The 47,607-nt window shown below is 63.8% G+C and carries 93 protein-coding genes and 1 tRNA gene (2 of these 94 cut by a window edge); 67 read left to right on the forward strand and 27 right to left on the reverse strand.

What is annotated here, in order from left to right:
• Positions 1-1,019: the final stretch of a hybrid sensor histidine kinase/response regulator gene (locus GN331_RS04710; RefSeq protein ID WP_156640691.1), read on the forward strand. Its footprint begins 1,315 nt before the window's first position; only the last 1,019 of its 2,334 coding nucleotides appear in the window; the start codon falls outside the window, past its left edge; its stop codon occupies positions 1,017-1,019.
• A 58-nt stretch (positions 1,020-1,077) separates the two neighbouring features.
• Here GN331_RS04710 and GN331_RS04715 read toward each other — a convergent pair whose 3' ends face one another.
• On the reverse strand, positions 1,078-1,491 hold the full coding sequence (locus GN331_RS04715; protein WP_156640692.1) for a hypothetical protein: 414 nt from the start codon (positions 1,489-1,491) through the stop codon (positions 1,078-1,080).
• 111 nt (positions 1,492-1,602) lie between these two features.
• On the reverse strand, positions 1,603-1,878 hold the full coding sequence (locus GN331_RS04720; RefSeq protein WP_156640693.1) for a hypothetical protein: 276 nt from the start codon (positions 1,876-1,878) through the stop codon (positions 1,603-1,605).
• Positions 1,879-2,064: 186 nt separating this feature from the next.
• Between GN331_RS04720 and GN331_RS04725 the strand changes: the two genes are divergently transcribed.
• The 3 genes from GN331_RS04725 to GN331_RS04735 all read left to right on the forward strand — a co-directional run bounded on the left by GN331_RS04725 (position 2,065) and on the right by GN331_RS04735 (position 5,768).
• On the forward strand, positions 2,065-4,980 hold the full coding sequence (locus GN331_RS04725) for a putative bifunctional diguanylate cyclase/phosphodiesterase (protein ID WP_156640694.1): 2,916 nt from the start codon (positions 2,065-2,067) through the stop codon (positions 4,978-4,980).
• Between the two features lie 84 nt (positions 4,981-5,064).
• Positions 5,065-5,577 (forward strand): DUF1993 domain-containing protein, encoded by a 513-nt coding sequence (locus tag GN331_RS04730; protein ID WP_156640695.1) that lies wholly within the window; start codon positions 5,065-5,067, stop codon positions 5,575-5,577.
• 2 nt (positions 5,578-5,579) lie between these two features.
• The gene (locus tag GN331_RS04735; RefSeq protein ID WP_156640696.1) at positions 5,580-5,768 is read left to right on the forward strand and encodes a CPXCG motif-containing cysteine-rich protein; all 189 of its coding nucleotides are present in this window, start codon (positions 5,580-5,582) and stop codon (positions 5,766-5,768) included.
• A gap of 7 nt (positions 5,769-5,775) precedes the next feature.
• On the opposite strand, the gene GN331_RS04740 is transcribed toward GN331_RS04735, so the two are convergent.
• Positions 5,776-6,054 (reverse strand): EF-hand domain-containing protein, encoded by a 279-nt coding sequence (locus GN331_RS04740; protein WP_156640697.1) that lies wholly within the window; start codon positions 6,052-6,054, stop codon positions 5,776-5,778.
• A gap of 7 nt (positions 6,055-6,061) precedes the next feature.
• Complete coding sequence (locus GN331_RS04745) at positions 6,062-6,283, reverse strand: hypothetical protein (RefSeq protein WP_156640698.1); 222 nt, start codon at positions 6,281-6,283, stop codon at positions 6,062-6,064.
• Between the two features lie 206 nt (positions 6,284-6,489).
• On the opposite strand from GN331_RS04745, the gene GN331_RS16885 reads away from it, so the two are divergent.
• The 6 genes from GN331_RS16885 to GN331_RS04770 all read left to right on the forward strand — a co-directional run bounded on the left by GN331_RS16885 (position 6,490) and on the right by GN331_RS04770 (position 9,425).
• Positions 6,490-6,624, forward strand: coding sequence for a hypothetical protein (locus GN331_RS16885; protein WP_269448186.1), 135 nt, complete (start codon positions 6,490-6,492; stop codon positions 6,622-6,624).
• A gap of 41 nt (positions 6,625-6,665) precedes the next feature.
• The gene (locus GN331_RS04750; RefSeq protein WP_156640699.1) at positions 6,666-7,094 is read left to right on the forward strand and encodes an EF-hand domain-containing protein; all 429 of its coding nucleotides are present in this window, start codon (positions 6,666-6,668) and stop codon (positions 7,092-7,094) included.
• Positions 7,095-7,227: 133 nt separating this feature from the next.
• Positions 7,228-7,446, forward strand: a complete 219-nt coding sequence (locus GN331_RS04755; RefSeq protein ID WP_156640700.1) for a hypothetical protein — start codon at positions 7,228-7,230, stop codon at positions 7,444-7,446.
• 118 nt (positions 7,447-7,564) lie between these two features.
• Positions 7,565-8,323: an HAD family hydrolase gene (locus tag GN331_RS04760; RefSeq protein WP_156641245.1), complete on the forward strand. Its 759-nt coding sequence runs from the start codon at positions 7,565-7,567 to the stop codon at positions 8,321-8,323.
• A 92-nt stretch (positions 8,324-8,415) separates the two neighbouring features.
• Positions 8,416-8,886 (forward strand): hypothetical protein, encoded by a 471-nt coding sequence (locus GN331_RS04765; protein WP_156640701.1) that lies wholly within the window; start codon positions 8,416-8,418, stop codon positions 8,884-8,886.
• A gap of 101 nt (positions 8,887-8,987) precedes the next feature.
• A complete protein-coding gene (locus GN331_RS04770) occupies positions 8,988-9,425 on the forward strand; it encodes a hypothetical protein (RefSeq protein ID WP_156640702.1) in 438 nt (145 codons plus the stop codon).
• Between the two features lie 9 nt (positions 9,426-9,434).
• Here GN331_RS04770 and GN331_RS16505 read toward each other — a convergent pair whose 3' ends face one another.
• Positions 9,435-9,620, reverse strand: a complete 186-nt coding sequence (locus GN331_RS16505) for a hypothetical protein (RefSeq protein WP_197426997.1) — start codon at positions 9,618-9,620, stop codon at positions 9,435-9,437.
• Positions 9,621-9,701: 81 nt separating this feature from the next.
• On the opposite strand from GN331_RS16505, the gene GN331_RS16510 reads away from it, so the two are divergent.
• The 4 genes from GN331_RS16510 (at position 9,702) to GN331_RS04790 (ending at position 11,576) form a co-directional block, all read left to right on the forward strand.
• The gene (locus GN331_RS16510; RefSeq protein ID WP_197426998.1) at positions 9,702-10,142 is read left to right on the forward strand and encodes a copper resistance protein NlpE N-terminal domain-containing protein; all 441 of its coding nucleotides are present in this window, start codon (positions 9,702-9,704) and stop codon (positions 10,140-10,142) included.
• Between the two features lie 88 nt (positions 10,143-10,230).
• The gene (locus tag GN331_RS04780; RefSeq protein WP_156640704.1) at positions 10,231-10,848 is read left to right on the forward strand and encodes a hypothetical protein; all 618 of its coding nucleotides are present in this window, start codon (positions 10,231-10,233) and stop codon (positions 10,846-10,848) included.
• Positions 10,845-11,249 carry a GFA family protein gene (locus tag GN331_RS04785; RefSeq protein ID WP_156640705.1) on the forward strand — a complete coding sequence of 135 codons (405 nt, stop codon included), beginning with the start codon at positions 10,845-10,847 and terminating at the stop codon, positions 11,247-11,249. The genes GN331_RS04780 and GN331_RS04785 overlap by 4 nt, the downstream gene beginning before the upstream one ends.
• A gap of 84 nt (positions 11,250-11,333) precedes the next feature.
• Positions 11,334-11,576, forward strand: coding sequence for a hypothetical protein (locus GN331_RS04790; RefSeq protein WP_156640706.1), 243 nt, complete (start codon positions 11,334-11,336; stop codon positions 11,574-11,576).
• A 244-nt stretch (positions 11,577-11,820) separates the two neighbouring features.
• On the opposite strand, the gene GN331_RS04795 is transcribed toward GN331_RS04790, so the two are convergent.
• Positions 11,821-12,180: a hypothetical protein gene (locus GN331_RS04795; RefSeq protein ID WP_156640707.1), complete on the reverse strand. Its 360-nt coding sequence runs from the start codon at positions 12,178-12,180 to the stop codon at positions 11,821-11,823.
• A 187-nt stretch (positions 12,181-12,367) separates the two neighbouring features.
• On the opposite strand from GN331_RS04795, the gene GN331_RS04800 reads away from it, so the two are divergent.
• Together GN331_RS04800 and GN331_RS04805 are read left to right on the forward strand one after the other, a co-directional pair.
• Positions 12,368-12,844, forward strand: a complete 477-nt coding sequence (locus GN331_RS04800) for a redoxin domain-containing protein (protein ID WP_156640708.1) — start codon at positions 12,368-12,370, stop codon at positions 12,842-12,844.
• Positions 12,841-13,362, forward strand: a complete 522-nt coding sequence (locus GN331_RS04805) for a DsbA family protein (protein ID WP_156640709.1) — start codon at positions 12,841-12,843, stop codon at positions 13,360-13,362. The genes GN331_RS04800 and GN331_RS04805 overlap by 4 nt, the downstream gene beginning before the upstream one ends.
• Positions 13,363-13,475: 113 nt before the next feature.
• On the opposite strand, the gene GN331_RS04810 is transcribed toward GN331_RS04805, so the two are convergent.
• The 20 genes from GN331_RS04810 to GN331_RS04905 all read right to left on the reverse strand — a co-directional run bounded on the left by GN331_RS04810 (position 13,476) and on the right by GN331_RS04905 (position 20,508).
• Positions 13,476-13,703 (reverse strand): hypothetical protein, encoded by a 228-nt coding sequence (locus GN331_RS04810; protein ID WP_156640710.1) that lies wholly within the window; start codon positions 13,701-13,703, stop codon positions 13,476-13,478.
• A gap of 242 nt (positions 13,704-13,945) precedes the next feature.
• A complete protein-coding gene (locus tag GN331_RS04815; protein WP_156640711.1) occupies positions 13,946-14,392 on the reverse strand; it encodes a hypothetical protein in 447 nt (148 codons plus the stop codon).
• Positions 14,385-14,993 (reverse strand): hypothetical protein, encoded by a 609-nt coding sequence (locus GN331_RS04820; protein WP_156640712.1) that lies wholly within the window; start codon positions 14,991-14,993, stop codon positions 14,385-14,387. Before GN331_RS04820 ends, GN331_RS04815 begins: the two co-directional genes overlap by 8 nt.
• A 59-nt stretch (positions 14,994-15,052) precedes the next feature.
• Positions 15,053-15,226, reverse strand: coding sequence for a hypothetical protein (locus GN331_RS04825; protein ID WP_156640713.1), 174 nt, complete (start codon positions 15,224-15,226; stop codon positions 15,053-15,055).
• Complete coding sequence (locus GN331_RS04830) at positions 15,223-15,423, reverse strand: DUF551 domain-containing protein (RefSeq protein ID WP_156640714.1); 201 nt, start codon at positions 15,421-15,423, stop codon at positions 15,223-15,225. The genes GN331_RS04825 and GN331_RS04830 overlap by 4 nt, the downstream gene beginning before the upstream one ends.
• Positions 15,424-15,449: 26 nt before the next feature.
• The gene (locus GN331_RS04835) at positions 15,450-15,698 is read right to left on the reverse strand and encodes a hypothetical protein (RefSeq protein ID WP_156640715.1); all 249 of its coding nucleotides are present in this window, start codon (positions 15,696-15,698) and stop codon (positions 15,450-15,452) included.
• Positions 15,699-15,948: 250 nt separating this feature from the next.
• Positions 15,949-16,194, reverse strand: a complete 246-nt coding sequence (locus GN331_RS04840; RefSeq protein WP_156640716.1) for a hypothetical protein — start codon at positions 16,192-16,194, stop codon at positions 15,949-15,951.
• Positions 16,195-16,197: 3 nt separating this feature from the next.
• Positions 16,198-16,812, reverse strand: coding sequence for a YqaJ viral recombinase family protein (locus GN331_RS04845; RefSeq protein WP_197426999.1), 615 nt, complete (start codon positions 16,810-16,812; stop codon positions 16,198-16,200).
• Complete coding sequence (locus GN331_RS04850) at positions 16,809-17,327, reverse strand: hypothetical protein (RefSeq protein ID WP_197427000.1); 519 nt, start codon at positions 17,325-17,327, stop codon at positions 16,809-16,811. The genes GN331_RS04845 and GN331_RS04850 overlap by 4 nt, the downstream gene beginning before the upstream one ends.
• A complete protein-coding gene (locus tag GN331_RS04855; protein ID WP_156640719.1) occupies positions 17,324-17,509 on the reverse strand; it encodes a hypothetical protein in 186 nt (61 codons plus the stop codon). The genes GN331_RS04850 and GN331_RS04855 overlap by 4 nt, the downstream gene beginning before the upstream one ends.
• Before the next feature lie 97 nt (positions 17,510-17,606).
• Positions 17,607-17,870 carry a hypothetical protein gene (locus GN331_RS04860; RefSeq protein ID WP_156640720.1) on the reverse strand — a complete coding sequence of 88 codons (264 nt, stop codon included), beginning with the start codon at positions 17,868-17,870 and terminating at the stop codon, positions 17,607-17,609.
• Entirely contained in the window at positions 17,867-18,076 is a 210-nt protein-coding gene (locus GN331_RS04865) for a hypothetical protein (protein ID WP_156640721.1), read from the reverse strand. The genes GN331_RS04860 and GN331_RS04865 overlap by 4 nt, the downstream gene beginning before the upstream one ends.
• Positions 18,073-18,312, reverse strand: a complete 240-nt coding sequence (locus GN331_RS04870; protein WP_156640722.1) for a hypothetical protein — start codon at positions 18,310-18,312, stop codon at positions 18,073-18,075. The genes GN331_RS04865 and GN331_RS04870 overlap by 4 nt, the downstream gene beginning before the upstream one ends.
• A complete protein-coding gene (locus GN331_RS04875) occupies positions 18,312-18,545 on the reverse strand; it encodes a hypothetical protein (RefSeq protein WP_156640723.1) in 234 nt (77 codons plus the stop codon). Before GN331_RS04875 ends, GN331_RS04870 begins: the two co-directional genes overlap by 1 nt.
• The gene (locus GN331_RS04880) at positions 18,542-18,718 is read right to left on the reverse strand and encodes a hypothetical protein (protein WP_156640724.1); all 177 of its coding nucleotides are present in this window, start codon (positions 18,716-18,718) and stop codon (positions 18,542-18,544) included. The genes GN331_RS04875 and GN331_RS04880 overlap by 4 nt, the downstream gene beginning before the upstream one ends.
• A complete protein-coding gene (locus GN331_RS04885; RefSeq protein ID WP_156640725.1) occupies positions 18,715-18,906 on the reverse strand; it encodes a hypothetical protein in 192 nt (63 codons plus the stop codon). The genes GN331_RS04880 and GN331_RS04885 overlap by 4 nt, the downstream gene beginning before the upstream one ends.
• Positions 18,903-19,046 carry a hypothetical protein gene (locus GN331_RS04890; RefSeq protein ID WP_156640726.1) on the reverse strand — a complete coding sequence of 48 codons (144 nt, stop codon included), beginning with the start codon at positions 19,044-19,046 and terminating at the stop codon, positions 18,903-18,905. The genes GN331_RS04885 and GN331_RS04890 overlap by 4 nt, the downstream gene beginning before the upstream one ends.
• Positions 19,043-19,264 carry a hypothetical protein gene (locus GN331_RS04895; protein ID WP_156640727.1) on the reverse strand — a complete coding sequence of 74 codons (222 nt, stop codon included), beginning with the start codon at positions 19,262-19,264 and terminating at the stop codon, positions 19,043-19,045. Before GN331_RS04895 ends, GN331_RS04890 begins: the two co-directional genes overlap by 4 nt.
• Positions 19,261-19,461, reverse strand: a complete 201-nt coding sequence (locus GN331_RS04900) for a hypothetical protein (RefSeq protein ID WP_156640728.1) — start codon at positions 19,459-19,461, stop codon at positions 19,261-19,263. The genes GN331_RS04895 and GN331_RS04900 overlap by 4 nt, the downstream gene beginning before the upstream one ends.
• A gap of 525 nt (positions 19,462-19,986) precedes the next feature.
• Positions 19,987-20,508 carry a hypothetical protein gene (locus GN331_RS04905; RefSeq protein ID WP_156640729.1) on the reverse strand — a complete coding sequence of 174 codons (522 nt, stop codon included), beginning with the start codon at positions 20,506-20,508 and terminating at the stop codon, positions 19,987-19,989.
• Positions 20,509-20,591: 83 nt separating this feature from the next.
• Here GN331_RS04905 and GN331_RS04910 point away from each other — a divergent pair, with 83 nt between their 5' ends.
• From GN331_RS04910 to GN331_RS05145, 48 genes are all read left to right on the forward strand, one after another.
• A complete protein-coding gene (locus tag GN331_RS04910; protein ID WP_156640730.1) occupies positions 20,592-20,813 on the forward strand; it encodes a YdaS family helix-turn-helix protein in 222 nt (73 codons plus the stop codon).
• Positions 20,814-20,906: 93 nt separating this feature from the next.
• The gene (locus GN331_RS04915; RefSeq protein WP_156640731.1) at positions 20,907-21,332 is read left to right on the forward strand and encodes a hypothetical protein; all 426 of its coding nucleotides are present in this window, start codon (positions 20,907-20,909) and stop codon (positions 21,330-21,332) included.
• A complete protein-coding gene (locus tag GN331_RS04920) occupies positions 21,329-21,589 on the forward strand; it encodes a hypothetical protein (RefSeq protein ID WP_156640732.1) in 261 nt (86 codons plus the stop codon). The genes GN331_RS04915 and GN331_RS04920 overlap by 4 nt, the downstream gene beginning before the upstream one ends.
• Positions 21,586-21,741, forward strand: a complete 156-nt coding sequence (locus GN331_RS04925; RefSeq protein ID WP_156640733.1) for a hypothetical protein — start codon at positions 21,586-21,588, stop codon at positions 21,739-21,741. The genes GN331_RS04920 and GN331_RS04925 overlap by 4 nt, the downstream gene beginning before the upstream one ends.
• Positions 21,738-21,998 (forward strand): hypothetical protein, encoded by a 261-nt coding sequence (locus GN331_RS04930; protein ID WP_156640734.1) that lies wholly within the window; start codon positions 21,738-21,740, stop codon positions 21,996-21,998. Before GN331_RS04925 ends, GN331_RS04930 begins: the two co-directional genes overlap by 4 nt.
• Entirely contained in the window at positions 21,995-22,192 is a 198-nt protein-coding gene (locus GN331_RS04935) for a hypothetical protein (protein ID WP_156640735.1), read from the forward strand. The genes GN331_RS04930 and GN331_RS04935 overlap by 4 nt, the downstream gene beginning before the upstream one ends.
• Before the next feature lie 162 nt (positions 22,193-22,354).
• Positions 22,355-22,966 carry a DUF559 domain-containing protein gene (locus GN331_RS16965; protein WP_156640736.1) on the forward strand — a complete coding sequence of 204 codons (612 nt, stop codon included), beginning with the start codon at positions 22,355-22,357 and terminating at the stop codon, positions 22,964-22,966.
• 18 nt (positions 22,967-22,984) lie between these two features.
• Positions 22,985-23,830 (forward strand): hypothetical protein, encoded by an 846-nt coding sequence (locus GN331_RS04945; RefSeq protein ID WP_156640737.1) that lies wholly within the window; start codon positions 22,985-22,987, stop codon positions 23,828-23,830.
• On the forward strand, positions 23,827-24,006 hold the full coding sequence (locus GN331_RS04950; RefSeq protein WP_156640738.1) for a hypothetical protein: 180 nt from the start codon (positions 23,827-23,829) through the stop codon (positions 24,004-24,006). Before GN331_RS04945 ends, GN331_RS04950 begins: the two co-directional genes overlap by 4 nt.
• Positions 24,007-24,035: 29 nt before the next feature.
• Positions 24,036-24,191: a hypothetical protein gene (locus GN331_RS04955; protein ID WP_156640739.1), complete on the forward strand. Its 156-nt coding sequence runs from the start codon at positions 24,036-24,038 to the stop codon at positions 24,189-24,191.
• Entirely contained in the window at positions 24,181-24,606 is a 426-nt protein-coding gene (locus GN331_RS04960) for a NinB/YbcN family protein (RefSeq protein ID WP_425489264.1), read from the forward strand. The genes GN331_RS04955 and GN331_RS04960 overlap by 11 nt, the downstream gene beginning before the upstream one ends.
• The gene (locus tag GN331_RS04965; protein WP_156640741.1) at positions 24,603-24,980 is read left to right on the forward strand and encodes a hypothetical protein; all 378 of its coding nucleotides are present in this window, start codon (positions 24,603-24,605) and stop codon (positions 24,978-24,980) included. The genes GN331_RS04960 and GN331_RS04965 overlap by 4 nt, the downstream gene beginning before the upstream one ends.
• Complete coding sequence (locus GN331_RS04970) at positions 24,977-25,291, forward strand: hypothetical protein (RefSeq protein ID WP_156640742.1); 315 nt, start codon at positions 24,977-24,979, stop codon at positions 25,289-25,291. The genes GN331_RS04965 and GN331_RS04970 overlap by 4 nt, the downstream gene beginning before the upstream one ends.
• Before the next feature lie 8 nt (positions 25,292-25,299).
• Entirely contained in the window at positions 25,300-25,557 is a 258-nt protein-coding gene (locus GN331_RS04975) for a helix-turn-helix domain-containing protein (protein WP_156640743.1), read from the forward strand.
• A gap of 184 nt (positions 25,558-25,741) precedes the next feature.
• Positions 25,742-26,143: a putative PDDEXK endonuclease gene (locus tag GN331_RS04980; protein ID WP_156640744.1), complete on the forward strand. Its 402-nt coding sequence runs from the start codon at positions 25,742-25,744 to the stop codon at positions 26,141-26,143.
• A gap of 3 nt (positions 26,144-26,146) precedes the next feature.
• A complete protein-coding gene (locus GN331_RS04985; protein WP_156640745.1) occupies positions 26,147-26,422 on the forward strand; it encodes a hypothetical protein in 276 nt (91 codons plus the stop codon).
• 41 nt (positions 26,423-26,463) lie between these two features.
• Positions 26,464-26,736, forward strand: coding sequence for a hypothetical protein (locus GN331_RS04990; protein ID WP_156640746.1), 273 nt, complete (start codon positions 26,464-26,466; stop codon positions 26,734-26,736).
• 1 nt (position 26,737) lies between these two features.
• On the forward strand, positions 26,738-27,040 hold the full coding sequence (locus tag GN331_RS04995) for a hypothetical protein (protein ID WP_156640747.1): 303 nt from the start codon (positions 26,738-26,740) through the stop codon (positions 27,038-27,040).
• The gene (locus GN331_RS05000) at positions 27,030-27,473 is read left to right on the forward strand and encodes a DNA N-6-adenine-methyltransferase (protein ID WP_156640748.1); all 444 of its coding nucleotides are present in this window, start codon (positions 27,030-27,032) and stop codon (positions 27,471-27,473) included. The genes GN331_RS04995 and GN331_RS05000 overlap by 11 nt, the downstream gene beginning before the upstream one ends.
• A complete protein-coding gene (locus GN331_RS05005; RefSeq protein WP_156640749.1) occupies positions 27,470-27,652 on the forward strand; it encodes a hypothetical protein in 183 nt (60 codons plus the stop codon). The genes GN331_RS05000 and GN331_RS05005 overlap by 4 nt, the downstream gene beginning before the upstream one ends.
• Positions 27,649-28,488 (forward strand): hypothetical protein, encoded by an 840-nt coding sequence (locus GN331_RS05010; RefSeq protein ID WP_197427002.1) that lies wholly within the window; start codon positions 27,649-27,651, stop codon positions 28,486-28,488. Before GN331_RS05005 ends, GN331_RS05010 begins: the two co-directional genes overlap by 4 nt.
• Positions 28,485-28,655: a hypothetical protein gene (locus GN331_RS05015; protein WP_156640750.1), complete on the forward strand. Its 171-nt coding sequence runs from the start codon at positions 28,485-28,487 to the stop codon at positions 28,653-28,655. Before GN331_RS05010 ends, GN331_RS05015 begins: the two co-directional genes overlap by 4 nt.
• A complete protein-coding gene (locus GN331_RS05020; protein WP_156640751.1) occupies positions 28,652-29,002 on the forward strand; it encodes a hypothetical protein in 351 nt (116 codons plus the stop codon). Before GN331_RS05015 ends, GN331_RS05020 begins: the two co-directional genes overlap by 4 nt.
• Complete coding sequence (locus GN331_RS05025; RefSeq protein WP_197427003.1) at positions 28,995-29,378, forward strand: GIY-YIG nuclease family protein; 384 nt, start codon at positions 28,995-28,997, stop codon at positions 29,376-29,378. The genes GN331_RS05020 and GN331_RS05025 overlap by 8 nt, the downstream gene beginning before the upstream one ends.
• Positions 29,371-29,994, forward strand: coding sequence for a hypothetical protein (locus GN331_RS05030; RefSeq protein WP_156640753.1), 624 nt, complete (start codon positions 29,371-29,373; stop codon positions 29,992-29,994). The genes GN331_RS05025 and GN331_RS05030 overlap by 8 nt, the downstream gene beginning before the upstream one ends.
• A gap of 154 nt (positions 29,995-30,148) precedes the next feature.
• Positions 30,149-30,418, forward strand: coding sequence for a hypothetical protein (locus GN331_RS05035; protein WP_156640754.1), 270 nt, complete (start codon positions 30,149-30,151; stop codon positions 30,416-30,418).
• Complete coding sequence (locus GN331_RS05040) at positions 30,418-30,621, forward strand: hypothetical protein (protein WP_156640755.1); 204 nt, start codon at positions 30,418-30,420, stop codon at positions 30,619-30,621. The genes GN331_RS05035 and GN331_RS05040 overlap by 1 nt, the downstream gene beginning before the upstream one ends.
• 171 nt (positions 30,622-30,792) lie before the next feature.
• Positions 30,793-30,996 carry a hypothetical protein gene (locus GN331_RS05045; RefSeq protein WP_156640756.1) on the forward strand — a complete coding sequence of 68 codons (204 nt, stop codon included), beginning with the start codon at positions 30,793-30,795 and terminating at the stop codon, positions 30,994-30,996.
• Positions 30,993-31,451: a lysozyme gene (locus GN331_RS05050; protein ID WP_156640757.1), complete on the forward strand. Its 459-nt coding sequence runs from the start codon at positions 30,993-30,995 to the stop codon at positions 31,449-31,451. Before GN331_RS05045 ends, GN331_RS05050 begins: the two co-directional genes overlap by 4 nt.
• Entirely contained in the window at positions 31,448-32,185 is a 738-nt protein-coding gene (locus GN331_RS05055; RefSeq protein WP_156640758.1) for a DNA-methyltransferase, read from the forward strand. Before GN331_RS05050 ends, GN331_RS05055 begins: the two co-directional genes overlap by 4 nt.
• A gap of 315 nt (positions 32,186-32,500) precedes the next feature.
• Positions 32,501-33,043 (forward strand): S1 family peptidase, encoded by a 543-nt coding sequence (locus GN331_RS05060; protein WP_156640759.1) that lies wholly within the window; start codon positions 32,501-32,503, stop codon positions 33,041-33,043.
• Positions 33,040-33,486, forward strand: a complete 447-nt coding sequence (locus GN331_RS05065) for a hypothetical protein (protein ID WP_156640760.1) — start codon at positions 33,040-33,042, stop codon at positions 33,484-33,486. The genes GN331_RS05060 and GN331_RS05065 overlap by 4 nt, the downstream gene beginning before the upstream one ends.
• Before the next feature lie 210 nt (positions 33,487-33,696).
• Positions 33,697-34,080, forward strand: coding sequence for a hypothetical protein (locus GN331_RS05070; protein WP_156640761.1), 384 nt, complete (start codon positions 33,697-33,699; stop codon positions 34,078-34,080).
• Positions 34,081-34,083: 3 nt separating this feature from the next.
• Positions 34,084-34,389 (forward strand): hypothetical protein, encoded by a 306-nt coding sequence (locus tag GN331_RS05075; RefSeq protein ID WP_156640762.1) that lies wholly within the window; start codon positions 34,084-34,086, stop codon positions 34,387-34,389.
• A 221-nt stretch (positions 34,390-34,610) separates the two neighbouring features.
• Positions 34,611-34,886, forward strand: coding sequence for a hypothetical protein (locus GN331_RS05080; protein ID WP_156640763.1), 276 nt, complete (start codon positions 34,611-34,613; stop codon positions 34,884-34,886).
• Positions 34,886-36,184 carry a PBSX family phage terminase large subunit gene (locus GN331_RS05085; protein WP_156640764.1) on the forward strand — a complete coding sequence of 433 codons (1,299 nt, stop codon included), beginning with the start codon at positions 34,886-34,888 and terminating at the stop codon, positions 36,182-36,184. The genes GN331_RS05080 and GN331_RS05085 overlap by 1 nt, the downstream gene beginning before the upstream one ends.
• Positions 36,184-36,402 carry a hypothetical protein gene (locus tag GN331_RS05090; protein WP_156640765.1) on the forward strand — a complete coding sequence of 73 codons (219 nt, stop codon included), beginning with the start codon at positions 36,184-36,186 and terminating at the stop codon, positions 36,400-36,402. Before GN331_RS05085 ends, GN331_RS05090 begins: the two co-directional genes overlap by 1 nt.
• Positions 36,402-38,525 carry a portal protein gene (locus GN331_RS05095; RefSeq protein WP_156640766.1) on the forward strand — a complete coding sequence of 708 codons (2,124 nt, stop codon included), beginning with the start codon at positions 36,402-36,404 and terminating at the stop codon, positions 38,523-38,525. The genes GN331_RS05090 and GN331_RS05095 overlap by 1 nt, the downstream gene beginning before the upstream one ends.
• Positions 38,522-38,806, forward strand: a complete 285-nt coding sequence (locus tag GN331_RS05100) for a hypothetical protein (protein ID WP_156640767.1) — start codon at positions 38,522-38,524, stop codon at positions 38,804-38,806. Before GN331_RS05095 ends, GN331_RS05100 begins: the two co-directional genes overlap by 4 nt.
• A 41-nt stretch (positions 38,807-38,847) precedes the next feature.
• On the forward strand, positions 38,848-39,033 hold the full coding sequence (locus GN331_RS05105; protein WP_156640768.1) for a hypothetical protein: 186 nt from the start codon (positions 38,848-38,850) through the stop codon (positions 39,031-39,033).
• Between the two features lie 5 nt (positions 39,034-39,038).
• Positions 39,039-39,113 (forward strand) — tRNA-Met (locus GN331_RS05110).
• 154 nt (positions 39,114-39,267) lie between these two features.
• Positions 39,268-40,203, forward strand: coding sequence for a hypothetical protein (locus tag GN331_RS05115; RefSeq protein ID WP_156640769.1), 936 nt, complete (start codon positions 39,268-39,270; stop codon positions 40,201-40,203).
• 15 nt (positions 40,204-40,218) lie between these two features.
• The gene (locus GN331_RS05120) at positions 40,219-41,202 is read left to right on the forward strand and encodes an SU10 major capsid protein (protein ID WP_156640770.1); all 984 of its coding nucleotides are present in this window, start codon (positions 40,219-40,221) and stop codon (positions 41,200-41,202) included.
• Positions 41,203-41,265: 63 nt separating this feature from the next.
• On the forward strand, positions 41,266-41,556 hold the full coding sequence (locus GN331_RS05125; protein WP_156640771.1) for a hypothetical protein: 291 nt from the start codon (positions 41,266-41,268) through the stop codon (positions 41,554-41,556).
• Positions 41,556-42,203 (forward strand): phage adaptor protein, encoded by a 648-nt coding sequence (locus GN331_RS05130; RefSeq protein WP_156640772.1) that lies wholly within the window; start codon positions 41,556-41,558, stop codon positions 42,201-42,203. Before GN331_RS05125 ends, GN331_RS05130 begins: the two co-directional genes overlap by 1 nt.
• On the forward strand, positions 42,200-44,821 hold the full coding sequence (locus GN331_RS05135) for a putative Ig domain-containing protein (RefSeq protein ID WP_156640773.1): 2,622 nt from the start codon (positions 42,200-42,202) through the stop codon (positions 44,819-44,821). The genes GN331_RS05130 and GN331_RS05135 overlap by 4 nt, the downstream gene beginning before the upstream one ends.
• Entirely contained in the window at positions 44,818-45,033 is a 216-nt protein-coding gene (locus GN331_RS05140; RefSeq protein WP_156640774.1) for a hypothetical protein, read from the forward strand. The genes GN331_RS05135 and GN331_RS05140 overlap by 4 nt, the downstream gene beginning before the upstream one ends.
• Entirely contained in the window at positions 45,030-45,575 is a 546-nt protein-coding gene (locus tag GN331_RS05145) for an aspartyl/asparaginyl beta-hydroxylase domain-containing protein (protein WP_156640775.1), read from the forward strand. The genes GN331_RS05140 and GN331_RS05145 overlap by 4 nt, the downstream gene beginning before the upstream one ends.
• On the opposite strand, the gene GN331_RS05150 is transcribed toward GN331_RS05145, so the two are convergent.
• Entirely contained in the window at positions 45,555-45,728 is a 174-nt protein-coding gene (locus GN331_RS05150; protein ID WP_156640776.1) for a hypothetical protein, read from the reverse strand. The two genes, GN331_RS05145 and GN331_RS05150, sit on opposite strands and share 21 nt — an antisense overlap.
• Positions 45,729-45,805: 77 nt before the next feature.
• On the opposite strand from GN331_RS05150, the gene GN331_RS05155 reads away from it, so the two are divergent.
• The 3 genes from GN331_RS05155 to GN331_RS05165 form a co-directional block, all read left to right on the forward strand.
• On the forward strand, positions 45,806-46,294 hold the full coding sequence (locus GN331_RS05155) for a hypothetical protein (protein ID WP_156640777.1): 489 nt from the start codon (positions 45,806-45,808) through the stop codon (positions 46,292-46,294).
• A 64-nt stretch (positions 46,295-46,358) separates the two neighbouring features.
• Positions 46,359-46,898: a hypothetical protein gene (locus GN331_RS05160; protein WP_156640778.1), complete on the forward strand. Its 540-nt coding sequence runs from the start codon at positions 46,359-46,361 to the stop codon at positions 46,896-46,898.
• Positions 46,898-47,607: the start of a D-Ala-D-Ala carboxypeptidase family metallohydrolase gene (locus GN331_RS05165; RefSeq protein WP_156640779.1), read on the forward strand. Its footprint extends 748 nt past the window's final position; only the first 710 of its 1,458 coding nucleotides appear in the window; it begins with the start codon at positions 46,898-46,900; its stop codon lies off the right edge, out of view. Before GN331_RS05160 ends, GN331_RS05165 begins: the two co-directional genes overlap by 1 nt.

Raw genomic sequence — 47,607 nt, forward strand, 5'->3', positions numbered from 1 at the left:
AAGCCGGCGCGCACGTCGACATGCAACGCCTGCACGGCGTGATGGAGCGGCAGGTCGCGCAACTCGTGCGGCTCGTCGACGATCTGCTCGAGGTCTCGCGCATCACGCGCGGCATGGTGCCCTTGCACCTGCAGGCGGTGGCGTTGGCCGATGTCATCGAACGCGCCGTCGAAACCAGCCGGCCGTTGATCGATGGCGGGCATCACGCGCTGGTCGTGTCTGTTCCGGCCAGGCCGATGGTGCTGCACGCCGATCCCGTTCGCCTGGCGCAGGTGCTGTCCAACTTGCTCAACAACGCGGCGAAGTACACCGAACCCGGCGGCCGCATCGTGCTGGATGCGCGTCGCGAAGGCGATGAAGCGGTGATCATCGTGCAGGACAACGGTCTGGGCATCGCGACGGACCAGATCACGCGCGTGTTCGATCTCTTCAGCCAGGCCGAGCATTCGATCGGGCATGCGGCGGGGGGACTCGGCATCGGGTTGACGCTCGTGCGCAGCCTCGTGGAAATGCACGGCGGTTCGGTCATCGCGCGCAGCGCCGGCCTGGGGCAGGGCAGCGAATTCGAAGTGCGCTTGCCGCTCGCGCAGGGCGAGCCCGATCCGACGGCCGCGGATGAGACGACACCGACCTCCGGCACGCGCAGGCGCTTGCTCGTGGTCGACGACAATCGCGAACACACCGATTCGCTCGCGCTGTTCCTGCGCATGCAGGGGCATCAGGTGCGCACGGCCTACGACGCAGCGTCTGCACTCACCTGGCAGGTCGCGTTCGCGCCCGATGCGGTGCTGCTCGATCTCGGCATGCCGGGTGTGGACGGCTACGAAGTGTGTCGACGCATGCGCATGGCCGAGGGCGGCGATGCACTCGTCATCGTCGCGATCACCGGTTGGGGCCAGGCCGAAGTGCGCATGCGCACCGCGGAAGCGGGCTTCGATGCGCACGTGGTGAAACCGGTCGATCCGGTGGCGCTCGAAAACCTCGTCGACTCGCTACTGCGAATGAAACACCGCACGTAAAAACCCCTCCCCTGCAACGCAGGGGAGGGGTTGGGGTGGGGTCGCTTTCGCTAAATCGTCAGCTGGTCCGACCCGTGCTGTCACCACGATTCTGCTGCGACTCCGAGCCCTGCTGCATATCGCGATCGCTCGACTGCGAGCCCGCGCGATTCCAGGCGGCTTCGCATGCCTTGCCCGCGCCGTCGTCCCACTTCAGCGCCTTCTGGTTGCCCTTGGTGCTGTTCTCGTAATCGCTGCGCAGTTGTTTCTCGGAATCGCTGAAGCTTTGTCCGCCGCTGCCGTACTGCTGACGGCCCTGTTCACCGGTCTGGTAGGCGGACTGATAGTCCTCGAACGGCTTGCCCTGCTGGTAATAGGGTTCGTTCTGGAACTGCTGCTTCCAATACTGTTGCGAGCCTTGCTGGCCGGAAGCGTTCTGCTGGTTGGATTGCGACGACGGGTTCTGCGACCCTTGGTTCTGCTGATTTGCCATCTCGACATTCCTCCACTGCGGCCGAAGATGGCCGTCGCACGACGTTACGCATGCGACCGTTAGCGGAGTTTTTGCGAGCGGTGAAGGTGTCGCTAACTTGGTTCAGCGTGCTTAACCGAGCGCGGGGAATTGCGTGGTCATTCGCACGCCGTGCACGACGCCCCAGCGAATGCCGATGCGATGCAAGCGCGCTTCCATCGCCGCGCGCATCGGTGGCGGCGTGCGTTGCAGGATCGCGGCGTGGCGTTCGGCCCATGCCGAGGCGAGTGCGAAGACGTTGCCGGCCATCGATTGGATCCGCGGCATTTCGCGGTCGAGGGCTTCGAGTTCTGCTTCCAGTGCCGGCCCAAGATCGACCGTCTGCCCCGCAATGGCCTGCTCGTGCATGATGTTGCCCCTGTCGCCCGTAGGCGTCCTGGCGGCAAACTCGCGGGTCGCGAGTGCAGCCGTCGTGACGATGCACCCTTGAACCATTCGTCCGCCGAGACGTGCGTTGCATCAACAAAGTGACGCAGCGCACGGAATGGGCCCCAAGCCGGTCCTACGCTGCCAGGTCAGGGGGATCCACGGTCCATGGTCGTTAAATTCGGTCGATCGCCGGCACATGACGGTGCGGCGCAGCATTCGCTGCCCGACCGGTTGCTGCGTGCGCCGACCCCGCAGGCCGTGGTGGAGGCGTGGTTCGAGGCCGACCCGCAACTGGATACCCATTGCGCCTGCGTCCTCTGGTCGACCCATTGGCCGCGCGACATCGAGGCGTTCCCGCCCGCGTGCGCGGACGCCAAGGTCATCGCCGACGCCATCGACGCCGTCTCCCGCATCCGCGCGGGCGAGAACGACGACAGCAGCCCGCGCGTGCTCTACGACGACGGCGAAGGCGCGGTGGCCGTGCTCAACAGCCCGCACGCCGCAATCGATCTGTGCCCCGCGTCCGTTGCGCGCCTGGGCGAAACCCTCGACCTGCGCCGCATGCGCGAAAGCGTCGAGCGCCTGGAGCAGGCCGAGAAGTTGCAGCGCTCGCTCTACGCGATCGCCGACATGGCCGGCTCGGACCTCGAGATGCCGGACATGCTGCGCGGCCTGCATCGCATCGTCGCCGACCTGATGTACGCGGAGAACTTCTACATCGCGCTGTACGACCGCGATCGCGATGCGCTGCGCTTCCTCTATTTCGCCGACGTCGTCGACGACCAGGTCCTCTCGCCGGAAGAAGAGATCCCGCTCGCGCGGATCGAACGCGGCCTGACGTGGTACCTCACCCGCGACAAGCGTCCGCTGATGGGCTCCACGGCCGACCTGATGCAGCAGGTGTCGGGCCCGCTGCGCCTGCATGGCGCGGACAGCTCCGACTGGCTCGGCGTGCCGATGATGCGCGACGGCGACGTGCGCGGCGTAGTGGTCGTGCAGAGCTACACCGGCTCGCGCTGCTACACGACGGCGGAGATGTCGCTGCTCGCGTTCGTCGCCGAGCACATCCTCACGGCGCTGGAGCGCAAGAGCGGTCGCGTCGAACTGGAACGGCACGTCGTCGAGCGCACGCAGCAGCTGCAGGTCGCCAACAGCGAGTTGCGCCGCGAAGTCGCCGAGCGCGAACGCGGCGAACGTCTGCAGGCCGCGTTGTACCGCATCGCCGCGCTGGCGAGCCTGGACGAGACGAGCGCGCACTTCTATCGCCACGTGCACGCGGTCGTCGGCGAATTGATCGAGGCGAAGAACTTCTACATCGCGCTGCTTTCGGACGACGGCAACACCGTGTCGTTCCCCTACGCGGCCGACGAATTCGAACGCGACTGGAGCGCGCGCTCCTATGGCCGCGGCCTGACCGAACACGTGCTGCGCACGCAACGCCCCGCGCTGGTCACGCGCGACAGCGCGCTGACGATGGTGGCGGCCGGCGAGATCGACAGCGAAATGCTTGCGGCGCCGACGCTGGTCTGGCTCGGCGCGCCGCTGCTCAGCACCGACGGCGCGATCGGCGTCGTCGCCGTGCAGAGTTACGACCGCGGCGATGTCTACAACGAGCGCGACGCCGAACTGCTGACCTTCGTCTCCTACCAGATCGGCAGCTCGCTGCAGCGCCGGCGCGCGGCGGAACTGCTGCGCCAGGCGAATGCCGAACTCGAACATCGCGTCGAAGCGCGCACCGTCGAATTGCGCGAACAGATCGCCGTACGCGAACAGGTCGAAGCGCAGTTGCAACACCAGGTCATGCACGATGCGCTGACCAGCCTGCCCAACCGTGTGTATCTGCGCGATCGCATCGAACGCGCGCTGGCCGGCGCGCGCCGCGACGACAGTTGCGGATTCGGGCTGCTCTACATCGACGTCGACCGCTTCAAGGTGGTCAACGACAGCCTGGGCCACAGCGCCGGCGATGCCGTGCTGCAACAAGTGTCCAGGCGCCTGGCCGGTTGCGTGCGCAACCCCGACGTGGTCGCGCGCATCGCCGGCGACGAGTTCGTCATGCTGCTGGAACACGTGCAGAACCACGAGACCGCGTGCAAGGTCGCGCAACGCGTGCTGCGCGCGCTCACGCCGCCGCTGCACGTGGCCGGACGCGAGATCCAGTTGTCGTGCAGCATCGGCATCGCGATCGCGGGCCCGGATTGCGAATCGGTCGACCGCATCCTGCACGACGCCGACGTCGCGCTCTATCGCGCGAAGGACGCGGGCCGCAACCGCTTCGTGTTGTTCGACGATGCGATGCACAAGACCGCGATGGGCGTGCTCGACCTCGAGCAGGCCCTGCGCGATGCGCTGATCCGCGACGAGTTCGAACCGTGGTTCCAACCCATCGTGCGCCTGGAAGACGCCAGCGTCGTGGGCTACGAAGCGCTGTTGCGCTGGCGCCATCCCACGCGCGGCGTGCTCACGCCGTCGGCTTTCCTCAAGGTCGCCGAAGACAGCGGGCTGGTCGGACAGATCGATTGGCGCATGTTCCGCCTTGCGCTGGAAGCCGCGCGCCCGATGGTGTGCGAATCGCGCGACGGCGTGCTGCGCTACCTCACGCTCAATGTGTCGCCGCGCCTGTTCCTGCACACCGACTTCGACAAGCGATTGCTGGAACTCGTCGACGAGATCGGCTTCGATTCCACCGCGCTGCGCCTGGAAGTGACCGAAGGCACGCTGCTCGGCGATCCGGAGAACGTGGTGGCGATGCTGCATCGCCTGGCCGAGCGTGGCGTCGAGGCGGCGCTCGATGATTTCGGCACCGGTTACTCATCGCTCGGCCACGTGCATCAGTTCCCGCTGAAGATGATCAAGATCGACCAGAGCTTCGTGGCGCCCTTCGCCAACGGCGTGCCCTCGCGCAGCTCGGCGTTGATCGAAGCGATCCTCGCGCTCGGCAACGCACTCGGGACCGAGATCGTCGCCGAAGGCGTCGAGACCGACGCGCAGTGGGCCGTGTTGCGCGCGATGGGCTGCGTGTACGGCCAGGGTTACCGATTCGCGTACCCCGCGCCGGCCGGCCATTGGCTGGGACAGTGAAACCCGGAAGGGCGACTTTCCCTTTATAAGCGTCGGCGTAACCTGTGCCGCTTCCGGGCCGCATCGGCCCTCGGGAGTTTCGCCATGACGCAAACGCTGCACGCCTTCACCGCGCCGGTGTTCATCCGCACGCTACGCAATCTGCTGCACGTCCTGCAGGCCGGGCAGAAATACGCCGCGGAGAAGAACATCGCGCCGGACGTGCTGCTGGGCACGCGCCTGATTCCCGACATGCTGCCGCTCGTGCGACAGGTGCAGATCGCCACCGACCACGCGAAGAATTGCTGCGCGCGTTTGACGGTGACCGAAGCGATGCCCTTCCCCGATGAAGAGAAGACCTTCGAGGAACTCGAGGCGCGCATCGCGCGTTGCATCGCGTACGTCGAATCCTTCGACGCCGCGCAGTTCGAAGGCGCGGGTTCGCGTCCGATCCAGGTCAAGAGCCGCCTGGGCGAATTGAGTTTCGACGGGCAGGGTTACGTCACCAGCTTCGCGCTGCCCAACTTCTTCTTCCACGCCTCGATGGCCTACGCGATCCTGCGCGCTTCCGGCGTGCCGATCGGCAAGGCCGACTGGCTCGGCGACGTGGGGCGTTGACCATGCTGCCGAGCGTCGACATCCAGTGTCCCTACTGCGGCGAGACGATCACCGTCCTCGTCGACGACTCGGCGGGCGAGCAGCACTACATCGAAGACTGCCAGGTGTGTTGCAAGCCCATCGTGTTCGACGTCGCCTTCGACGTCGATGGCGATCCGATCGTGCGGGCCTCGTCGGAGGACGAGGCCTGATTCAACTTCAGCGCTGCGGCTCGGGCCGCGCGTTGGATCGGGAATGCGACTTGTGTTCGTCGCGGGTCACGAAGCCATCTGCGTTCGCATCCATCGCGGCGAATGAAGCGCTGAAGCCGGCATCGCGATCGGCTTCGGTCGAGCTGATGCGTCCGTCCTTGTCGGCATCCAGGCTCGAGAACGTGTCGCCGCTCGCCGCGGGCGCGGCGATGGTCGCGGCGGTCGGCGGTGTCTGCGCGAACGCAGGCAACGCGACGGCGAGCAACAGCAGCGATAACGACTTCATGGGTGCCTCAATGGCGAGTCGCCGCGTCGTCGTCCTCTTCTTCCTTGAGCGAGAACGGTACGTGGCGGCCCTGCGCGCCCTGGTTGGCGATGGCGTCGCGCTGGCGGTCGCGCTGCGTGTCCTGCGGCGAATCATGGTTCGCCATCGACTGCGGCGAACTCTGCTGTGCGGCAGGTTGCGATCCGACCGTGCGGGACTTCGAACGTGGGGTGTGACGGGGGGTTGCCATGGGGGAGTCCTCGGGAGCGCGTTGGTGTCTGCGACCCACTGTGGAGAGGCAGCCATTAACGCCGTTGCATGGCCGATGTAAAACTTTCGTAAGCCGGCGCCGCCGGTCGTCTGCGCCTCATCAACGGCGTTCGCGCGACGATGACGCGCAGAGGGGGACGCTCGCGAACGCCGGCGAAAAGGCCTGAAAACAAGCCCAACGCCAACATGCTGCACACCGCCGCACGCGATTACCGCAATTCGCGCGCCGGTTGGTTAATGCGGTGTGGAGGCGCAAACCGGCAGGTCGCGGAGATTCAGATGCTTGGGCGCAAGGTGCATACCGTCGCCGAAAAAGCCTGACGCATCTGGCGCGACGTTTGTTCCCCCATGGAGACCGACGAATGAATCTTTTCAATCGCAAGCCGCTTTACCTCGCCCTGGCGCTGACGCTGGCCGCTCCGCTCGCCATTGCGCAGAGCACGACGCCGCAGACCGCGACGCAGGACGCCACCAACGCTGCCACGACGGCAACGCAGGACGCAACGAACGCCGCGACGCAGGAAGCGACCACTGCCGCGACGCAGGACGCCACTGCTCAGACGCAGTCGGCCATGCCGCAGCAGGGTGAGCCGGAGAAGAAGAACTGGTCCGACCTGGACGTCGACAAGAACGGCACGCTGAGCGCGACGGAAGCCGCGTCCGTGCAGAACCTGTCCTCGGTCTTCGCCAAGGCTGACGCCAATGCCGACGGCGAGCTGACGCAGGACGAATACAAGGCTTACCTCGCCGCGAACGGCAAGGGCGAAGCCAAGTCGGATTCGGGCGGCTGATCCACTGCGCACGCAGTATCGCTCCCGAGTCGAAGCGCGCATGAGGCTCGCTTCGAAATAGTGGCGCACCATCCGGCTGGTTCCTTCGGGGCCAGCCGGATTCACGCCGCAAGGCACACAGACGAGGACCCCAATGAACACCACGCTCCGTAGCCTGACCGCAGTCGCCATCGTCGCCGCTTCGCTGACGCTGGCCGCTTGCGCGCACGACAAGGAAACGACCACCGAGTCGACCAGCACGACCACCACGGACTCGTCGGGCACGACGGGAACGACTTCGACCGACACGACGACGTCTTCGTCGATGCCGACGTCGGCCAGCACGGCGGGCGCACCGCCGAGCACGCCGTAAAGAATTCGGCCGGCCCAGGGGTGCCGGCCGGTGCCTTGAAGGCGACGACGAGTACAGGGCGGCTTCGGCCGCCCTGTGTCGTTTTCGTACACTGGTGCGCCCCGTGACGCACGCGCCCATGTCTCCTGCTTCCGCTCCCGATGCCTCTTCCATTCGCCTGGTCGGCTTCGACGGCGACGACACGCTGTGGCGCAGCGAAGACTATTACCGCGGTGCGCAAGGGGATTTCGAAGCCATCGTCGGTCGTTACGTCGACCTGGCCGATGCGCGCGCGCACGAACGCCTGTACGCCGTCGAGAAGCGGAACCTCGCGTTGTTCGGCTACGGCGTCAAAGGCATGGTGCTGTCGATGATCGAAGCCGCGGTGGAAATCACCGACGCGCGCGTGACCGCGAGCGACCTGCATCGCATCGTCGCGCTCGGCAAATCGCTGCTGCAGCATCCGGTGGAATTGTTGCCGGGCATTCGCGAAGCGGTCGAAGCGATCGGTGCGCAATACGAATTGGTGTTGATCACGAAGGGCGATCTGTTCCACCAGGAAGCGAAGGTGAAGCAGTCTGGTCTTGCGGATCTGTTCCGCCGCATCGAGATCGTGAGCGAAAAGGATCCGGAAACCTACGCGCGGTTGTTCGACGAATTCGAACTGCAGCCGCAGCAGTTCGCGATGGTCGGCAACTCGTTGCGCTCGGACATCGCGCCGGTGATCGCGCTCGGCGGATGGGGCGTGTACATGCCGTACCACGTGACGTGGGCGCACGAAGCCGAAGCGGAAATCGCGGACGACGAACCGCGCGTGCGTCGCGTCGCGCAGGCCAGCGAATTGCCCGAAGCCGTGACCGACATCGCACGCGCGGCGGCTTCGCTGAATGGCCGCTAGCGCGCGCCGGAACGGTTAGACGTCCGTTAATCGAGGCCGTCGCATCGTCGGCAGCAGGATCCGCATCAGGGCGGATCGAAGGGAGAGTCACCATGTCGACGCTGTCGAAGTCCATCGCACCCGCGGTGTTCGCGGCGGGGTTTGCTTTCGCTGCGCTGCTGCCGACGCCGGCGCGCGCACAGGACGACGTGACGCGCGTCATCGTCGATGTCGCCGATGTCGTGTTGCGCAGCGGCCAGCCGTATTACCGGTACGGCAATTACCGGGACCAGGATCGGTTGATCGTCGTGCGCGATCGTTACGGGCGCCCGATCTACTACCGCGTCGTCGATCGCCGTTGGAACGACGATCGCGATCGTTACGTGTATCGCCCCTACGGCCCGCCGGTCTATCGCGACGACTACGACCGGACCGCCCGTCGGGTGAAGTGCAACAAGCACGGCAACTGCACGGTCTCCTATTACGACCCGCAGTACGACCGGCGGGGTGCCGGCGCTTACAACCGCCACCACGCACCCGTGCGCTATTGGGATGGCTATCGCTGGCGGACGCGGGACCGTTGATCGCCTGGCGGCGCGAAGACGGTGCCTCCGGGCGCCGTCTTCACCGGCTATACCGATCCGGTGCTAGCCTCCGCGCACCGATCCCCCGTAGGAGTCCTGCCATGCGCCGTCTCCGCCTCATCCAGATCCTCCCGCTTGCGCTCGTCCTCGCCTCACCCATGGCGATGGCCGCGGGCAAGACCGATTGCAAGCTGAAATTCAGCCTCGCCGGCTGGTCGGCCTTCTACAAGACCGCGTCGGGCGACGGCACGATCACCTGCGACAACGGCCAGAAGATGGCGGTCCACATCGTCGCCAAGGGCGGCGGGCTGACCGTCGGCAAATCCAGGATCGACAACGGCACCGGCGAGTTCTCCGGCGTCAAGGACATCAAGGAATTGCTGGGCAGCTATGCGCAGGCCGAAGCCCACGCGGGCGCTTCGAAGTCCTCGGGCGCCAGTGCGATGACCAAGGGCGAGGTGTCGCTCGCACTCGCCGGCACCGGCGAGGGTTGGGACCTCGGCATTTCCTTCGGCAAGTTCACGATCTCCGCGAAATAACGCCCGGCCTCACTCGGCGCGATGGGCGTGATCCTCGACGACGGGCGCAGCCTTGTAGGTGCGCCCCAGGTCGGAATTGAGTTTGCCGGCCACCCAGCCGATGGTCGCGAACCACCCCACGACGATCAGCACGAGCACGGCGACTCCCCACGCATGGCGGCGCAGGAAGGCGAAGGGCGAAAGATGCAGGCGCATGGCTCGGTCCCCGATGACGTCGCCATGCTCCGCCCGCCTGCGTCGCGGCCGTGTGCACACGCCACCCGCCACAATGGCCGCATGGACGCGATCCGCCGCTTCCGGTCCTTTTTCCTCCTGCCGGTGTTGGCGGCCGCGATGCTTGCCGGCTGCGGCGACGGCGGCGCGCCGGGCGCACCGACCGCGCGCTTCGAATCGCCCGACGCGGAATTGAGCTGGCAGGGCGTGCTCGCCTGCGCCGACTGCGACGGCATCGACACGCGCCTGCGCCTGCAGCGTGGCAACGGCGTCGTCGCGCAGTACGAACTGGTCGAGGCCTACCTCGACGGCGAGGGCGCCGAGTACTTCCACGAAGCCGGCCGCTGGCGCCGCGACGGCCGCATCCTGCGTCTGCAGGCGACCTCGGGCGGCGAACGGCTCTATGCGATCGACGGCACCGGCAACCTGGTCGTCGTCGACCGGCGCGGGCACGCCGCGGGGCCCGGCCGGGTCCTGGCGCCGGCCGGCCCGCCCAGCCTGTGACGCGCTGCTCGTAACCGCAAACCTTTCAGAACGTATTCAGTCCGTGCGCCCACACTGCGGGCATCGCAGCCACACCGCAGGAGGCACCGTGCGTCATTCGATCAAAGCGCTCTCGCTCGCTCTCGTCCTGGCCGCCGCCGGCCAGACCGCACACGCACAGGACTTCACCTTCGGCTGGAACCCGCGCAGCGGCGATGTGTGGATGGACAGCTGGCTCGGCGACATGAATCGCTACGGCCAGCGCTATCGCGATCCCTTCGTCGACGAAATGGTGCGCTACCACGGCGCGCCGCGCGACCTGGTCGTCGACCTGATCGGTCCGCGCCGCTGGGCGCCGGGCGATGTGTGGATGGCCTGCAACATCGCGTCGATCATCGGCCGTCCGTGCCGTTACGTCGTCGACGTGTACGAGCGCGACCACGGCAACGGCTGGGGCAACATCGCCAAGCAACTGGGCATCAAGCCGGGCTCGGCGGAATTCCATCGCCTGAAGAAGGGTTTCGTGCCGACCTACGACCGTTGGGGCCGCACGATCGTGCTCGACGCCGATCTCGAACGCGCGTATCCGAACCACGGCAAGAACAAGTCGAAGTCCAAGTCCAAGTCGCAGGCGAACAACGGCCACGGCAACAGCGACAAGGGCCATGGCGGCGGGAAGGACAAGGGCAACGGGCACGGCAACGGCAAGGGCAACGGGAAAAAATGAGCGCGTCGCCCGAACGCGTCGTGCATCGCGGCGGCTGTCATTGCCGCCGCGTGCGTTTCGAAGTCGATGCACCTGCGGAAATCGAAGCGCTCGACTGCAATTGTTCGATCTGCCGCATGACCGGCTTCCTGCACCTGATCGTGCCGGCCGCGCGCTTCCGCCTGTTGTCCGGCGAAGCCGTGCTCACCGAATACACGTTCAACACGGGCGCGGCGAAGCATCGGTTCTGTTCGGTGTGCGGCGTCAAGGCGTTCTACATTCCGCGCAGCCATCCCGACGGCGTCGACGTGAACGTGCGTTGCCTCGACGTTGGCACGGTGGAATCGTTGCGCATCGTTCCCTTCGACGACAACGACCGCGACGCCGCAACGGCCGCGTTCGCACACCTCACGAACGAATGAACGGCGCTTCACGCCGCTGAATCGAAGCTGGCTTTGCGCGTCTATTGCTGGCCTGTGATCGAACCGCGGATCGTTCGATGTGGAATGTCCTATCCGCAATCCGCCAAAGCGCAGGGCGTCAACGTGAACGTTCGCCTCGACCCCGTCGACCGCGAAGAGCTGCGCAAGCTCACCGAATCCATCACCGTGCGCCACGCGGTCGACGTGCATGCCATGGCGCGCATGGTCGAACGCGGTTACGCGTACAAGGTCCTGGGTGGCTGGGAAATCACCGAAGCCGGTTGGGTGGCGCTCGAGCGCGCACGCATTCCGAACGCGCTGAAGTGATTCGAAGGAAAAGAGGGAGCCGCCGGCGCAGTTTTCAGGGAGAGGGGGGTCTGCGCCGGCCGACGGGCTTGATCGCGCGTCTCTTCGGCTCCGGCCTGCCGATGTGCTCGGCAGGTGCATGCAGTTGAGCATCGCGCATGCGCCGCGACCATTGTCCCTTGGTGCACGCGCATACACACGCGGGACGAAAAAGAAGGGCCGGTTGCATCCGTGCAAACCGGCCCAGGGGAAACGCGAATTTCGATCAGCGCATCGATGAAGCCGGAAATGCGTCGGCGCTCATCCCTGCGCGTTGCGAGGCAGCGGCCGCATCGCGTTCGACGAGATAGTCCTTGACCATCTGGTACGACTTGGTGCGCGAGATGCCGAACTCCAGCACGAGCGTCTTCGCGAACACGCTGCGCGGGCTGCCCCGCGTGATGAGTTCTTCCAGGCGGCGCAGGATCAACTCGCGTCCCGGCGTCTCGTTCTTCACCCACTGCTGGTATTCCTCGACGATGCGGCCCGCGATTTCGTGCGCATCCTCCAGGTCGTGTTGCAAGCGGTGCAGGGCCTGCTCGAGGCTCCGCACGCGCTTTTCGAAGTAGTCCAGGTCGATTCCCATTGTGTGTCCCCGTTGGCGTTGGATCGCCGCGACAGGAAACCGTGTCCGCGCGTGCGCGAACATTGTCCGCACGGGCAATTGCCCGAAGGTGCCGGGGAAGATTGCCCGGCAGGTCGAGGGCGAAAAACGAAAACATGACGCGCGGACTGCTATATCGACCCGCTCGCCCCGCGCCCAGGCACCGCCCATGGCCATCCTCGAAGCAGGCACGCCCGCTCCGCCGTTCAAATTGCACGTGACACCCGATCAGGTGCTGTCTTCGGATGAGCTACGCGGCAAGCGTTACGTGCTCGCGTTCTATCCGGCGGATTTCAGCCCCGTGTGCGGCGACCAGATGGCGCTCTACAACCAGATCCGTTCGGAATTCCACGGCCGCAAGGCAGAGCTGTTCGGTGTCTCGGTCGACGGCGTGTGGTGCCACCAGGCATTCACCGAGGCACGCAACCTGCATTTCCCGCTGCTTTCGGACTTCGAACCCAAGGGCGACATGGCGCGCGCATTCGGTGCGTACCGCGAAGGCGAGGGCGTGTCCGAGCGCGCGTTGTTCGTCGTCGACGAGAACGGAACGATCGCGTGGAGTTACTGCTCGCCGATCGCGGTGAACCCCGGCGCGGACGGCATCCTCGACGCACTCGATGCCATGGACGGGAGGAAGACATCATGAGCCTGCGCATTCCGGTCGGTGCGCGCGACCACGTGTTGGGGCGCGAAGATGCATCGGTGACCGTCGTCGAGTACGGCGATTATCAATGCCCATATTGCGGCGCCGCGCAACCGCAGGTGCGCAAGGTGCTCGATCACTTCGGCGACGAGATTCGTTTCGTCTTCCGCCACTTCCCGCTGACCGAAGTGCATCCGATGGCGGCGATCGCGGCGGTGACCGCGGAGTTCGCCGGCGTGCACGGGCAGTTCTGGGCCGCGCATGAAAAGCTCTATGCCAACCAGGCGCGGCTGGGCCCGGAGTTGTTGTTCGAGATCGTGCAGGGCCTGGGATTGGAGCCTGCGGAATTGAAGGCCGGCATCGACGCGGACACCTGGACCGAGAAGGTGCAGGAAGATTTCAACGGCGGCATCCGCAGCGGCGTGAACGGCACGCCGACGTTCTTCATCAACGGTGCGCGCCATGACGGGGCGTACTCGTTCGAATCCCTGTCGCAGGCCATCGAGGCGGCCCGCGGCTAGCCCGCAGTAGAATGGCGGGCCGATGAATCCGACGCCCGCCATCGACCCCGCGCAGCTGCGCCTGTCCGTCGCTCCGATGATGGATTGGGAGGATTCCTAGCGATTCCATGAGGTTACGCGGCCCTTGGTGCAGCCCCGGTACACCGGGACTCCCACCAGTCGCCAATCTGCTGCGTATCGAACACCCCGCCAATCAGCGCAGGAAGGTCGCCACGGGCCACCTGGTTGCGGACCGTCTTCTCGGTCACTGACGGCATAAAGGCCGCCTTGAACTGCGCCAGCGTCATCGTGGGACCGTACTGGATCAGCAGCACCTTCGACGTGGAAATCCGGTCAGCCATTCGTCTGATCCTCGGGTGCGCGCTGAGGGGTGGCACGTCGCTGCGCTTCCTCAAACCAGCAGTAGCGAATCCAGTTGATGTACGTGACGACTGGATGCGAGCCGCAAGCGATGCGGCCTCCGGGCCTGCGCTGGCAGTGCCAATGCGCGCCGCGACGGCGAAGGTGAGGCTTCTGTTTGCAGAACGCCTCTCTCGCGAAGAAACCGCCGAGAGTGGACGGCCTGTCCATCAAGCGAATCAAATCACCCATCCTGGCGGCCCCCATTGGTATTGGCAGCCTCACGGGCCATGTACTTGTCGCACGCCTCGCGTAGCGTCCGGCCGTTCGATCCCTTGCCCCAAATCATCTGCACGGGCAAATATCGCTCGCGGTTCGTCATGCCGGAAAACGTCCGTTCGATGTAGTCAAGCCGCAGCGCATCGCGTTCGGCTTGCTCGGCGCGGGCGATTGCGGCGTTTCGTTGGTCGGCCAGTTGACCGAGCCTGATCGTCGCGGCGCCGTAGTCGCGTTCGAATTTCTCGCACCGCTGGCGCAGGGCGGCGAGTTCGGATTGCAGGGTTCCGCGCGCGGCGTCGAACCGCTTTAGCAATTCCTCGTCGATTCCATAGGGGCCTTCGCCCCAATAGTCGCCAGCGCGTTCGTATTCGTCGCGCAACTCGCGCAGCGCATCTTGCGGGAGGTCAGTCATGGGAACCTTCCTGCGTAGCGGCGGCGAGGGCGGCTTCTAGTTCGTCGGCGCACGTGTCGATGGCGTCCAGTGTTTCCGTGTGAACGTCATTGAACGCGAGGTCATCGGCACGCTCGCGCCACTTCACGACCAGCGCCGACACCCGCTCCACCGCATCCGCGCCAACGGGGGCGGCAGGTCGCAGGCGCTCGGCCCACGCGCGCTCTTGTCCGCGCGTCGCGCCCATGCACCCGCAATCGCGTCCGTTGCAGCAGATCGGCTCGTCGTCATCTTCCGCCCCAGCCTGCTCCGTGGCGGGCGAGGGCGCGGCGGCTTCGATTGTGCAATGCGGGCAGTCCTCCGGCAGCATCGCGTCCAGGGCCTTGTAATCCGGGTCGTTGCGCTCAATGCCGAGAGTCGCGTCGTCGAGGTCGATGGCGTTGTCGAGCATGTGCCAGGCGCGCGCCTCGATCTTCCGCAGTCGCGCCAACTCCCCATCACGCGGCGAGGCGGCAGGGGCGGTGAGCGCGGAGAATGCGTCAGCGATTGCGTGCTTCGTTGCGATGCAATGGTCGAATTGGTCCGGCGTTGCGGTCAGGATGAGGGCGTTCAGTGCATCCATTGCGCGCTGCACTACGGCCGCCCCCTGAGTGGCCCACGGGGTAGAAGTCGTGCCGCCCATCAGCGAGCCTCCCTAAGTGCCGCGCGCTGCGCAGCGTCGCGTTCGTCCATCGCCTCGGTGGACGCGAACCCGTAGGCAAGGTGACAATTGCACTCCGCATCGCCGGGGCGAAGGCAGGCGCAAGATTCCGCGTGGTCGGCGGCCGTTGTCAGGTTGTCGTATTGAGCGGTCATGGGGCCTCCGGGAGTTCTTGCCAGTGGGTCGGCTGCATTTCTTCGCTTGCCATCTCGGCGATCACGGAATCGCGCCAGTTCCAGCCGCCAAACGAATCAGCCCAATATCCGACGACCTGAGCGGGCTCATCATTCGGCGTGTAGAGCCAAAGGTCGCGGCCATCCTTCGGCGCGGTCTCAATCGGTTCCCACTTCATTCCCATCCTCTCCTTGAGTGCGCCGGTTAGGCGGCTGCGTAGGTTGCCGAGCGCGGCAGCACCCGAGCCGGGTCCGTCTCGCTCACCGCCCACGCGGCGTTCTGCTTGACGCGCACCAGCGGCGGCTGCACAACCTGCATCGCAGCGGCATCGGCCAACGCTTGCCGCGCCACGTCGAGCCGCGCACACAGCGCGCCGATCAGGATTTCGGCATTCGTCAGCGGGTCGTCGTGCAGCTTCGGCAGGCTCGACCCGTCACCGTAAAAATCGCTCACGTTCCTCTCCTTGAGTGCGGACTGCGGAATTAGTCCCAAAACTCGCGGCGCCACTCTTCCCATACGTCCACCGCGCACTCCTGAACCGGTGCGCCGTACCCGTACATGAACTCAATGAGCCAAGCCACGCCCACGAACATTGGGAACAGCGGCAGGATTACGACGCCAAGAGTTCTGAGCAAAATTGTTCCCATGTCCATGAATTAGCCTCGCTTGAATATGGTGAGTGCGGACTGCGGTTAGACGTGGGTCAAAACAGCACATCGTCATCGGCGAATTCCGCCGCAGCCTGGACGGGCTTGCTCTCGCTGCCTTGCCTGTCCTTGCGCTTGATTTTGCCGCTCAGGAACGGCCCCTTGCTCCCCTGCTTGATCCATCCGTCAATGAAGTATTCGACCCCATCGACGTTGAGCGTGCCGGAGCGATCCGGGCGCTTGTCGTTGCCATCCTTGTCGTTGACGAAGAGAGTGAACGTGTTGGTGTTGTCGTAAGCCATTTCTTAGCTCCTGATCTTGGAAAGGGTTTCATCGACCAATTCGATGAAGGCGGCGCGGCGGTCTTGCAGGCGTTTCAGTTCGTCGGCGCACTGGTCACGCGTCAGGCGGTAGACGTAGAGCTGGCGACCCTCGGGGAAGTCCGAGCAGTAGGAAACGAAGTCCACCCAATCGCGGCCGGTGCAGTCGAGGTGGCCGACCAACTGCCAGCGATACGACGGGTCGAAAGATCCGCGCCGAAGCGTGGCGTAGTGGGTCTTGGCGATGACCGCCTTAATCTCCACCACGCCATCACCGGGCAGTCCGTCCGGTGAGTCGCCCCAGCGGCCCCAGCAGAAAAATCCGCCATTGCCTACGTCGGTGAACGTCTCTTCCTCGTACAGCATCCGCGCCACAGGCTCCTGTTCGTGGCCGCGCTCCATGTGTTCGTTGCTAAAGCCGTTCTCAGCCTTCCGGCCAGTTTCGATTTCCAGCGCGAGTTGCAGTGCGTATTCCTTCGCAGGCTCGCCCCACGCCTTGCCATCGTTCGCCATGAAGCAGGCAAACTTAGAGGCGGTGGCCTTGCCGAGTCGCAGCGCCTGCCACTCGTCCGTGTTCTGTTCAACGTCGTGGAAGATCACGCGGCCTCCGACTGCTGCGCGCATTCGGCAATCAACTGCGCCTGGTGTTCGGGGCTCAACTCAACGCGACCCAGCACGGCGTCCAAGTTGCCGTCGCGCAGGAACGCAGCCTTCGCGTTGGCCCAGCCCTTTTCGTTGGCGGGGATCAACTGCTTGCGACCCGGCGGACGCGGGCTGATGCGCAAGCCCTCCACCGTGTCCTTGCCGAACTTGACGGACGGGTCCACGTAGACCGTGACGCGTACGTCGTTCCAGTCGTCGATGAACGCCGAGCCCGTGAGCTGCTTCATGGTCTTGGAGTTGGTGGCGTTGAGGATCATGGGCTTGAGCGGTTCGCCCGGACGCAGCTCCTTCTCCACGAAATGCGCCGTGTTGAACTTGTCCTTGGTCTTCTTCGTGCGGTCGCCAGCCAGCTCCACGCGCTTGATCGTAAGCGTGGTCGGCTCGGTAATGTCCGCGCTCGACAGATACGGCGAGTCGAACGCCTTGCGGTAGTGGGTCTTGTCGGTGTTCACGGTGACTCTCCACAGGTCTGCGCGACGAACGCGCACCATTCGGAATCGTTCTCCGGCGCCAGGCGCCCGTACATCGGATGCTCGCGATTGCGCCATGCCTGCATGTCGTTCGCGTACACGTGGCGGGCAGCCTCGTCGTGGGTTGCGCCGCTGGCGACAAGGGCTTCGTAGTAGTCGCTCACAGGTGCATCCCCTTTCGGTTCTCGTACATGTCCATCGCTACGCCGCCCACCAGCCACACGAGGGCGATCAGCAGGAGGAAGTGGGTGCTGATGAAGTTCATGGCTGCGTTGCCTTCGCGATGAGCGTATGCAGGTCGATGCCACCAACGCTGTCCGCGCCGCCCTCAACAACTGCGACAAGCGCATCCAGCATTTCGGGAGCAGCGGCGATCAGGCGCGCGTTGGATTCGGCGTCGTGCAGTCGCCCTCGTTCCAGCGAGACGACGCACAGACCATGAACGTCCTCAATCTGAAGCGGGTTCTGCCATTCGGGGATTTCGCTATCGCGCAGAGTCCACGGGCCTTGCGAATGGGCGCTCATTTCCGCGCCCTCCGCTCACCACAAGCCATCGCCGGAGGCTCGTCGCCCAGCGCCCTGTGCATCCGCCCGATGCGTGCGGTTTCTTCCGCGTAGCGCTTCAGCTCCGCTTCGTTGGCCGCGTACAGCAGGCTCATCACGTCGCGGATCAGGGGGTCGTTCGCCAGACCGAGTTCTTCGGCGGCTGCGAGGTAGGTTTCGCGGCTCATTCTTCTGCTCCGGTTCGTGCAGCGTCGTCGTAGGCTTCGCGCGAATCAGCCAGGATTCCCTCGCGATACTCGTCAGCGACATTCGGGAAGTACGCGCGGGCCAGCTTCGCCAGCAGTTCGTCCGGCAACCGATAGCGCGCGTAGTCCGCAAGCTCGGCGTCCGGCAGTGCGAGCAGCCAGCCGAGCGCGTCGTCGGTGCTGTCGTAGGCGGGGGAGAGGTGGTGGTATCTGGACATCAGATGTCTCCTACGTGCGCGAGTGACCGGCGCGCGGTGTCCGCGATTACATTGAATGTCGGTGTATGGCGGCGCTCGGCCACCGCGAGAATGGCGCGCATGTCCGCGATCAGCTCTCCGACCGCGACGGTTGCTTCGACAAGATCGTCGTCGGCAACGCCCCACGCCTCCTTCTGATCGTCAATCAGGCGCCGCATCACCGCCAGCACATCAACTTTGCGCTCGGTGTTCACAGGCCGTCTCCGTTCGATTCGTATGCGCGGCGCATCACGCACGCCGCCTTATGCTGCAAAGCCCACAGGTCCAGCGCGGCTTGCGTCATCGGGGATTCGCTGCGCTGGGTGACATGCGCGAAGCCTGGCTCGACGCCTTCGGGGATGTGCGGTAGCGCGCGGAAGTCGCTCATGGGACTTCTCCGTCGATGTATGCGCCGATGGCTGCATCCGGATCGCGGCCTTCGTCAATCGCCCGCAGGCCAATCGAAACGATCTCCGGCGGGTAACCGAACAGGCCGGTCTGCCGTTCGATTGCGATGCACAGTTCGGTATTCCCGCTGACCATCGCGTTGATGTAGCGATCAGAGAGGACGCTCACGGACGCACCACTTGCCAGAGGCACCACAGCAGCGCGGTCGCAATCAGCGACGCCCACACAAGGGCGGGAATGTCGTAGCGGGGGTCTTCGTGCTTGCCGTGATCGCTGCACTCAGCGCCGGAGAGGTGGGCGGTGTTCATGCGTCACCTCGCACGTGCTTGAGTGCAGCGCGGAGAGCGATCATTCCCTCGCCTGTCCTGCACAGGTAATCAACCCGCTCGATCAGCTCGGCCACGGCGGCTCGGGCGTTCGCAACGTCGTCGGCGATATGCGCCATCACGTCGTCGGAGAGTTTCGATTGTGCGGAGATGGTGCGACGCGCGCCGTCCATTACCGCCAGAACGTTCACGGGGCTCATGCGGTCTCTCCCGCGTGGTCTTCGATTGCCGGGACGTTGATCGCCAGCACAGCACTCGCAAGCCGGATGGCGTCGCCGTAACGGGTGTAGGTGTTTCCGCCGTGATCCAGCGCTTCAGCGTGCTTGCGGCACTCCGCAGCGGCTGCGCCGAGAGCGGCGCGATATCCGGCTTGGTAGCCGCGCTCGAAAGCACTCATGCGCGCGCCTCCCTACGAATCGCTCGGCCACGGAGGACCGCGTAGTCGTGCAGGCGGGTAGCCAACACGCCAGCGATGGAGTTAGTGCGCGGCGTCCTGACCTCATTGCACAGGTCCAGCCACGCCCACACGATCTGGCGCTCGCACTCTTCGACACTCGGTCGATAGTTGCGGCGGTACGGAACTCGCGTGCCTTCCATCTCTGCCAACCCTCGCCCGCTTCAGCTGCGGGCTATGGGGCTAGTAAACACGATGTTCAGTAGAGAGTCAACAGACCGTTTAGTCGAGCCGACGAACGGCGCGGCTGTTTAGGTTCCTGAGCAATAAAAAAGCCTCGCGGGGGCGAGGCTCGTCGGTCTAGCGCTTGAACAGGGAGGTCAGGTCTTCGATAGCGACCTAATGGCGATGGGGCAGGTAGCCCGGATGATCGCGAATTCCGCCATGAAGACCCGCAGCTTGCAGATCTCGTCGTCAGTCAGTGGCGGTACGGTGCGAAGGGCGGGCGTCGGGAACAACTCGACAACCTTAGCTTCCTGCGGAGGTTCCCCCAACATCGCCAGGCTCGTGTGCATGGTATTTCCCCTGTTCGTCATCATTGAAAATCTGCGCGATCAGGTCGGCCATCATCTCTCCAGCGGAGAGGCGTTCGTAAAAATCCCGCAGCCGAGTCGCAGCATCCAGCACTCGGAGTTTTTCAGGCTTGAGCTTGAACTCCAGCGCCTCAAGCACCCCCAGTGCTTGTGACAGCATATGCACATCCAATCTCGCTATACGAGACCCTTTGGGACCATTCGGTTGTGGATGGTTTAGGTCGGTGCTGACTCGTTCAGCGGGGCCGTGTCCCTCCTGCAACCAGTCGATGTTCGTTCTTGGTAGCAGGCTGCGCACCCGAGGTATTGATGGTGCGCCAATCTTCCCCCGCGACCGCCACTGATAGACCAGTTGTTGACCATTGGGACCGAGCAAGCCCGCGAACGTCACGTTCGTGAGCCCGTTCATGGCCAGCGCCGCGTCGAGGCGGGAACTGAAGTCTGTGGAGTCAACCATTTGTTTATTTTCGGCCCTGCCGTTCATCGGAGGCAATGAACAAGACGTTGACTCACTACTGAACACTGTGTTTAGATGCCCGTATGAAACCTAACGGGCAAAGCGCCATCGACCGGGCCATCCGGTCCGCCGGGACTCAAGCAGAACTGGCCCGCCGACTCGACCTCGCAGCTCAGCAGGTTTGGTTCTGGACCGAACGCGGCTGGGCCAGCCCGAAGTACGCACTGAAGATCGAGCAGGCGACGGGTGTTCCGTGCGCCGAATTGATCGCGGACGTGGGTAAGAAGCGCAAGCGGTTGAAGTGACTTCATGAGGCGGACTCCGTTGGGGTTCGCCTTCTTTTTTACCTAAAGGGTCGTCGGAAGTTATCGGAAGAAAGTGGAGGTCACCGGAAGCCCATGAAACAAGCACTTCTTCGCGGTTTTGGCGCCTCGTATCTGACCGGCGCAGAAGCCCCCGTCGATATGCCCGATGACGTGGTGACGCTCTGTGTCGCCAGCGATCAGCCCGAGGCCACCGCCATCCGTTTGAGCATCGCTTACGCCAAGCGTCGCTTCGGCTATCGCCAGATCGACATTGCGCGTCTGTGCGGATGGCGCCAGGACAACCACCTGTCGTCCTACGCCAAGGGCGCTGCGTACATGCCGGTCAAGCACTACGACCGATTCGCGCAGGTGACGGGCTGCAACCTCAGGGAGCAGGTGCAGCAGCGCATCGCGCTCAACGCCCGCCTCAACGGCAAGGAAACCGAGAACAAGCGCGAAGAGGCGGCGTTGCTGCTGATGCTGGAAGTCGCGCCTGCCGAACAGCGGAGGGTCGCATGAGCGTCTACACCTTCCAGCCGACTCCGCACGCGATCAAGCGTTGGCAGGAGCGTTTCCCGGGGCGCGACATGGCGGGCGAATTCAACGCTGCTAAGCCCGCGCCGCGAAAGGTTCGCACGCTTATCACTAAGCACGGCTTGGGCCGTCGCCCCGGCACCTACTACGTGGTCGCGCCGTGCGGGGCCGTCTTTGTCTGCCACCAAGCACGACGTGGCTTCGTCGTCACCGTCTTGCCAGACCCGAGGTCAAAAGCATGAACGCACAACTGAAAACCGAATTCGACCTTTCCGATTTCGTGATCGCTCTCCCGAAGTGGCTCACGCAACCCATCGAACGCGCCACCGACGACGAAGCAGGCCGGTTGGCGATGCTGGATGCGATGGACGAGACGCGGGGCCTTCCGCAATGAGCATCGCAACGAAGCTGGAAGAAGCGCTGGCTAATCCATACGACTTCAAGGTGTGGCTCTCTTTCGCCTTCAATGAGGGCCACGAAGTTCTAGCTCTCGTGAAAGCGATGGAGTCGGCGCCGATTGTGGAAATCGACGGCGAGGGGCCTGACGTGGCGCTGATCGCCAACGGTAGTTCGTTGGATAACGCGATTACCAGCGCTCGCGTGTGTGCCATGCACGGCAAGCGCGTCGCGCTGGTGGAGCCGCCGAAATGAGCGACCCGTGGAAGGAATACCGCAAGGCCATGTGCTTCCGCATCGCTGACGACCTTCGCGCTGCGGCACTCCAGGCGGACGAGTGGGGCCACGAGCTGCGCGAGAAGGCTCTGGCGCAGTGGGCCGAGCGCAACCCGTACACCACGCAGGCGGTGGCCGAGTGGATCGAAAACGTGGGGATGCGGCGCCCATGAAGAACTTCTTCCTCTGGCGCCTCCTGCTCAGGCGCACAGCACCCCGAGCAGACCTTGCCGAACGTCGCGCGAAGGTCGCGTGTCGATGTTGCACGACAGGGAAGGCGATGGAGTGGGTGCGGGCGAATTGGGTTGTGGCGGGGATTGGGAAAGGGGAATGACGTGACGGAACCGGATGTTTTCTACGCGGACTGGGACGACCTCGGAATCCCCGAGAACGCCAGGAAGGGCTGGGCCGCAGCGTGCGGGCGCTACTTCGCCAGCGACCCGCTTCAGTTGTGGGAGCGTCACGAAATCGACTGGGGCGAGCAGATCGCCGAACGCCATCACGCGCTGTACTCGCTGTTCAATTGCGGCGTGGAGAGCCCCATCGAACAGACGATGGCTGGTTGGTTGTGCTGGCTTGACGCCGACTTCTTCGGCTTCGTCGATGCCTGCCACGAACCCTGGTTCGACGACGACTACCGCTGGGGAGAGGACGAGTGGGGCTATTCGGTCATGCCGCAGGTTCAGGTCGGCTCGTACCGCGTTGACTTCCTGATCCTGGTTCGCGGCTTCAAGGGCAAGCGCCGAATCGCCATCGAATGCGACGGCCACGATTACCACGACAAGACGAAAGAGCAGGCGGCCCGAGACAAGAAACGGGACCGCGACCTGCTGCTGGCTGGCGTCTCCGTCATGCGGTTCACAGGGTCCGAGATCTTCAGGGATTGCGAGGCGTGTTTCCTCCAAATCCAAGAAGCGGTCTGCAAAGCATCTTGCGAAGTGATGTAAGAACGAAGGGGAAGGGGAATGCCGAGCAGGATCATCCGAGAGGGAATCACGACAAGCGAACCGCTGTCGTTCGTGTCCTTCGAAGCGGAAACCCTGTTCTATCGCCTGATCGTCACCGCTGACGACTTCGGGCTGTACGACGGTCGCCCCGTCATCGTTCGGGCTCGCTGTATGCCCCTGCGTGACGTGACGGCTTCCCAGGTTGGGGAATGGCTGCGTGAGTTGGCCGAGCATTCCCTGATCCTGCAATACGAGGACGAGGGCAGGCCGTATATCGCCATCCCGAAGTTCAAACAGCGGACCCGGAATGCGGCCCCGAAGTACCCCCTCCCTGACGGGTGGAACACAAATGACGGGCAACTGACGGGCAATGGTCAGTCACTCGCGTCCGTAGTCGGAGGCGTAGTCGGAGGCGTATTCGAAGACGAAAGTAATGGGGCAGCGCCGCCAGCGGCCCAGCCCCCGGCGATCACCCTCCCTTTGAATACAGGAGCGGAGTTCCCGGTCACGCCGGAGCAGGTGCGCGAGTTCACCGACCTGTATCCCGCCGTGGACGTGCTGGCACAGCTCCGCAAGATGCGCGGCTGGCTTATTGCAAACCCTGCCAACCGCAAGACGAAGGCGGGAATCCTCCGCTTCGTGACGCGCTGGCTCGGCCAGGAGCAGGACAAGTCCGGCAAGTCGGGCGCGGGTACTCCGCCGACTTCGCATCCGGCATCCGGCAAGCCGAAGGGGCCGAGTGAGTCGCCCTTGGAGGCTCAGTTGAATTGGATTGCGCACATGGTCCGCTCGGGCGGCATGACCGACGAAGAAGCGTTGGCTGCTCGCGAGAAGGCCGTTGCGAAGCACAGGGGTTCCACATGAAACGCGAACGACTGACCACGGAGATGGTGTGGATGTTCATGCGTGAAGGCTGCAACGCAAACGAGATAGCGGAGTACGGGGGCGTGGCGCTGGCGACGGCGATTGCGTGGATGGGGCAGGCAGCACGCACCGCTGCATCTGCGCCGAAGCGCAAGACGTTGCGGAAGGCAGCGTGATCTGGACGAAGCCACCGTGGAGCGAGCCGATGCGCGACTTCTACATCGACGGGGAGGACGGCTGGCGCATCTGCAAGACGCATCCCGGCCCGGTCTACGTGCTGTCGCGTCGCGGGGTGTTGGTGAAGTGCAGTAAGTCGTTGGACGAGTTGAAACAGAGGGCAGAACATGATCGTGAACAGTGACACATCCCTCCAATCCGCCATCGGCGAACTGCGCGAGCAGTACCGGGTGCATCGGTTCGTGCAGGTAAAGATCGTCGCCGGGAAGAAGCGGAGCGTGGAGCAGAACGCGGTCCTGCATGGTTGGTTCGGCCAGGTCGCTCGCGAGTTGCGCGAGGACGACGAACGCGGCGTGAAGCGGTTTTGCAAGCTCCACTTCGGCGTCCCGCTGCTGCGCGCTGAAGACGAAGAATTCCGTGACGCATACGACCGCGTAGTCCGCCCGCTGCCCTACGAATCCAAGCTGATCGCGATGGACATTCTGCCGGTTACGTCAGCCATGACGACGAAGCAACTGGACAAGTGCATGACGGACATACAGGACCACTACGCGAAGCATGGCGTGGCGCTGGTGTATCCCAGGGAGAAAGCCGCATGACACTCGCCCGCCGCAAGACCGCCACCAAGGCGCAGCGCGCATACCAAGACCGCGCCCGCGAATTGGGCTGCGTCGTGTGCCGCTTCCGCAAGCAGCACCAACCGAACGAGACGCACATCCACCACCGCAACCTTGGCGACTGGCACGGCCAGAAGCAGCTCGGGCAGGACTGCGTAGTCGCCATGTGCGCGTGGCACCACGACGGGCGAATCGTTGAGGGCTACTCCACCGACGACATGCGCCACGAGTTCGGCCCGAGTTTCAAGCACGCGGCCGACTTCCGCGAATGGACCTACGACGTGCTGCCGAACATGGGGCGCGGAACCGAAGCATGGCAGGCGTACCAAGACCTGCTGCTGGAGAACGAAGAATGATCGAACCGTACATCAGCGACAAGCAATGCACGAAGTGCCGCGAGTGCAAGCCGGAGACGGAGTTTCCGTGGCGCTCGGATCGGCCGCAGAACCGTCGTTCAGTCTGCAAGAAGTGCACGCAGATTTGGAACTGCCTGTACGGGCGCCAGAGACGATCTGGTTCGCTGGTGCGTCGTCCGGCAGTCAAGCCGACTCCGCTGCCCGCCATGAACTTGCTGGAGCAACTTGACTGCATCCGCTTCCGCAAGTGGGCGCGTCGTGTGCAACCGAACCCGCGCTTTGGCGTGGCGATGATTGGGGGTGGGCTGTGAGCTTTGGAATGCGACTCAAGACTGCAATCCACTCGTCTGGCATGACTCAGGCCGAGTTGGCGCGGCAGGCAAAAACCTACCCGGCCAATCTGAGCCAGATGGTCAACGACAACATCCGCCCCAACGCGACCACGTTGGCGCGAATGCTCAGGGCCATGCCCGCCATAGATGCGCGGTGGCTGATTACCGGCGAACACGAAACGCAGTACACCATCACCGAAGCAGGCATCCAAGCCCTGCGCGAGTCGAAGGCGGGTGGCGAATGAACCGTGATCGCTGGGACGAGCTAATGACGGCCGAAGACGGGCGGCTCACTAAGTCCGAGATGCGCGAAGGGTGGCACTTCTGCCCTGACTTCGATTACCTGCTTTGCAAGTTCGGGGCGCAGCCAGTGCTTCGCGAATGCACATGCGAGGTGTGGGACGAGTCGGAAATTGAGGAGGCCGAATAGTGGGCGCCTTCAGCCGAAACAAGGGCGCCAGGTGCGAGCGCGAGTTGTGCGCGCTGCTGCGCGACAACCTCGGGGGCGACTTCAGCCGCAACCTCAAGCAGTACCAGAAGGCGCAGGAGGGCGACATTGAGCAGCTCGTCGGCCCGTACCTCGTGGAGTCGAAGTCGCACGCCACGCTCAACCTGAAGTCGTGGTGGGGGCAGATCGTCGCTGCGGCATCGCGTCACGAACTTCGCCCGCTGCCGTGCCTCGCCTACAAGGTGCCGCGCAAGGGTTGGCGCTTTCGCGTGCCGATCCCGCAAGCGTGGGAGAGCGGTCACCAGTGGGGGCGCGAACTCACCTACACGATGGATCTCAGCCCGGACGGATTCTTCCTGATCGTGCGAGAACACAAGGGGTAGACCATGAACTACGGCCTGTTTCACCAATGGGTGCTGGACCGCGTGGACGAACTCGTGGAGATGGGTGTGTCGCGCCGCGAGGCTAACCACCTGATGACCGCGCTGGAGCTGGGGGCGATTGCAGACGAGGCGCGGAATCGTGCTGAGCGTCAATTCCTGCTGGACTACGAACGCACCGACGCGAAGGTGATGGCCGAGCGTCATCGCAAGTCGGAGGCATGGGTGCGCAAGCGCGCACGGAAAGCGCGCCAACTTGTAGCGACACCAGTAGCGGGATAGCGCCTACTGTCTGAAGCCGGGACAACCAACAGGACCCGGCGATGAAGCAGCCCAACGACGTAAAGCGCCCCAACAGTGGCGGCGGATCGCTCGCGCAGTTCCTTCGTTCGCGCGAGAAGTTCATCCACGTTAGCAAGACCCTTGAAGTTGTTTGGGCCGAGCAGATCGGCGGCGACGTGCGGCGATTCGGCTGCGTCGAGTTCCTTGGGGTATCGCCCGATCCGGGCAAGGTCCGCAATATCGGACGAAACGCTGCGAAGCGAGCGCATCGCGCTAGCAAGACCTCGCGCAAGCACTGGCGAAAGGTGGCATGACATGGCCGCCCCGGTGACTGGATGGATCGACAGCGGGACGCACCTTCGTGTCTGGATTGACATCCCGCTACGCAAGAATGGCTTGCCGAACCTCGCCGCCGCAAGGGTGGCGCAGAACCTTCTGGAGTCGGTGAATCCCGACGCATACGACCCGATAGAGGGCGTGCCAGAAGACGTGGCCCGCGCTGCATTGCGCGACCGCGAGACCATCACGCTGAGCGAGAACACGCCGCCCGTGCCGGTCTTCGATGACGACGAATTTCCGGGGTATCGCTGCGCGAACGGGACGTGCCATGGGGATTGATCGCGCCGTGTGGGCCAGTAGCGCCACCGACCTGTGGGCGACTCCGCAGGACTTCTTCGACACTTTGAACGCTGAGTTCGGCTTTGAGCTGGACGTGTGCGCGACTGACGAGAACGCGAAGTGCGCACGGTACTTCACCGCCACCAATGACGGACTCGCGCAGGAGTGGCGAGGCGTCTGCTGGATGAACCCGCCGTATGGCCGCGTCATTGGCGACTGGATGCGGAAGGCTTACGAGAGCGCGCAGGCCGGTGCAACCGTCGTGTGCCTCGTGCCAAGCCGCACTGACACGCGCTGGTGGCACGACTACGCGATGAAGGGCGAGATTCGCTATGTGCGCGGGCGCCTGAAGTTCGGCGGCAGCAAGAACAGCGCGCCTTTCCCGTGCGCGGTCGTCATCTTCCAGCCCGTCACCGAAGCGAGAGCCGCATGAAGCGCTGGTCCCTCAACGTCCACGCACCACGCCTCGGCCACTTCGGCACGTTCTCGCTGATCGGCCTGAAGTGGAATTGGTGCCGCTACGACGCGCCGAGCAACCTTGGCGGCTGGGTGTCGGTGCAGGTTGCGCTGCTTGGGTTCTCTGCGGCGCTCACGTACTGGAGGGGCGCATGAGTCGCCACTTCCTGATTCCCGACACGCAGATCCGGCCAGGCGTCGCGACCGATCACATCGACTGGATCGCGCAGGCCATCGTGGAATACCGCCCCGATTGCGTCGTCCACATTGGCGACCATTGGGACATGCCGAGCCTGTCGATGCACGACGGCGTTGGCAGCATGAAGATGGAGGGCGCCCGCTACGAGGACGACATTGAGTCGGGCAACGAAGCATTCGCTCGGCTCACGATTCCGATGGAGACCGAGCGCGCCCGCCTGAAGCGCAACAAGGAAAAGCAGTGGAATCCGCGCAAGGTGTTCTGCTTCGGCAACCACGAGAACCGCATCAACCGAGCGGTAAACAGTGCGCCGAAGTGGGCAGGGACGATTGGCGAGCATCACATGCGCACGCTGGATTGGGAGCGTCGCCCGTTCCTTGATCGCGTGTGGCAGGACGGCGTTCTGTACTCGCACTTTTTCCAGAGCAGCCACAGCTCGCACGCCATCGGCGGCTCCATCGACAACCGCTTGAACAAGATTGGCACGAGCTTCGTGCAGGGCCACGAGCAGGGCTTCCGCTACGGCACGCGCATCCAGGCATCGGGCGCGACGTGGCACGGGCTGGTGGCTGGCTCTGCGTACCTGCACGACGAGGATTACCGGGGCAATCAGGGGCAGGGACATTGGCGCGGCGTCGTCGTGCTGAACGAGGTGCGCGACGGCGATTACTGCGTGATGCCGCTGACGCTGGACTACCTGTGCCGCAAGTACGAGGGCATCAGCCTCGGGGAATTCTTGCGGAAGAAATACAAGGACGCGGAATACAAATACACGTTGGCGAGGGCTGCATGACCTACTTCCACATCGGCGCAATCGTCTTTCAGTTCGCCTGCATGGTGGCATTCGCCTACGTTGGCGCATGGGGGTGGGTGCTGTGGTGCGCGGTGTTCGCCGCGTACTCGACGTGGCGCATCCAGAAGGACAAGGCGGCGCAGACCGCCAAGGGGAGGGAAGAGTGAATTGGTTGCGGAGACTGTTTGCGAAACCAGCCATCGGCGTGCTGTTCGGGCTTGATCCGCCGAAGGGCTGCCACTTTGACGTGTCCTGCTTTGAAAACAGTTCGTGGCACGTCCGAATCGTGCGCTGGGGGAAAGATCTTGCCCACGAGTGCGAGCTAATCGACAGGTTTGGCCGTGGGGTCAAGACGGACGAAGACCTGATTGTAGCCGCCGCGAAAAAGGCTCTCTACGCCTACGACATGCGGGGTGAAATCGATGCGCGCAAGCGAGTCGTGCGCAGTCTTTCGGGCTCCTATCCGCCGAAGAGTACTTCTCACGGGATCGCCAAGGGGAAGGGCAGTGGCTGAGGGTTACATCTACGTCGGCGGATTCCAGCCGCACCCTGATGTTCTCTACATCAAGGCGGGCAAGTCATGCCGCCCCAAGGATCGGATGAAGCAGTACGGGACGATGGTCCCTGGCGGCCTCAACTTCATGGAGGCCGCAAAGACCGACACGCCGAACAAGGCGGAGAGGGGGTTGCTGACGGCCCTCGCGGAAATGGAGGGGATGGAGGCTATCGGCGGCGAGTGGTTCAAGTGCCACCCCTTCATGCGACTGCCCGCTCTCGATCAGTTGCGAGTTTTTGGGCGAGAGGTGTTGAACGTGCGCCCGTTCTGCCCCGCGCCATTTGGATCAGCAGCTCCCGGTAAACGTGGACAGCGGAGGACGCGACGTGGGTAAGGAAGTCGAGAAGATCATCGCGGACCTGCGTGCGGTCTATCGCAACAAGGCTGACGACGGCCCCGACTTCGACGCGCGTGCTGGTGCTTGGTGGTGGGGGCAGACCGACGACGAGTTCGCCTATGCGGTTGGGTCCGCCGATCTGGTTTCGTCAGACCCTGTAGCCAAGCACCTATATCTGTTTAGCCGCGCTGGTGACTTGGCGGGTGCGCAAGCAATCGCGTCAGTCATTTCGTGGTGCCACGGAACGGCTGCGGAGGCTGCCAGCACGGCAGGCGGGCCTCGCGGGCGTCCTCAGGTGGTGCTTGACCGCGAGTCGCGCTGGTGGCGTCAGGCGGGCCAGGATGGGGCTGCACTCGCCATGTGGGGCGAAGCGAGCTGGTGGGGTGACGCCTTCCGTGAAGCGATTCCCGGCATCAACAAGCGGTGCGCCAAATATCGCTGCGGCTCGCAGGCATACGGGCGTGTGCGCGAGTACGTTGAGCGCGAGGCCAAGTCGCTGATCGACAACTTCAAGCATGACTTGGAGTCGGTTCTGGTCGGGCGCTATGACCCCGGCTTCCGCGCACGCTGGGAGCTGCGTACTGGCACAACGTTCGCTGAAGTCTCTATCTGATATGGGCTGGCGGGCCGACCTGTCACACTGAATCTAAGGGGTGCATTGCATCCCGCCCCGCCTCTGCATCATTACGCCGCTCGCTGACGAGCAGCGCCGACTAACAGAGTCGCCGCCACAAGCGCGCGGGGCAAATCTCCTGGAGGCTGCCGCCATGTCCGAAGAGCTGGAAGAGATTGAGGACGACGGCCCGCCCGAGGACGTGATGCACGGGCCGGACGGCTCGCTGGACTGCATCAACGGGCGCTTCGACTTCATCGCCTTCTGGCTCGCCAAGCTGGGCATCGACGACCCCGCAGGCGCCGCCCTGAGCTTCGGCGAGGGGTGCAGCGTGTCCATCCTGCATCCGGTCACGGGCGAGTGGCTCACGCCGCAGCAGATCGCCAAGAAGGCGGGCGTGGCCTCGGTTCGCTCTATCCAGTAATGGACGCCGACGCGCTGTCCGACCTCGACGCGGCGGACGAAGACCTGCTGCGCCTTCGGGCGATGGCAAACCAGATCGCCATGCACATCGTGTTTGACGGCAAGCAGATCGTGGTCCGCTGCCAGAACGGCGAGGACGTGGAGTGGTTGTGTCGTCGGGTGCTGGAGCAGTACGCGGCGCCAGAGGGCCGAACGGTCAACTGAAACCTTCTAGAGCGCGCGCCGCTCCATAAGCTTCCCCTCGGTCACGCTTCTGGCGGGCCGATACGAGCCTCCGGGCTCGGCCTATCGACGCGGGTTGCAAATCGTCGGCAAGTGTCACGAATTACCGACATTTCGGAACACTGAAAGCGCCACGTGCGCAGAAGGAAACACGTGGGCGATTACCTCTCATTCGGCCTCGGGGCGGTCACCGCCGCCGTAGGCGTCATCGTGTGGCTGGTTCGGCTTGAGGGCCGACTCAACGTGCAGGTTGCCAAGCAAGAGGCGACAGACAAGCGCGTGGACGGCCTGGAGGAGCGGATCGTGGCGCAGCTAGACCGCATCGAAAACCGCTTGGACACGTTGGCCCGGCAATGAGCAAGGCGAAGGTTGGCGCGGCGAGTGCAGTTGTCCTGCTGCTCGCTGGCGGCCTGATCGCGAAGTGGGAGGGCGTGCGGTACGAGCCCTATCAGGACGTGGTTGGCGTGTGGACCGTTTGCTACGGCAGCACGACCAATGTTGACCCGTCGCGCAAATATACGCGCGCTGAGTGCGAGGCGCGGCTTGACGCAGATATGCGAGTGGCGGATAGCGCCGTTCGCCGCTGCGTCGGCCGCGATATGCCAGACGGTGTTCGCGCAAGTCTGATTTCGTTGGTGTTCAACGTCGGGCCGAAGCCCGTCTGCCAAGGCTCGCCGGGGAAGTTCGCCCGCGCTGGAGACTGGCCGAATACGTGTAAGTCGCTCGACCTCTACAAGTTCGCCGGGGGTCGGGTGTTCCGTGGTTTGGTGCTTCGTCGCGCAGACGAGCGCAAGGTTTGTGAGGGTAGATGAGTTTCGATCTGCGTCACGGTGACTGCCTAGAGATCATGGCGCAGTTGTCGGACGCGAGTGTCGATCTGATCCTGTGCGACCTCCCGTATGGGACGACCGCGTGCAAGTGGGACAGCGTGATTCCGTTTGAGCCGCTTTGGGCGCAGTACCGGAGGGTTGCGAAGAAGAACGCGGCCATCGTGCTGACAGCGAGCCAGCCGTTCACGTCGGCCCTGATTGCGAGCAACCTGCGCGAATACCGTTATTCGTGGGTGTGGGATAAGGCAACCATTTCCAACCCAATGCAGGCCAAGCGCCAGCCGCTACGGCAGCATGAGGACGTAACAGTGTTTGCGGCTGGTGGCGCACCCGCGTACTACCCGCAGAAGACGGACTTGCACATCAAGTCGAAGTGGAGGCAATACGCGCAAAACGACGATGCGGCGATCCCCGGCAACGTAGGCGCGACTGGTGTGGTTGAGGGTAAGTATCCCAAGACGATCATTCGCTTCCCCGCTGCCAAGTTGGTAGGGCGCACGGTCCACCCCACGCAGAAACCCGTCGCGCTGATGGAATACCTGATCCGCACTTACACGGAGGCGGGCCAGACGGTGCTGGACAACTGCATGGGAAGCGGCACCACGGGCGTGGCCTGCATGAACCTCGGCCGCCAATTCATCGGCATTGAGCGCGACGACAAATACTTCGCCATCGCATCCGAGCGGATCGCGGCGGCACAGAGGAGCGCAGCATGATCGCATTCGCCCTAGGCGTCGTCATCGGCATTCCCCTCGGCGGCGCAATCACGATCTACGCGCTGTGGAAGAACGGAATCATCAGTTGGGACGACCGTTGACTCCGGCAGGCGACTGCACTTGCGACACAGGCCAGTGCTGGCGCTGTCAGGAGCGGATCGACCCGCCGCAACTAATCAAGAAGGCATCAGAAATGACACCCGACAAGCGCGCCACGCTGCTGAAGGCTTGCATCTTCATCGGCGCGTGCCTGCTGCTCGTTGGGGGCTACATCACGCAAGAGATCTGGCTTAGCGCGGTAATCGGGAGTTAGGTATGCGCATTCTTCTGCTCGCCCTTCTGGCTTTCGTAACGGGGTGCAGCGGATGCGTAAGTCTACCGAAGGAGCCTGACCCGCATTCCTTCGCGCTGCGCCTGGAGTTCGAAAACGGGCTGTGTAGCGCAACCGCAATCGGCCCCGACGAGATCATCTCAGCAGCCCATTGCTTCCGCGATGGCGGCCGACTGAACAAGATTGGCAGCCAGGCGGCACGCGGCTACACGGTGACGCCTGCTGGCGAGGATGTGGTGCGGGTGAAGTTCGCCGCTGGCGTGCATTTCGTGGCGTGGGCCAAGAAGTTTGGCAAGGCGGTACAGGCTGATCGCGTCCGCTGGTACGGCAATCCATTGGGTGCCGAGGACATGCTGCGCGAAGGCTACGTCTCCGGCGTCGTGGATGGCATGGTCGTGATCGCTGCGGCCACATGCGTAGGCGATAGCGGCTCGGGCATCTTCAACCAGCGCGGTGAGCTGATCGCGATTGTGAGCAGGATTCCGACGCCCAAGTGCAGCGTGTTCGTGCTGGCGGTGCCGGTATGATCCTGCGCGCCTCGCTGTACCTCAACGCAATCCTGTTGCTCGCCTGCTTACTGCTTGGTGGCCTGTGGAAGTACGAGGTTCACCGCAAAGAGTTGGTGATCGCCAAGTACGCCAAGGCGCAGGTAGAGGCCCAGGCCCGCGCCCGTGACGCCGAGATCCGCAACGTGCAGAACATCGCACGCATTGCCGACATCTACGAGAGAGACAAGAGGGCAGCCGATGAAGCGCAACGCAAGCTGGTTGCTGATCTGCGCGCTGGCACTGTCCGGCTGCAAAAGCGTTGGGCCGGTTGTGTGTCCGAGGCTGGCGCCACCGCCGCCGAGCGTGATGCAGCCGCCCGAGACCGAGAAGAAAGTGTCGCGCGAGTTCTTCGTGCAGCCCGAGACGCCGATTCGCAGATAAGGGCTTTGCAGGACGTGGTCCGCGCGGATCGCGGGCAGTGATTGGGGAGTCACCATGAGTGTTATTGCTGCGCTGTCCGCTTTGCGTTATGCACTGGACCACCCGGATTGTTGTGCGCTCACTCCGCCCAACGGGCGAGAAACCGACAGAGCAACTCGCGCGGAGATTGACGGCTACTGGCGGCGAATTGCAGCTGATGCCAACGACCAAATCCGCGCCCTCCAAGAGATTGTGAGGAAGGACCGCACGCCATGATGATGCAACAGTTCCAGCGCCCGATGCAGCAGTGGGGCATGGGCTACAGCTATTCGCCCGAGAACATCGATCCGGGCGGCATGGGTCGTCCTCGTGGCCCGATGCCTCCGCACATGCGCACGGGTGGCGGTATGCAGCCGATGCAGCGTCCGATGCAGACGGGTGGCGGCTCGCCCATGCAGGCGTTCAACCCGATGCAAACCGGCGGCCCCGGCCAGATGCAGCAGTTCAATCCTATGCGCACGGGCGGGATTGGCCAGATGTTCAACATGCAGCGACCCATGCAGACAGGCGGGCCGATGCCTCCGATGCAGCAGCACCAGTGGCAGACGGGCGGGGGCAATCCGCTGGCGCGCATGTTCTATGGGGCGCAGCGCTAGGCCATGAGTGGGCCGGACTACGCAGACTGGTCGCACGCCGACCTGCTGCGCCTTCGGAACTCGCTCGCGGCCAACGATCCGATGCAGGCCGTGCTGGCGCCATACGAACACGCGGCATTCGCCCGCGAGTGGACGCAAGAGAATCCGATGGTCGCAGTCCCTGCGCTGTCGGTGGCGATCCCCGGCTACTCGCTGGCGAAGAAGTTCGGGCTGGTCAAGGCGCGGACGCCAGGCACCTTGTCCGAGATGGCGCAGTCGTTCGGCGGGATGCGCAACGGGCTGGCGGCATTCATGCAGGCGAAGAGATGAAGCCGATAAAGCTAACCCTTCGGTATGACTGGCACCGCCGTTGCTGGTGGCGTCTCCTCGGTATTTACGCAGACGGCCCAATCTGGGGGCTTGTTGAGCAATGAGCGGCAAAGGACACGCACCGCGCCCATTCGCGGTAGACCAAGACACGTTCGCGGACAACTGGACGCGGACATTCGGAGCCAAGGCGGAAGCCAGCTCAAATAAAGTAGAGGCCGCAAATGGCAACGGATGCGAACCTGACCCGCAAGGGCAGGGGCAGGCCGAAGGGTTCGCCGAACAAGCTGGGTAAGGCCGCCAAGGACGTGATCGCGGAGGCTGCTGCGGAATTGGGCGGCGCTGAGCGCTTGATTGCATGGGCCAAGCTTGATCCGCTGAACGAACGCGCATTTTGGGCAACGATCTACCCGAAGCTGCTCCCGTTGACGGTGAGCGGCGACCCCGAGAACCCGCTGGGGTTCCAAGTCGTTGAGCGTCGCATCGTCAAGCCCGACTGATGCGGACATTGCAGATCGACACTGCTGCGGTCTTCGAACCGCTGCTGGCGCCTGCGCGCTACAAGGCGGCCCACGGTGGCCGAGGGTCGGGCAAGTCCCACTTCTTCGCGGGCAAGCTGATTGAGGACGCGCTGGCGGAGCCTGGCGACCACGGCGAGGGCTTGCGTAGTGTCTGCATCCGCGAGGTGCAGAAGGATCTGGCGCAGTCCTCCAAGGCGCTGATCGAAGCCAAGCTGCGGGACTTCAACCTTGGCGAGAAGGACGGCTTCAAGGTTTACCGCGATGTGATCCAGACACCCGGCGACGGGCTGGTGATCTTCAAGGGCATGCAGGACTACACCGCCGAGAGCATCAAGTCGCTGGAGGCGTTCAAGCGGGCGTGGTGGGAGGAGGCGCAATCGGCCACGGCCCATTCGCTCTCGCTGCTGCGACCGACGATTCGCGCGCCGGGTTCGGAGCTGTGGTTTAGCTGGAACGCACGGCGCAAGACTGATCCCGTTGACATGCTGTTCCGGGGCGAGGAGAAGCCAACGGGCTGCGTCGTCGTCCAAGCGAATTGGCGCGACAACCCGTGGTTCACCCCGGAGCTGGAGCAGGAGCGGCTGGACTGCCTGCGAATGCAGCCGGACCAGTACGACCACATCTGGGAAGGCGGCTACATCACGGTCGCTGAGGGCGCGTACTTTGCGCGTCAGTTGGCCGAGTGTAAGGCGCAGGGGCGGGTGGGTTCGCTCTCACGCGATCCGCTGATGACCACGCGCGCCTATTGGGACATTGGCGGCACGGGTGCGAAGGCCGACGCCTGCGCTATCTGGATCGTGCAGTTCGTGGGCGAGCAGGTGCGCGTCCTCGACTACTACGAGGCGGTCGGCCAGGAGTTGGCCGCACACGTCAACTGGCTACGCGCCAAGGGCTACGAGAAGGCGCAATGCGTCCTCCCGCACGACGGCGTGCAGCACGACAAGGTGTATCGCGTCACCTACGAGAGCGCGCTGCGGCAAGCAGGCTTCGACGTGCGCTCCGTGCCGAACATGGGCGCGGGTGCTGCGACGACGCGCATTGAGTCGGTGCGCAGGCTGTTTCCTGCGATCTGGTTCAACGCACAGACGACCGAGGCGGGGCGCGATGCGCTCGGCTGGTACCACGAGAAACGCGACGAGGCCCGTGGCATCGGGCTTGGGCCTGACCACGATTGGTCGAGCCATGCCGCCGACGCCTTCGGGCTGATGGCGGTGGACAAGGCCCAGCAACCGACTGCGCACCAAGCCCCGCTCAACTATCGAAGGATCATCCGCTGATGTTGGACTGCCTGATTGCAATAGCGCCGATGCTGGAAGAGATGGCGCACGCCGAGCATTTGCACAAGCGGCTGAAAGAAGCTCACGAAGCGGGCGATCACGGCATGTACGCGGCCATCCTCAAGGTTGAGCGTGAGCGCGAAGACCACAAGAAGGCGCTGGTCGTCGCGCGTGCTAGCGCGCCTGTCGTCAATGTCACGGTGCGGAACTACTACTGATGACCGACTACGGCACGGAAGCCAAACGCGAGCCCATCGACGAGGCCGAACTGGAGCGCATGTCGCGCGAGTTCATCCGCTCGTCCTTGGGCGGCCTCGACTCCGAGATCGGCGCTGTCCGTGAGCGCAACATCCGCGCCTACAACGGTGCGGCCGAGGGCGACTTTGCACCGCCGGACATTCTCGACCGCTCGACGTTCGTGTCTACGGACGTGGCCGACACGGTTGATGGCATGTTGCCGCAGATTATCGACGTGTTCGTCTCAGACGAGAAGGCAGTCGAGGCCAAGCCGAAGAAGGGCGGGCCGGAAGCGCTGGCTGTCGCACGCACGGTCACGGGGTACCTGAACCACCTGTTCTACGACCAGAACGAAGGCCTGAACATCCTGTACGACTGGTTCCAGGATGCGGGCTTGCAGAAGGTCGGCTTCGCCAAGGCGTGGGCCGAGGAAGAAAAGGAAGACGCGCGCCAGGAGTACGAGCAGCAGACGCCGGACCAGTTGGCGATGCTGTTGCAGGACGGCGTGGAGCTGGAGGCCGAGCCGGAGATCGACGAGAACGGCTTGCTGTCGTTCACCGTCATTGACCGCTCGCAGTCGGTCAAGATTCGCGCCGATTGCATCCCGTCCAACGAGATGCGCGTTGGCCCCACGTCGAAGTGGGGTGCTGATCCCATCGCCATCGGTGAGGTGCGGCAGAAGCCGCGCTTTGAGCTGGAGGAGATGGGCTACGACTTGGAGAACGTGGGCGGCGAAGGTGTCACGCTCAACGCCGAGTCGGATGCGCTGCTGGGTGATGGCTTCGGTGAGGCTGAGAACGAGCTGCACGACAGCCACAAGCTGTACGAGTACGCGGAGCTGTACTTCAAGCTGGACGTGGACGGCGACGGTGTTGCCGAGTGGGTGCAGCTGTGCCTGATCAACGGCACGCTGATGACCCACGAGAAGGTGGACGACCACCCGTACGCGTTCTTCAGCTTCATGCCGCTGGCCCATGCGTTCTACGGCAACTGTCCGGCGGATCGCGCCTACGGCATCCAGAAAGAGAATACGAACCTCGGTCGTCTGATGCTGGACAACCTGGCGTTCGCGGTGAACGGCCGGAACTACGTCAACACCAATGCCAACGTCAATATCGACGACCTCTTGGACAACCGTCCGGGCGGCTTGGTGCGCGGGCAGGGCGAGAACGGCGTGACGCCGATCCCGACGCAACAGATCCCGCAGTCTGCGTGGCAGATGCAGGAGTGGTTGAACGTCAAGCTGGAGAACCGCACCGGCTTCACCCGCTACTCGCAGGGCATGGACGCCGATTCGCTCAACAAGACGGCGACGGGCGTGCAGATCATCACCGGCAAGTCGGAGATGCGCCTGAAGCTGATGACGCGCTTTGCGGCGCTGGGCGTGAAGACGCTGTTCCGCAAGATGCTGAAGCTGGCTGTTGCACATCAGTCGGCCGAACAGTGGTTTGAGGTCAACGGTGAGTACGTCGCGGTGCGCCCGAACGAGTGGCGCGACCAATTCAACATCAAGATCAACGTGGGCTTGGGTCACGGCACGCGACAGGAAAAGATGCAGGCGGTCGGCGCCATGATCCCGCTGCAACAGATGGGTATGCAGGTCGGTGTCGTGCGTCCCGAACACATCGCAAACACGATCCGCTTGGGCGCCGAGGTCAACGAGTTCAAGAATCCCGAGCAGTTCTGCGACGAGCAGGCGCAGGGCTTGCCGAACCCCGAGCAGTTCGCGCAGATGCAGCAGCAGATGCAGGAATTGCAGCAGGAGAACGTGCAGCTCAAGGGTGACTCGCAGCTCAAGCAGGCCGAGTTGGGCCTGAAGCATCGCGAGATCGACCTGAAGGAACAGGAGTTGGGCCTCAAGGCCGTACAGGGCGAGCAGGAGTTGGCGCTCAAGTCACGTGACGCCGAGCGTGCCGACCACGAAACCAGCGTCAAGAGCGCCGAGACGCAACACAAGATGCAGCAGACCGACGACGAAGGCGAGCGCATCGCCGCGCTGGAGCAGCAGATGGCGCAAGTCGTTGGCCTGTTGCAGCAACTAGCCCCCCCGCAAGGCCAGGATGGCGCTCAGGGCATGGATGCCCCTCAGGAGCCGATGGCATGACCCGCGAAGCCGAAATCCGCCGCGCCCAACGCGCGCAGGAAGTGCTGAACAACGACGTGTTCGTCGAGGCGTGGGACATGATCGAAGCCGAGATCTACCGCCAGTGGCGCGAGAGCCGGAACGCAGGCGACCGCGAGCAGTTGCATCAGTTGCTGGGCCTGCACGGGAAGATCAAGGCGGCGCTGGAGGCGGTGATGCGCTCAGGCGACATCACGAAGGCGCAGTTGCAGCGCGATCAGACGCGCGCTGAGTCGCAGGTTGCGTACTTGGCGGGCCGATGAGCGGCGCTTGTGACACGCAAATCCGCCCATAGAATTGACGCATGAGCGACTGGATGATTGTTGTAGGCATCATTTCTCTGTCGGCAGTTGGCGCCCTCTACATGGTTGCCTGCTGCCTTGGTGTCGGCTTCAGCTTTCGCAGGAAAGACCCGCTCGACGTGATCGTGGTCAATGACGCTGGCCGCTTCGCTGGACACGTTTCCACGAAGCCAAGGCTGGTCAAATAAAATTATGCGCCGGTAGTGAAATGGCATCACGCGGGGCTCATAACCCCGAGTTGCGGGTTCGACTCCCGCCTGCGCTACCAACAGGCCCTGAGACAGTGGCTGCGGTGCAAGGCCGCCGGTTTGTCCACGATACGTGACTCCACATTACAGACCCCGCCAAGCGCGGGGTTTTTCATTTCCGCCTAGCGGGAATCCCGAGGCAATGGAGCCTCGGCGTATGACAAGGATGTTCCCATGCATGTGGTAGGTGACGGCCCCGAGGGCCAGCCGACCGAAGGTGTTGTGACGCTCGACGATATTGCTGACGCGATGGAGCCGAGCGAAGCCGCACCGGAAGAGTCGGAAGAGGAAGAGGACTCCGGCGAATCCGAAGAGGTTGAAGCCGAAGAAGAAGAGGCCGCAGAGACCGAAGAGGAAGAGGGCGAGGAACCCACTTTCACCATCAAGCACGATGGCAAGGAAGTGACCCTCAAGCAGTCCGAATTGGTCGAAATGGCCCAAAAGGGCTTCGACTACAGCACCAAGACGATGGCGCTGGCGAAGGAACGCGACGAGGCACAAGCCCATCGCGCCCGCGCCGACGAGCTGCGCACGCAGAACGAGCAGTACAGCGAGCAGCAGATCGACCGCTTGACCGCGATTGCGCACTTCGCGCAGGCGCAGGTTGGCGAGCCGCCCAACATCGCGCTGGCCCAGCAAGACGCCGCGCGCTACCTCGCAGAGAAACACCTGTACGACCAGCGACAGGGCCAGTTGCAGCAGGCATTGCAGGCCGTTGAACACCTCAAGTCGGAATCGCAGCGGCAACGCCAAGCGTGGATCGACTCGACTGCCAACGAGACCGAAGAAGCGCTGCGGAACACCCTTCCCGGCTGGAACGAAACGATGCTGGAGGAGTACGCGAAGTACCTCGGCGGCTACGGGCTCAACCCGCGCACCGCTGACGTGGCCTTCGTGCAGAAAGGGCTGTGGGAATTGGCGCACAAGGCCAAGCAGTTCGACGCGATCCAGGCGAAGAAGGCCGAGATCAAGCCGACGCCCAAGGCCGTCACGAAGGTGGCGAAACCCTCCGCACAAAACCAACCCGGGAAGGTCGCAGAGCGCATGAAGCGCGAAGCCGCCTTCAACAAGAACCCAAGCCTCGACTCGCTCGCCGAGTTCCTGCGCTAAACAAGGAAGTTCACAATGCCTACCAATATGCTCCAGACCTATACGGTCATCGGCATGAAGGAAGAGGTTGACGACAAGATCTATCGCGTCAGCCCCGAAGAAACCCCGTTCGTTTCCATGATCGGCCGCCGCTCGGTCGATTCGGTCACGCCCGAATGGCTGCGCGAATCGCTGCGCACCCCGGCCGCGAATGCCAAGGTCGAAGGTCTTGACGCGACCTACGCCGCGCAGACGCAGCCCGAACGCCTCAGCAACAAGTGCCAGATCATCAGCGACACGCTGTCGGTCACCGGCACCGCTGATCGTGTGGCGAAGTACGGCCGCGACAAGGAAACGGCTCGCCTCAAGGCGAAGAAGATGGTCGAGCTGAAGAAGGACATTGAGTGGGCGTCCCTCGACAACGGCGCGTTCGTTGCCGGTGACGCTTCGACCGCTCGCCAGATGCGTGGCCTGTACGGCTGGGTCGCCACCAACAACGAGCTGGGCGTCGCTGGTTCCCCGGCTGCCCCGGTCATCGCGACCAACACCGCGCCGGTCGCGGGTACGCTGCGTGCGCTGACGGAAGCGGTCTTCAAGTCGCTGATCCTGAAGGTGTACAACAGCGGCGGCAAGGCCGAAGTGTTCATGGTCAAGCCGACCCACAAGCAGATCGTGTCTGCCTTCACCGGCAACGTGACGCGCTTCAACGACGTGTCGAGCAAGGCGGTCCGCTTGCAGACCTCGTTCTCGGTCTACGGCCACGACTTCGGCGAGACCAAGATCGTGCCGAACCGCGTGATGGGCCAGGGCACGACCGTCACCAACGCGGGCCTTGCCAACACCGGCTACCTGATCGACCCCGAGCAGATCGAGCTGGGCGTGCTGCGTCCGTTCCAGTCGCAGCAGCTGGCGAAGGTGGGCGACGCCGAGAACCACCTGATCCTCACGGAATGCACGCTGATCGTGAAGGAAGAAAAGGCGCTCGGCGCGTACCGCGACATCACCGCCACGGGCGCGTAAGCAACACAACTGCGGCAACTCAGGGGCGTCCTTCGGGGCGCCCCTTTTCTTTTGGAGAGGCGAATGGCTGGCCGGATCGAATACGACGAGTGGGGCCGGATGGTCATTGTCCACGAGACGAGCGTGGAGGCCGAGAAGGCCGTCATCGAACATTGCAAGACCATGCAGAACGAGCGCGCCTTCGGCTCGTCTGAAATGCGCTATCTCGGCGAAGTGACGCCCTTCATGTTGCAGCAGTACTGCGACAAGAACGGCGTGAAGTGGGACGAGGCGATGCGGAACCCGGAGCATTTTCGCCGGATTCTCAATGACCCCGAAAATTCCTATGCGCGTGTGTGGAAGGGGCGCGTCTGATGCAGTTCGCCTCCTACACCGCCTTCCGCAACAGCCTGCTTTGGCTGATCGAAGGCGACGAACTCGCCACGACCTTCAGCCACAACACGGCTGACCTGATTATCGGGCTGGGCGAGGACCGTGTGTATTCCGGCGACCGCCTGACCCCCGGCCTGCGTGCGTCGTCGATGGTGTCGGACCTGTCCGTCGCCGTGGCGAGCAATGCAGCCGCACTGCCTGCGGACCTGCTTGAGCTGAAGGAAGTGTTCTTCAGTGGCGAGCCGCCGCTAGAGGTCATTCCGCTGGACCGCCTGCGTGCGCTTGAGGCTGACGGTAGCTCCACGGGCGCACAGGCGCGTGTATGCGCGCAGGACGGCGACACGCTGCGCTTCTGGCCCGTTGCCTCCGGCACGGCGCTGGGCAGCTACTACGCGAAGCCTGCGACGTTCGTTGACCTCCCCGACGTGGATTGGGGCGACGCCACGACGCTTGCCCGCTATCCCGCTCTCTTCATCTACGCCGCCCTGTTTGAAGCCGCGCTGTTCCTCGGCATGGTCGAGAAGGGTGCTGCGTGGGAGACGCGCTATCGGCAGTTGGCTGACGGCGCGAACCATGCCGAAGCGATGCGCGTCTATGGCGGTAGCCCGCTGCGGATGCGCGCACGATGAAGTGGGTGCCGTTTTCCTTCGGTGGCGGCGCCAACCGCGATGACGTGACGCCGTGGAGTCCGGAAAACTGGATCAACTACATGGCGGTCCGTGCCGAGCGCACGGGTGCCTTGTCGCCGGTCATGGCGAAGCAATGCCCTGGCGCCTCGGTGTTCACGGTCTTGCAGGCCGACAACCCGATTCGCGGGATGCACAACGCCGAAGGCTTGGGCCTGATCGTCTGCGGGCAGACGCTTTACACGATTGCCGTCAATGGCGAAGTCACCGCACGCGGCACGATTCCGGGCGTCAACCGGGTGTCCATCTCGCACAACCAGATCACGGGTGGCAACGAGGTTGCCATCGCCAACGGTCTGTCCGGCTATATCTACAACACCAAGACGCAGACGCTGACGCAGATCACCGACGACGGGTTCAGCGGCGCGAAGGTCTTCGACTTCATCGACGGCTACATGATGGGCGTCGAGTCCGGTGGGCGCTTCTGGTTCTGGTCGGACCTTGCGTCGGCTGGCTCGTACAACACCATCGACCGCGCCGAAGCCGAAGCGCAACCAGACCGCATCGTCACTGGCCGCTCCTCGCACCGCGAGTGGGTCGTGTTCGGCGAGCGATCGACGGAGTTCTACCGCAACACGGGCGCGGCAACGGGCACGTTCCAGCGCGTTGACGGTACGGAGCTGGAAATCGGCTGCCCGTCCACGTTCGGCGTCGCGAAACTCGACAACACCCTCTACTTCGTCGGCAACGATGGCTCCGGCTATCGCCTCGACGGCTACACGCCGGTTCGCATCACCACGCACGGCATTGAGCAGGCGTGGAGTCGGTGCAGCTTGGCCGACTGCTACAGCTTCACGTTCGAAGACCAAGGCCACAAGGTCTGGTACGTCACCTTCACCGATGGCCAGACGTGGGGCTACGACGTTGCCACGGGTGAGTGGCACCAGCGTGTGTCCGAAGGCATCGACTTCTGGCGCATGTCGGACATGATGCGCTGGAACACGGGCTGGATCGCGGGCGACTACGCGAACGGCGCGCTGTACTTCCTCGACTGGAACCTCTGCACCGAAGGCGACGACGAGCTGATCCGCGAGATCACGCTCCCGCCCATGCACAACGCGGGCAACCGCTTCGGCGTGCCTGCGGTCATGTTTCAGTTCGACTCGGGCAAGAACAGCGCATCCTTCCCGCCGCCGCGCGTGTGGCTGGCTGCCCTGCGCATCACAGGCGACCTGCCCAACGGCGTCTCCGGGCAGGAAGTCATCTACGCCTACCAATCCTCCGGCGGCGTGTATCCGCATTCCTTCTCCATCGTCTCTGGCGCGCTTCCTGCGGGCCTGAGCATGGACAGCAGCGGCGTGGTCTCCGGCACGCGCACGACGCCTGGCGAATACAACTGGACCGTCCGCGTCACCGACAATCGCGGCGACACGGCCGACCTTGCGGACAACTCCGTCACCGCTGCGGGTCTGTCGCTTACGGGTGACGTGCCGGACGGCACCATCGGCACGGTCATCTCGACGCAATACACGGCCTCCGGTGGCGTTGGCCCGTACACCTACGCCATCCAGAGCGGCACGCTGCCTGCGGGCACGTCCATGAGTTCTGGCGGCCTCGTGACGGGTACGTACACCACGGCCTCGTCGAACTCGTGGACCGTGCGCGCGACCGATAGCGCGGCGCAGACCGTGGATCTTGCCGACACGGCAGACGTAGGCGGCCTGATCATCAATTGGGAAGCCAAGAGCCCCGTCGCGACGCTTGCCATGTACTCGTCGCACATCGACGGCGACACCATCGCGATTGGTCACGACAACAACCGCGTGTCGTACTCGACGGATCGCGGCGATACGTGGACGATCAACCACGCGGCGCACTCGTCCACTGCCGACATCACCGGCATCGTCAAGTTCCTTGGCGATTGGTACGTCTTCGGCTCGTGGAGCGGCGTGGGCCGCATGGCGAAAGGCACGCTTGGCGCATTCGTCCCGCAGACGATCACGTGGGAGCCTGGCCGCCTCGGCCAGTCCGCCTTCGTCATCGGTGGCGCCCTGTATGTCGCGGAGCATCGCGGCACCTCGGGCAACCTCAAGCTGCGCAAGTCGCTGGACGGCACGTCATTCGCAGCCATCGACACGGGCATCGCGCCAAGCGCGAACAACGTCAGCATTTGCTCGCACGCCGAGACCTCGGATGGTTGGCACCTGTTTGGCACGACCAACGGGAAGTTGCTGCGCACCAACGACTTCAGCACGTTCACCAGCATTTCGATGGGCCTTACCAGCTCCATCTCGGTGGCGGCGCTCGGCACGACCGTGCTGGTGGGCGGCTTGGTTGGCTCTGTTCAACACGTCGCACGCTCGACCAACAGCGGTTCCTCGTTCGCAACGCCGTATTCGGGCGGGAACAAGGTGCTGGCGAACGGCTACCACTTCATCGCGGGGCTTGGCTCCGGGGTCAACACCTCGCCGGATGGCACCAGCGGCTCGTGGACGAATCAGCTCACCACGCTGAACCTCGGCAACGGCGTCTATGCGGGCGGCGCGAACGGCTACGCCACGGGCGACCTCGCGTGCTTCGGCACCTCCACAACGTATGTCTACGTGGGTGACGTTTCGTGAACCAGATCGAAGTGTCGGTTAGCAAGAATGGCGGCCACACCTTCAGCGATCCGCGCCTTGTTGCAGCGGGTGAGACGGGCGAGTTCGTCAAGCGCCTGATTCTGCGTCGCTGGGGCATCGGACACCACATCGTGTTTAAGATTCGGGTGACGGGCGACTTCCGCGCCAACCTGATGGCTGCCTACATGCAGACGGAGCCTGCGGGTCAGTGAAGCCCATCCAGCTTGTCGCCTCCGGCTGGGACGTTGGCCCGCTGCAAGGGCAGTTGGACGCGCATCCCGAGCTGTGGGACGAGCATCGCCAGCGCACGACGATCTACGAAGGTCCGCATGGTGACGTGTCGGACGTGTGGTGCCGCTACAACGACTTCGGCAACTTCACGGGCGACATGGCGGCGTTCAACGAGCCGCACGCAAGCGTGTGGTATCCGAGCATCACGAAGATCCCCGCCGCGTGGTCACTCGCGCGCAAGGTGCAGCGCTTCGCCAAGGCTGAAAAGCTGGGCGGCGTGCTTCTCACGCGGATTCGTCCGGGCGGCCAGGTGAAGCCGCACATCGACTCGGGCTGGCACGCCTCGCATTACCGCAAGTTCTGCGTGTCGATCAAGGCCGACCACAACCAAGCCTTCTGCTTCGACGATTGCGAGCTGCGCACCGTGGACGGTGACGTGTTTGAGTTCCGCAACGATGTGACGCATTGGGTACCGAATCAGTCGGCCCGTGAGCGGATTTCGTTAATCGTTTGCGTTCGGTGACTTGAAAACCACGAACGGCACGCGGTCGTCAGGAAGCTCAAAAAGCGCCCCGTCGCTCATGCGGATTACGTAGTCGCGTGTGCCAGTTCCACAGGCGACTTGGATCGTCCAGAACTCGCCGGACTTCTTGGCAACAAAGTCGGGTTCAGACATTGCGGTTCCCCGTGAAAGCCATGCTGGCAAAAGTGTACCTGAGGGCGGTTTAGCGAATGTCAAGTGTTGATTTCATCGTGCTGGGCCTTCCGCGCTCAGGCACGACATGGCTCGCAAACTGGCTGACCACCGACCGCACGCTCTGCCTGCACGACCCGTTCGCCAAGCAGCTTCCCGAGCATTGGGAAGGCGGCACGAAGCGTCTCGGGATCAGCTGCACGGGCGCCTACCTCATGCCGAAGTGGCTGGAGCAGTTCGACTGCCCCGTCGCGATCATCGAACGCGATGCGGACGAGTGCGACAAGTGCCTCAAGAAGCTGGGGCTTCCCAGCACGAACGGCATCCGTGGCGCGTTTGCGAAGGCCAAGGGCAAGCGCTGGACATTCGCTGACCTCTGGAACGAGGACAAGGCGAAAGAGATTTGGTCGCACCTGTTGCCGGGGATTCCCTTCGACAGTGCGCGCTACCGCTTGCTGCGTGAGATGCGAATTGAACCGCGCGACTACGGGATGGACCCGGTAGTCGTACATGAACTGATGGAACGCGGCTGGCTTCAGCCGGAATAAGGGAGAGGCAAGGATGCCTTGGGGCGTAATTGCAGGTGCCGTCATCGGCGCGGTCGGCTCAAACATGGCCGCAAAAAAGGGTGCGGATGCGTCGAGCGACGCCACGTACATGAACATTTGGTACCAGCAGCAGCGCGATGCGCAGAACCGCGCGGACAACCTGCCGTTCATGCAGTCTGCTTATGGCGCGCTGGGTCGTCAGAACGACTTCCTCAACGGCGACTACTCGGGCTTTATGAACTCGCCCGATTACAAGTTTCGCTTCGATCAGGGGATGCAGGGCCTGGATCGCAGTGCGGCTGCGCGTGGTGGCCTGTACTCGGGCGGTCACACGGCCGACACGATCCAATACGGGCAAGGCATGGCCGCGCAGGGCATGAACGACTATTGGGCCAAGCTCGCGGGGCAGGCGGGGCAGGGCTATCAAGCCGTCGCCAACGTCGGCCAGATGGGGCAGCAAGGCGCCAACGCTGTTGGCAACGCGATCATGCAGAACGGTGCGAATCGCGCTTCGTCCTACGCACAGCAGGGCCAGAACTGGCAGCAGACCGCTGGTGCGCTCGGTAACGCCTTCACCTACTGGAACAGCAACCGGGGCTCCTAATGGGCATTTACGACATGGCGATGGACGGCCTGCGCATCGCTGATGCGGGCCGCGAGCGCAAGAAGCAGAAGACGCTGGCGCTGCTGCTGTCGCAGGCGTACCAGAACCCTGATCAGCGCGAGTCTGCGCTGGGCGAGGCGATGGCGATTGACCCGCAGCAGGCAATGGCCGCGCGGCAGCAGTTCAGCGGCATGGACGACGACCGCAGGAAGCAAATCGTCCAGCACGCGCAGATTTTCGCCTCCATGCCTGACGAGATGAAGGTGCAGGCGTATCCGCAACTTGCGGCCGAAGTGCGCAAGATCACCGGCATTCCGGTGCCGGATCAGTACGACCCGAAATTCCTGCCGATGATTCAGCAGATGGCGGGTGGCAAGGAGGCCGAGCAGTTCACGCTGGCGCCTGGCTCCGCGCGTTACGACGCCTCGGGCCGCCAGATCGTGTCGCAGCCCTTCGCGCCGGTCAATTCGCAGCTTGCGAACGTGCCCACAGGCGATGGCGGCTCGCAGCAGATGCTGTTCAACCCGCGCTCGGCGGAGTTCTCGCAGCCAAACTACGGTGGCGGCACTCCGCGCAATCCGCAGGAAGTGCAGGCAGCCATCCAGCAGCTTGCTGGTCGATTCGGCGGGCAGATTTCCAGCATGGTCCGGACGCCGGAACACAACCGCGAGGTTGGCGGCGTTCCGAACAGCCAGCACATTCGCGGCAC

It is taken from the genome of Noviluteimonas gilva, from assembly GCF_009740395.1.
Taxonomy (GTDB): Bacteria; Pseudomonadota; Gammaproteobacteria; order Xanthomonadales; family Xanthomonadaceae; genus Noviluteimonas; species Noviluteimonas gilva.

Excerpts from the sequence above, each read along its gene's own strand:
- GN331_RS04715 (WP_156640692.1), bottom strand. The coding sequence starts at position 1,491 with ATGGCAAATCAGCAGAACCAAGGGTCGCAGAACCCGTCGTCGCAATCC.
- GN331_RS04720 (WP_156640693.1), bottom strand. The coding sequence starts at position 1,878 with ATGCACGAGCAGGCCATTGCGGGGCAGACGGTCGATCTTGGGCCGGCA.
- GN331_RS04725 (WP_156640694.1), top strand. The coding sequence starts at position 2,065 with ATGGTCGTTAAATTCGGTCGATCGCCGGCACATGACGGTGCGGCGCAG.
- GN331_RS04730 (WP_156640695.1), top strand. The coding sequence starts at position 5,065 with ATGACGCAAACGCTGCACGCCTTCACCGCGCCGGTGTTCATCCGCACG.
- GN331_RS04735 (WP_156640696.1), top strand. The coding sequence starts at position 5,580 with ATGCTGCCGAGCGTCGACATCCAGTGTCCCTACTGCGGCGAGACGATC.
- GN331_RS04740 (WP_156640697.1), bottom strand. The coding sequence starts at position 6,054 with ATGAAGTCGTTATCGCTGCTGTTGCTCGCCGTCGCGTTGCCTGCGTTC.
- GN331_RS04745 (WP_156640698.1), bottom strand. The coding sequence starts at position 6,283 with ATGGCAACCCCCCGTCACACCCCACGTTCGAAGTCCCGCACGGTCGGA.
- GN331_RS16885 (WP_269448186.1), top strand. The coding sequence starts at position 6,490 with ATGCTGCACACCGCCGCACGCGATTACCGCAATTCGCGCGCCGGTTGG.
- GN331_RS04750 (WP_156640699.1), top strand. The coding sequence starts at position 6,666 with ATGAATCTTTTCAATCGCAAGCCGCTTTACCTCGCCCTGGCGCTGACG.
- GN331_RS04755 (WP_156640700.1), top strand. The coding sequence starts at position 7,228 with ATGAACACCACGCTCCGTAGCCTGACCGCAGTCGCCATCGTCGCCGCT.
- GN331_RS04760 (WP_156641245.1), top strand. The coding sequence starts at position 7,565 with ATGTCTCCTGCTTCCGCTCCCGATGCCTCTTCCATTCGCCTGGTCGGC.
- GN331_RS04765 (WP_156640701.1), top strand. The coding sequence starts at position 8,416 with ATGTCGACGCTGTCGAAGTCCATCGCACCCGCGGTGTTCGCGGCGGGG.
- GN331_RS04770 (WP_156640702.1), top strand. The coding sequence starts at position 8,988 with ATGCGCCGTCTCCGCCTCATCCAGATCCTCCCGCTTGCGCTCGTCCTC.
- GN331_RS16505 (WP_197426997.1), bottom strand. The coding sequence starts at position 9,620 with ATGCGCCTGCATCTTTCGCCCTTCGCCTTCCTGCGCCGCCATGCGTGG.
- GN331_RS16510 (WP_197426998.1), top strand. The coding sequence starts at position 9,702 with ATGGACGCGATCCGCCGCTTCCGGTCCTTTTTCCTCCTGCCGGTGTTG.
- GN331_RS04785 (WP_156640705.1), top strand. The coding sequence starts at position 10,845 with ATGAGCGCGTCGCCCGAACGCGTCGTGCATCGCGGCGGCTGTCATTGC.
- GN331_RS04790 (WP_156640706.1), top strand. The coding sequence starts at position 11,334 with ATGTCCTATCCGCAATCCGCCAAAGCGCAGGGCGTCAACGTGAACGTT.
- GN331_RS04795 (WP_156640707.1), bottom strand. The coding sequence starts at position 12,180 with ATGGGAATCGACCTGGACTACTTCGAAAAGCGCGTGCGGAGCCTCGAG.
- GN331_RS04800 (WP_156640708.1), top strand. The coding sequence starts at position 12,368 with ATGGCCATCCTCGAAGCAGGCACGCCCGCTCCGCCGTTCAAATTGCAC.
- GN331_RS04805 (WP_156640709.1), top strand. The coding sequence starts at position 12,841 with ATGAGCCTGCGCATTCCGGTCGGTGCGCGCGACCACGTGTTGGGGCGC.
- GN331_RS04810 (WP_156640710.1), bottom strand. The coding sequence starts at position 13,703 with ATGGCTGACCGGATTTCCACGTCGAAGGTGCTGCTGATCCAGTACGGT.
- GN331_RS04815 (WP_156640711.1), bottom strand. The coding sequence starts at position 14,392 with ATGACTGACCTCCCGCAAGATGCGCTGCGCGAGTTGCGCGACGAATAC.
- GN331_RS04820 (WP_156640712.1), bottom strand. The coding sequence starts at position 14,993 with ATGGATGCACTGAACGCCCTCATCCTGACCGCAACGCCGGACCAATTC.
- GN331_RS04825 (WP_156640713.1), bottom strand. The coding sequence starts at position 15,226 with ATGACCGCTCAATACGACAACCTGACAACGGCCGCCGACCACGCGGAA.
- GN331_RS04830 (WP_156640714.1), bottom strand. The coding sequence starts at position 15,423 with ATGAAGTGGGAACCGATTGAGACCGCGCCGAAGGATGGCCGCGACCTT.
- GN331_RS04840 (WP_156640716.1), bottom strand. The coding sequence starts at position 16,194 with ATGGCTTACGACAACACCAACACGTTCACTCTCTTCGTCAACGACAAG.
- GN331_RS04860 (WP_156640720.1), bottom strand. The coding sequence starts at position 17,870 with ATGAGCGCCCATTCGCAAGGCCCGTGGACTCTGCGCGATAGCGAAATC.
- GN331_RS04865 (WP_156640721.1), bottom strand. The coding sequence starts at position 18,076 with ATGAGCCGCGAAACCTACCTCGCAGCCGCCGAAGAACTCGGTCTGGCG.
- GN331_RS04870 (WP_156640722.1), bottom strand. The coding sequence starts at position 18,312 with ATGTCCAGATACCACCACCTCTCCCCCGCCTACGACAGCACCGACGAC.
- GN331_RS04880 (WP_156640724.1), bottom strand. The coding sequence starts at position 18,718 with ATGAGCGACTTCCGCGCGCTACCGCACATCCCCGAAGGCGTCGAGCCA.
- GN331_RS04890 (WP_156640726.1), bottom strand. The coding sequence starts at position 19,046 with ATGAACACCGCCCACCTCTCCGGCGCTGAGTGCAGCGATCACGGCAAG.
- GN331_RS04895 (WP_156640727.1), bottom strand. The coding sequence starts at position 19,264 with ATGAGCCCCGTGAACGTTCTGGCGGTAATGGACGGCGCGCGTCGCACC.
- GN331_RS04900 (WP_156640728.1), bottom strand. The coding sequence starts at position 19,461 with ATGAGTGCTTTCGAGCGCGGCTACCAAGCCGGATATCGCGCCGCTCTC.
- GN331_RS04905 (WP_156640729.1), bottom strand. The coding sequence starts at position 20,508 with ATGGTTGACTCCACAGACTTCAGTTCCCGCCTCGACGCGGCGCTGGCC.
- GN331_RS04910 (WP_156640730.1), top strand. The coding sequence starts at position 20,592 with ATGAAACCTAACGGGCAAAGCGCCATCGACCGGGCCATCCGGTCCGCC.
- GN331_RS04915 (WP_156640731.1), top strand. The coding sequence starts at position 20,907 with ATGAAACAAGCACTTCTTCGCGGTTTTGGCGCCTCGTATCTGACCGGC.
- GN331_RS04920 (WP_156640732.1), top strand. The coding sequence starts at position 21,329 with ATGAGCGTCTACACCTTCCAGCCGACTCCGCACGCGATCAAGCGTTGG.
- GN331_RS04925 (WP_156640733.1), top strand. The coding sequence starts at position 21,586 with ATGAACGCACAACTGAAAACCGAATTCGACCTTTCCGATTTCGTGATC.
- GN331_RS04930 (WP_156640734.1), top strand. The coding sequence starts at position 21,738 with ATGAGCATCGCAACGAAGCTGGAAGAAGCGCTGGCTAATCCATACGAC.
- GN331_RS04935 (WP_156640735.1), top strand. The coding sequence starts at position 21,995 with ATGAGCGACCCGTGGAAGGAATACCGCAAGGCCATGTGCTTCCGCATC.
- GN331_RS04945 (WP_156640737.1), top strand. The coding sequence starts at position 22,985 with ATGCCGAGCAGGATCATCCGAGAGGGAATCACGACAAGCGAACCGCTG.
- GN331_RS04950 (WP_156640738.1), top strand. The coding sequence starts at position 23,827 with ATGAAACGCGAACGACTGACCACGGAGATGGTGTGGATGTTCATGCGT.
- GN331_RS04955 (WP_156640739.1), top strand. The coding sequence starts at position 24,036 with ATGCGCGACTTCTACATCGACGGGGAGGACGGCTGGCGCATCTGCAAG.
- GN331_RS04965 (WP_156640741.1), top strand. The coding sequence starts at position 24,603 with ATGACACTCGCCCGCCGCAAGACCGCCACCAAGGCGCAGCGCGCATAC.
- GN331_RS04970 (WP_156640742.1), top strand. The coding sequence starts at position 24,977 with ATGATCGAACCGTACATCAGCGACAAGCAATGCACGAAGTGCCGCGAG.
- GN331_RS04975 (WP_156640743.1), top strand. The coding sequence starts at position 25,300 with ATGCGACTCAAGACTGCAATCCACTCGTCTGGCATGACTCAGGCCGAG.
- GN331_RS04985 (WP_156640745.1), top strand. The coding sequence starts at position 26,147 with ATGAACTACGGCCTGTTTCACCAATGGGTGCTGGACCGCGTGGACGAA.
- GN331_RS04990 (WP_156640746.1), top strand. The coding sequence starts at position 26,464 with ATGAAGCAGCCCAACGACGTAAAGCGCCCCAACAGTGGCGGCGGATCG.
- GN331_RS04995 (WP_156640747.1), top strand. The coding sequence starts at position 26,738 with ATGGCCGCCCCGGTGACTGGATGGATCGACAGCGGGACGCACCTTCGT.
- GN331_RS05000 (WP_156640748.1), top strand. The coding sequence starts at position 27,030 with ATGGGGATTGATCGCGCCGTGTGGGCCAGTAGCGCCACCGACCTGTGG.
- GN331_RS05005 (WP_156640749.1), top strand. The coding sequence starts at position 27,470 with ATGAAGCGCTGGTCCCTCAACGTCCACGCACCACGCCTCGGCCACTTC.
- GN331_RS05010 (WP_197427002.1), top strand. The coding sequence starts at position 27,649 with ATGAGTCGCCACTTCCTGATTCCCGACACGCAGATCCGGCCAGGCGTC.
- GN331_RS05015 (WP_156640750.1), top strand. The coding sequence starts at position 28,485 with ATGACCTACTTCCACATCGGCGCAATCGTCTTTCAGTTCGCCTGCATG.
- GN331_RS05035 (WP_156640754.1), top strand. The coding sequence starts at position 30,149 with ATGTCCGAAGAGCTGGAAGAGATTGAGGACGACGGCCCGCCCGAGGAC.
- GN331_RS05040 (WP_156640755.1), top strand. The coding sequence starts at position 30,418 with ATGGACGCCGACGCGCTGTCCGACCTCGACGCGGCGGACGAAGACCTG.
- GN331_RS05050 (WP_156640757.1), top strand. The coding sequence starts at position 30,993 with ATGAGCAAGGCGAAGGTTGGCGCGGCGAGTGCAGTTGTCCTGCTGCTC.
- GN331_RS05055 (WP_156640758.1), top strand. The coding sequence starts at position 31,448 with ATGAGTTTCGATCTGCGTCACGGTGACTGCCTAGAGATCATGGCGCAG.
- GN331_RS05060 (WP_156640759.1), top strand. The coding sequence starts at position 32,501 with ATGCGCATTCTTCTGCTCGCCCTTCTGGCTTTCGTAACGGGGTGCAGC.
- GN331_RS05065 (WP_156640760.1), top strand. The coding sequence starts at position 33,040 with ATGATCCTGCGCGCCTCGCTGTACCTCAACGCAATCCTGTTGCTCGCC.
- GN331_RS05070 (WP_156640761.1), top strand. The coding sequence starts at position 33,697 with ATGATGATGCAACAGTTCCAGCGCCCGATGCAGCAGTGGGGCATGGGC.
- GN331_RS05075 (WP_156640762.1), top strand. The coding sequence starts at position 34,084 with ATGAGTGGGCCGGACTACGCAGACTGGTCGCACGCCGACCTGCTGCGC.
- GN331_RS05080 (WP_156640763.1), top strand. The coding sequence starts at position 34,611 with ATGGCAACGGATGCGAACCTGACCCGCAAGGGCAGGGGCAGGCCGAAG.
- GN331_RS05085 (WP_156640764.1), top strand. The coding sequence starts at position 34,886 with ATGCGGACATTGCAGATCGACACTGCTGCGGTCTTCGAACCGCTGCTG.
- GN331_RS05090 (WP_156640765.1), top strand. The coding sequence starts at position 36,184 with ATGTTGGACTGCCTGATTGCAATAGCGCCGATGCTGGAAGAGATGGCG.
- GN331_RS05095 (WP_156640766.1), top strand. The coding sequence starts at position 36,402 with ATGACCGACTACGGCACGGAAGCCAAACGCGAGCCCATCGACGAGGCC.
- GN331_RS05100 (WP_156640767.1), top strand. The coding sequence starts at position 38,522 with ATGACCCGCGAAGCCGAAATCCGCCGCGCCCAACGCGCGCAGGAAGTG.
- GN331_RS05105 (WP_156640768.1), top strand. The coding sequence starts at position 38,848 with ATGAGCGACTGGATGATTGTTGTAGGCATCATTTCTCTGTCGGCAGTT.
- GN331_RS05115 (WP_156640769.1), top strand. The coding sequence starts at position 39,268 with ATGCATGTGGTAGGTGACGGCCCCGAGGGCCAGCCGACCGAAGGTGTT.
- GN331_RS05120 (WP_156640770.1), top strand. The coding sequence starts at position 40,219 with ATGCCTACCAATATGCTCCAGACCTATACGGTCATCGGCATGAAGGAA.
- GN331_RS05125 (WP_156640771.1), top strand. The coding sequence starts at position 41,266 with ATGGCTGGCCGGATCGAATACGACGAGTGGGGCCGGATGGTCATTGTC.
- GN331_RS05130 (WP_156640772.1), top strand. The coding sequence starts at position 41,556 with ATGCAGTTCGCCTCCTACACCGCCTTCCGCAACAGCCTGCTTTGGCTG.
- GN331_RS05135 (WP_156640773.1), top strand. The coding sequence starts at position 42,200 with ATGAAGTGGGTGCCGTTTTCCTTCGGTGGCGGCGCCAACCGCGATGAC.
- GN331_RS05150 (WP_156640776.1), bottom strand. The coding sequence starts at position 45,728 with ATGTCTGAACCCGACTTTGTTGCCAAGAAGTCCGGCGAGTTCTGGACG.
- GN331_RS05160 (WP_156640778.1), top strand. The coding sequence starts at position 46,359 with ATGGCCGCAAAAAAGGGTGCGGATGCGTCGAGCGACGCCACGTACATG.